The sequence below is a fragment of the Frankia sp. Allo2 genome, assembly GCF_000733325.1.
Taxonomy (GTDB): Bacteria; Actinomycetota; Actinomycetes; order Frankiales; family Frankiaceae; genus Frankia; species Frankia casuarinae.
Genome location: NZ_JPHT01000033.1, coordinates 1 through 50,218 on the forward strand (window position 1 = coordinate 1; position 50,218 = coordinate 50,218).

A 50,218-nucleotide genomic window follows, 5' to 3' on the forward strand; every position below is an offset into this window, starting at 1 on the left:
ACAAGATCGCGCAGGGGGATGCCGGTGGGCAGGGTGGACAGCCAGTAATCGGTGGGTTCGGGCTGGCCGACTGGCCATTCGGCGAGCAGCCAGCAGACGGGCAGGCTCCGGTCGGGGTTACGGNTGATGTTCCGGCCCGCGGGGCGGACCCGGAGCGCGAGGAAGCGGGACCGCATCCCCGCGGTCGGGTTGGCCGGGGTCCGGTGGGTGCCGTGACGCCAGGTCACAGACCGGCCNGNGCGGCGGCCGGCGGCCATGACCAGGGATTTCAGATCGCGGGGCGGGTCGGGGTAGGCGGGTGTGGGCCGCCGGCTGTTTNCCGGGNAGGGGGCGGNGACCGGCACCGCGTCGGCCGGGTAGGCGGTCGCGGTCGGCTTCACCGCCAGCACGTAGGGGATGTTCCGGTCGGTCAGCCCCTGGCGGAAGGCAGCGGCGTCGCCGTAGCCGGCGTCCGCCACGACCGGCCGCACAGGCATGCCCCAGCCGGCCAGTTCGTCGATCATGTCCAGGNCGAGCCGCCATTTCTCCCGGTGCCGCGCCTTGTCGGGGATCGCGGCCCGTTCCCGGGCCCGGGCGGCGGCGACCTCGGTCGGGTCGGTCAGGGTGGTGTCGTCCCAGCAGGTCGGGAGGAACAGCCGCCAGGCCACCGCGGCCGACGCCCAGTCGGTGACCGCGTGCACGGACACCCCGATCTGACAGTTCCCGACCTTGCCCAGGGTGCCGGAGTACATCCGGGCCACCCCGGGGGAGGCGGCCCGTCCTTCGGGAAAGCCGGTGTCGTCCACGACCAGCGCGACCGGGTCGCAGAACCCGGCCGCCCAGCCCGTCAGCCGCCGCCGGACCTGGCGGTAGTCCCAGGTCGAGCTGGTGACGAACTGCTGCAGCTNCTGAGGGTCCACNCCGAGGCGGGCGGCCATCGGGACCATGCTCTTGCGCTTGCCGTCGGTCAGCAGCCGTTGCATAAGAGCGCCCGATAGCGGCGCTCATGCCGCCTCACCTTGCGGTGAGGCACTCCCGGTCTGACCGGCCGGAGCCGTACCGGGTTCCCGTTTCCCAGCCGCCCGCCCCGCGGACGGGGTCTTACGGTCGGCTCCACGGGCGTTTACTGTCTCCGACGTACTGGCGGCGACGAGGTTGGACAGGTTGACCGCGGCGTTCAGGTCGCGGTCGCCTACCAGCCCGCAGGACTGGCAGGCGAAGATACGGTCCGACAGGGTGAGGCCTGGGTTTCGCCAGCCGCAGTCGGAACAGGTCTTCGAGCTTGGATACCAGCGGTCCGCGACACAGAAGTTCCAGCTCGCCCTGATGAACGGCCAAAAAATCCAGATGAAAACGACGGAATCCGCACCCGATGAATTAACGGAGGACGAAACTGCGGCATCGGTGGCCAGCCGCCCCCAGGACGCCGGCGGCCTCCAACACACGATCCATATTCTCGAAGGAGTAGCCGCTGACGGCAAAAATTGGATCCGCCGCATCGAGTCCGCATGACTATTCTCGGAATTCGCACATCATGCAAAATTCATCAGGCCGAGACTGGCAGCTACGGCGCTCCGTGCCATGGAAATCGAGGATGGGTCTCCTCCATCCACTCGCGGAAGCGACGGACCCGCTCCTGATGGTTCGCTTTTCGGGGCTTCGTGGCATCTGTGCACGGGCTTGACTCAGGAGCACCACACTTTGGGCACGCGACGAGCCTGGCCCGCTCGACGGTCACCGGATCAGAGGAGGACCCGCCTGCGCGCTGGCGCCACTCGTCACGCTGCCGTTCGTACTCGGCCAGGGCCACTCGATACCGACCCTCGTGGATGAGGGACACACGCGGTGCGGGTGGGATGTACGACGCAGGTGGCTTCCACTCCGGATCGTGCCCGATCTTGGCGATGATCCGCGAGATCGGACCGTCATAGTNACTTCCGACAGCGGTCACGGTGCCTTCGAAGGGTCCAGGACCATGGATCTTGGGACTGAGCCAGTTCTCGGGCAGGAGTACAAGGTCCCCCGGCACGAGGGGCTCAGCACCGTCCCACAGATGGGCATAGTTGCCCACCTTGACCTTCATCGCCACGACGGCCCTCCTCGTCTGGCTCTGCCGCTCCTCGGATCTAGGTGTCGCGCCGGTACGGTACCGACAGTGCGTGGGTATTCGCGCGCGTTTCGTAGCATTACCGACGGGAAGCAAGACATCCGAAGCACAGGCCGGAACTCGATCAACCAACGAACCACCTTGCAGCCATGATCGCAGTGGGCAAGGTCGAAGGTGGCGCGGTCGTACTTCGTCGCGATCGGTCCCCTGCCGGCCGAGCGGAGGTGCTGGGGCACGTTCGCGATCTCGTAGCGCCCCCGCTCACGCCTGGCGATCCGGCCACCGAGACGGGTGAAGGCCGCCTTGAACGCCAGCTCGACGTAGTGCGGCTGGAGCCTCTTGGCCCGGGCCTCATCCATCGCTGCGCGGAGCCGCTGGAGGTCGGCCTCGGCGAGGTGCTCTGAGGCGAGCGCCCGCTCGTCGAGCAGGTCCTTGAGGCCATCGCCGACGCTGGCGCCGATGACCTCGTGCATCTTCGCCTTCACGTCGGGGCGCTCGCCGTACTGGATGGCGTCGAGCAGGAGGGCGCGCAGCGGGGTCTCGGTGAAGGCTTCACCGAGGACGTCGAAGACCTTGCCGCCGTAATCCTGGCGCATCTGNTCGAGCTTGGCCAGTAAACGGGTGAAGACTTCACCCTCCCGCGTGTTGGAGGCCACGAGGTTCCACAGTCGGCAGACCTTGTCCTGGCCGATGCGGTGGATGCGGCCGAAGCGCTGCTCGATGCGGTTGGGATTCCACGGCAGGTCGTAGTTGACCATCAGATGGGCAGCCTGGAGGTTGAGGCCCTCCCCGGCCGCGTCGGTCGCCAGGAGGATCTGGACGTCGCGGTTCTTGGTGAATTCCTCGGTGATCTGGCGACGCTCGCCGCGGCGGACGCCGCCTGGATCGCCCTGACCGCGTCGGGCTTGCCGAGCAGCGAGNCGATCCTGGCCCGGAGGTAGTCGAGGGTGTCGCGGTGCTCGGTGAAGATGATGAGCTTGCGCGGCCAGCCGTTGGCGTCGGCGGTCAGCACCTCGTCCTGGAGGATGTTCGACAGCTCGGTCCACTTGCGGTCGGCGCCGGCGTCGCGGACGATCTTGGCGGTCTTCACCAGCTCGGCCAGCTCGATCAGCTCGGCGTTGAGTTCCTCGACGGTCTGCGCTGCGGTGGCGGCGTCGAGCAGGTCCTCCTCCAGCTCCTCGATCTCCTCGGCGTTGTACCCGTCCTCGTCGATCTCGCCCAGGTCGACGGTCGGCTCGGACTCGCGGTAGGTGCCGTTGAGGATCTCCTGCCGTTTGCCCTCCAGGCGCTCGGAACGGCGGACGAGGCTCTTGTAGATCGCCTCCGGGCTGGAGGCGAGTCGCCGCTGGAGAACGGTGAGCGCGAAGCCGACGGTGTTCTTGCGCTTGCCGCCGAGCCGGTCGGCCCGGTTCATCCCCTCGCGGACGTAGTGGGTGACGTCCGCGTAGAGGGCGTACTCCAACGCGGTCAGCTCGTAGGGAACGGTCTCGGCGACACGTTCGGGGAAGAGGTTCTTGCCCTCGAAGGTAAGCAGCTCCTCCTTGACCAGGCGGCGCATGATCCCGCTGGTGTCCGTGGTCTTCTTCTGCCGGCCCTCGAACCGGTCCCTGTCGAGCAGGGTGAGGAAGAGCTGGAAGTCCTCCTCCTTGCCCGAGTGCGGGGTCGCGGTCATCAGCAGCAGGTGGCGGGTGATCTCGCCGAGGAGCTCCCCGAGCTGGAAGCGCTTGGTCTTCTCCAGCTTGCCGCCGAAGTAGTGGGCGCCCATGCGGTGGGCCTCGTCGACGACGATCAGGTCCCACTCGGTCTCCCTGAGCTGGGCCCGGAGCTGCTCGTTGCGGGAGAGCTGATCCATTCGTGCGATGAGGAGCGGGTTGGTCTCGAAGACGTTGAGGTTGACCTGGGAGTCCATGAGCTGGTTGGTCAGCAGATCGAAACGGAGGCCGAACTTGAAGAAGAGCTCGTCCTGCCACTGCTCCACGAGCCCGCCGGGCGCGACGATGAGGCACTGCTTCACGTCGTCGCGCAGCAGCAGCTCCTTGAGGTAGAGGCCAGCCATAATCGTCTTGCCGGCGCCGGGGTCGTCGGCGAGCAGGAAGCGCAGCGGGGTACGCGGGAGCAGCTCGCCGTACACCGCGCGGATCTGGTGCGGGAGGGGCTGCACGTCGCTGGTGGCGACGGCGAGCATCGNGTCGAAGAGCCCGGCCAGCGAGATGCGCTGCGCCTCGGCCACGAGTTTGAAGTCGCTGGCGTTGGCATCGAAGGCGCGGCTGCCGGTCTGGGCGACGCTGAGCTTGTCCTGGTCCTTGCGGAACACGACCTGCTGGCCGAGGCCGCCGGCGGCGGTCTTGTAGGTCAGTTCGAGCGCGTCGGAACCGTGCCATTGCGCGGCAATGACCGTGACGACCTCGGCGGGGATGAGCCCGTCGACGCGCAGCCCTGGCTTGAGTCCTTCCAGCAGCACGACTGACCTCCCGATAGACAGCCGACCAACGCTACTGGAGCGGTCCGACAGTCCGATTCGCGGACCCGGATCCCGGCCACCGACACGCTGGCGGACCGGGGCGGGCTGCGCCCGCACCCCCGGCAGCCACGCCAGGCGCCAGCGACGGACCTGCCAGCTTCCTAATTCCGCAGGCACGCCGCTGTCCGGCGCAGAGACGGGATGGCGGTGGGCCGGGTTCGGAGTGGCAATCTTGGCCGCACTCGCCGAACTGGCTGCCGTCCTGCGGGACGAACACGCTAGCGACGATCCAGCCGTGGCGTCACCCTGTAAGAAGCGAGTAACGCAGACCGATGCCCACCGGAGACATCGGCAGGCGCGGAGGGGAGATCGCTCGATGTCGGCACAGATACTCACGCTGGATGGCGAACGGCAGACGCTCTCGGACGAGACGGTCGAGGAGATTCGCGCGATCTTCCGCGGGCAGGTTCTGACGTCGGACGACCTGGGGTATGACGACATCCGGGTCGTCCAGAACGCCATGCTCGACCGCAGACCCGGTCTGATCATCCGATGCACCGGCACCGCCGACGTCGTCGACGCCGTCAGCCTCGCCTACAAGCGGGACCTGCTCGTCGCTGTCCGCGGCGGCGGCCACAGCATCGCCGGGACCTGCACGGCCGACGACAGTTTGATGATCGATCTGTCGATGATGCGGGGTGTCTGGGTCGACCCGGATCAGCGACGTGTGCGGGTGGCGGGTGGTGCGACCTGGGGCGACGTCGACCGTGAGACGCAGCTGTACGGGCTCGCGGTACCTGGCGGGGTCGTGTCGACCACGGGCGTCGCGGGTCTGACACTCGGTGGCGGAATCGGCTGGCTCCACCGCAAGTACGGTCTGGCCTGTGATGCGCTGCGCGCCGCCGAGGTCGTGACAGCCAGCGGCAAGATCATACGGTGCGACGGGACCGAACATGAGGACCTGTTCTGGGCGTTGCGTGGCGGGAGCGGCAACTTCGGTGTGGTGGTGTCCTTCGAGTTCGAGGCCTGTCCGTTGGGCCCGATGGTCTGGAATAGCATGATCGTTCACCCGGTCGATGCCGTTACCGAGGTGCTTTCCCGCTGGCAGGACTGGACGTCCACCGTCCCTGACGAGGTCACCAGCCGTGCCCTCCTGTGGTCGCTGCCGGATGCACCGACGCTCCCGCCCGCCGTGCACAACCGCGACGTGCTCATCACGGCCGCCCTGTATGCCGGCACCCCGGACGAGGGTCAGCGAGCGTGCCGGGCGCTTTCCGGGTTTGGCGCGCCGCTTGCCGATATGAGCCAGGCCCGGTCGTACCGGACAGCGCAATCCTCCCTCGATCCCTTCTTCCCCAAGGGTGGGCTCCAGAGTTACTGGAAGTCCGTCTACCTGGACAGACTCGATGAGGACGCGACCACGTTCGTGGCGCGCATCAGCCACGACCGCCCGCACCCGACGACGATGGTGCACCTGCCTCTCCTGGGAGGGGCCATGTCACGTGTAGGGACAACCGAAACCGCGTTCGGTGACCGCAGCGCTCGGTACCTGCTGAGCATCGACGGAAACTGGCTGGACCCCGCCGAAGACGACGCAAACATCCGCTGGGTGCGCAATGCCTACGGCGAGGCCGTCAGGCTTCGGGCCGCATCGGGCACTTACCTCAACTTCGGCGGCGACGCGGATCTCGACGACGCCGACCGGGCACGGGCCTGGGGGCGCAACGTCGAGCGGCTGCGGCGAGTGAAGCGCACCTATGACCCGGAGAACCGCTTCCGGCTCAACCCCAACATCCCCCCCGCCGAAAGCTGAGCCGGCGCTGGGGCTGGGGCTGGGGCTGATGATCGTCCCCACCTTTCGGGCGATCTCCTCACGCATCTGACGGATCGACGCCACCGCATCACTGTCCGCGAGAATCTCCAGGGTCTCCTGTAGGCTCTCCCGCTCGTCCACCGAGACGACCGGCCAGGCTCGCTGGCGCGCCGTGGCCCACACGGCGCACAGTTCTTCATCCTCGGTCGTGGGCGAGGCGGACGTTGTAACGGGCATCCGAGGCTTGGCGTTCCGTCCCCGCGCGAGCGCACAAGGACGGAACACTTGTCTCTAAAAGATCTCCTCACCGACCGCAGGGATTCCTGCGATCGATGCCTGTTTTATTGGAATCTCAGCGACAGACCCTGACCGTGCGCGGGGGAATCCAGGTCCGGTGTCCATGCCTCCAGACCCAGTGACCGCTCATATGGCGCCAATAACAATGTACATCACTGCGATGGACCGCGCCAGGCGCGCTTCTCGGCGGAGAAGCCATCGAAGGAGCCGCAGACAAAATTGTCCCGAGCGCAACGATCACAACCATCAGAAAATACTTCGGGCTTTTCCTGAGCGCCATTTCCGCCCCCTCTAGTGTCGCACCGCCATCTCCTCGGGGAAGTTCCCCACTGGATTGCGAGCCAGAGATACCCCCGCCATCGGGCTCTAATCCTTTCACCAATGACGTGAATCGCAGCAATCTCCAACGTAATCGACGGCGATTTGCTGTGATCGATAGTTCATGGTTTGTGACCTACTGGGTAGGTAGAAGCAGAGCCGGTGTCCGGCGGCGAGCATGTCGATCAGTTCGCGGAGTAGGTGAGGCATCGAGGTGCTGGTCCAGGCCTGCCAGACTCGGCCGTCGCTTCAGCCACCGACGNCCCCGCAGACTCCCGTCTTCCCCAGCAGTGTCACTGGTAGCCGGTCACCCGCCGTTCACGCGGTAGCATGGTGGGCGATACTGGGCGGTGTGACGAGCGACGGACAGACCGGGCCGGCAGCCGGCGGTGATGCGCCGCCCCGGCAGCCGTTCGCGCACCTGAGCGCCCCCAACGCGGACGTCTACCGGGAGGTGCTGACGACGTTCGCGCGGGCGCGGGACCGGTTCATCGTCCACATGCGCCCCGAGGACGTGATCGCGGATCTGGGGCGGCCGGGGCAGACCGAGTCGATCGTCGCCGCGCTGGACAAGCTCGTTGAGTGGGGCAACCTGCGGGCCGACCCGGACACCGGCCGGGTGACCACGGTGGCGGACTTCCACCGGGCGCGCTACCTGTACCAGCTGACCCCGGCCGGGCAGGCGGCCGAGGAGGCGATCGCCGTCTACGAGGTGGCGATCGGCCGCCGGGGCGCCCTGCAGTCGGTGGCGCTGGAGGACATCGCCGCCCAGCTGCGCGCCCTGGTGGAGATGACGGCCGGCGACGCCGCCGATCTCGACCCGGCGAAGGTACACCTGCTGCTGCTGGGGCTGGCGGAGCGGTTCACCGGACTGGCCGACAACGCTCAGGCGTTCATGACGTCCCTCCGCCGAGTGATCGACTTCTCGGACGGTGACGTGGACGCGTTCCTCGCCTACAAGCAACGGCTCATCGACTACATCAACCGGTTCATCGCCGAGCTGGCGAACCGGGGCGCGGAGATCGCCACCCTGCTGGGTCAGGTCGAGGGGGCCGGCGTCGAACGCCTGCTGCTACTCGCGGCCCGTCGGGAGGCGACCGACGCCGTGCCCGACGTGCCCGAGGTATCCGGCTCCGGGGCATCCGGCTCCGGGGCATCCGGCTCCGGGGCATCCGATTCCGGCCGGACCGGAGCCGGGCGAACCGACGCTGAGCGGATTCGGACCGCCTACGACGCCGCGGTCGCCGCGGCCCTGGACGGCTGGCGCAACCGCTGGCGCGGCCTGCACGACTGGTTCGTGTCGGCGGATTCACGCCGTCCCTCCCAGGCACGGTTGTTGCGGGGCGCGGCTATCACCGCGATCACCCAGCTCATCGATACCGTCGCCGCACTCAACGAGCGCCGTACCGGCCGTTCGGACCGGTCGGCGGACTTCCGCACGCTCGCTCGCTGGTTTGCCGAGGCTCCTGACGACGCGGCGGCCCACCGGCTGTGGCGGGCCGCATTCGGCCTGGCCTCGGCCCGGCATCTCACCGTCAGCCAGGAGACCGTCGCCGCCTGGCAGGAGGACGAGCCGACACCGAACACGCCGTGGCAGGATGCGCCGCCGATGCGGATCAGCCCGCAGCTACGCCGGACCGGTTCCTACGAGCGGCGCGGAACGCCGAACCGGGTCACGGACCGCGCGCGGCAGCGGCGGCTGCTCGCCGAGCAGGCCGCGCGGGAGGCGGAGCAGGCCGCGTCCGCTCGGGCCCGGCTCGCCACCGACGGGCCAGTGCTGCTGTCCCAGCTCGGCGTCCTGGACCGGCAGGCGTTCCGGCTGTTCCTCGGCCTGCTCGGGGACGCGCTCGCCGCCAGGCTGGCGGGCGATACCGAGGTGGAGACCACGTCCAGCGACGGCACGGTCCTGATCCGCCTCACCCTCGTCCCCGGCGGGGGGGTGGCGCGGATCGAGACCGAGGATGGCGTCCTGGACGGCCCGGAACACACCGTCGAGATCGTCGACCTGGCCGGTGCGGCATCGCGTCCGGCGGCCTGGAACGACCTGAACGACCTGAACGACTGGAGCGACTCGAACGACAGGAATGACCGAAACCGGCAAAACGATCTGAATGGCCGGATGGACGGCCTCGCTCCGGTCGTACTCGCCGGTGGGCCGGACCGGCTCGAGCTGCTGGAGACCGGACGGGTGTCCGGATGACGGCGGACTCGGTCGCCGAGGAGAACCGGGCCGCGCGGCGCAGGGCCCTGCGCGCGCTGCTGGCCGGGCCGCTACGCACCGCCGGCGCGGACGACGAGGTCCTGCGGCTGGTCCGCCGGCACGCGTCCGAGCTGCGCGAGTGGCTCGCCGCCGAAACCGGCTGGCGGCTGGTCGTCGACGCCGAATCGGCGCGGCTGTTCAAGACGGCGGCGACCATCCAGGACGACACGCACCCGGCGCGGGAGGGGAAGGGCCGAGCGCCGTTCGGGCGGCGCCGCTACGTCCTGCTGTGCCTCGCGCTGTCAGTGCTGGAGGGGGCGGACACCCAGATCACCCTCGGCCGGTTGGCCGAAGGGGTGCTGGTCGCGGCGAGCGACCCGGAACTGGCCCGCACCGGGGTCACCTTCACCCTCAGCCGCCGGGACGAACGTTCCGACCTCGTGGCGGTGGTCCGGCTGCTGCTCACGCTCGGCGTGCTGGATCGGGTCGCCGGCGAGGAGGACGCCTATCTGCGCGACAGCGGCGACGCGTTGTACGACGTACGCCGCAGGGTGCTCGCGTCGCTGCTGACCGGTACCCGCGGCCCGTCGACCATCGACGCCGACGACATCGGGGCGCGGCTCGCCGAGCTGACCCACGAGCCCGTCCCCGACACCGACGACCTGCGCAACCGGTCGCTTCGCCGCCGGTTGACCCGCCGGCTGCTCGATGATCCCGTCGTCTATTACGACGAGCTCGCCGAGGACGAGCGCGCCTACCTGATCAGCCAGCGCCGGGCGATCACCAGACGGATCGAGGACGCCACCGGTCTGATCGCCGAGATGCGCGCGGAGGGAATCGCGATGGTCGACCCCGACGACGAGCTCACCGACGTACGGATGCCGGAACAGCGCACCGACGGCCACGTGACCCTGCTAGTCGCCGAGTATCTCGCCACCCGGCCGGATCCCGCGGAGCCGGTGCCGGTCGGCCGGCTGCGTGGATACGTTCGGAAGATGGCGGCCGAGCATTCCACCTACTGGCGGCGGGGCGTCACCGAACCGGGTGCCGACGCCGAGCTGCTCGCCATGGCGCTGGACAAGCTGCGCGCGCTGCGGCTGGTCACGGACGTGCCGGGCCGGGCCGGCGAGCCGCCGGCAGTGCTCGCCCGGCCCGCGATCGCGCGCTACGCCGTCGAGGCGCCGACGATCCACGACGGCCGGGCGGGCGGCGCCGGCCCGGTCAGAAGCGGTCCGGCCAGAAGGAAGAAGACGAGCCGCCGATGAGCACCTCGACCCGCATGCCCGCGACACCGGCACCGGCCTCGATTCCCGCACCGGCACCGGCGTCGGCCTCGATTCCCGTACCGGCCCGGGAGGACCGCTGGCAGCCGCTGCGCGCCGGCCTGGTCGACCTCTTCTACTACGACGTGGAAGAGTTCCACTTCCACGACGGGCGGCTGCTGCTGCGGGGCAACAACGGTACCGGCAAGTCGAAGGTCCTGGCGCTGACGCTGCCGTTCCTGCTGGACGGCGAGCTGGCCGCGCACCGGGTCGAACCGGACGGTGACCGCAACAAGCGGATGGAATGGAACCTGCTGCTGGGCGGCCGGCATCCGCATCCCGAGCGGCTCGGCTACACCTGGCTGGAGTTCGGCCGGCTGGGCGGTGACGGCATCCCCGAGTACCGCACGATCGGGGCCGGCCTGAAGGCGGTCAGCGGGCGCGGCATCGTCCGGCACTGGTTCTTCGTGACCCGCCAGCGGATCGGTCCGCAGCTGTCCCTGGTCAGCCCGACCCGGGTGCCACTGACCAGGGACAAACTGAAAGAAGCCGTCGACGGCCACGGCGCGGTGTACGACACCGCGTCGGACTACCGCCGTGCCGTGGACGAAGCGCTGTTCGGTCTCGGCGGGCACCGGNACGAGGCCCTGGTCAACCTCCTGATCCAGCTACGCCAGCCGCAACTGTCCAAGAAGCCCGACGAGAAGCTGCTCTCCCGGGCGCTCACCGAGGCGTTGCCGCCGCTGGACCCCGCGCTCGTGGTCATCGTGGCCGAGGCGTTCCGGGGTCTGGACGAGGAACGGGAGACGCTGCGCGCCCTCGCCGAGGCGGAAACGGCTGCGCAGGCATTCCTGACCCATTACCGCCGGTACGCCCGAGTGGCCGCGAAGCGGTACGCCGCGCCGCCGCGGCAGGCGCACAGCCGCTACGAGCAGCACGGGCGGGATCTCGCCGAGGCCGACGCCGCGCATCAGGCGGCGGTCGAGGCCCTGACGGCCGCGCAGCAGGCGCTCACCGAGGTGGAGGAGGCGAAGGCCACACTGACCGCCCGGCGGGACGCGCTGCGGGACAGCCCGGAGATGCGCGACGCGGCGGCGCTGCGGGGCGCCGAGGAGGATGCCGGGCGGCTCGCCCGGTTCGCCGCCCAGCGGGAGCGGGACAGCCGGGCCGCGGCCGAGGCTGCCGGCGACCGGAAGCGCCGGCTCACGGGTGCGGAACGCACGGTCCAGGCCGACGCGGCGGGCTTCGACGCCGCGGTCCGGGCCGCCGGGCTGGCGGCCGAGGCCGCCCTGGTCACCGGCCGGCACGCCGCGGTACTCACCGAGCTGGACGGCGGGGAACCGCCGTACCGCGACGCCCGGCGATCCGCCGAGGCCCTGGTCGGGCAGCAGGGCACCGCCGTGAACCGTCTCGACGGGTTGCTGCGCGCGGCGGCCGACGCCGGCGTGGCGCTGCGCGCGGCCCGGGACGACCTGGACCGGATCACTGCCGAGCAGCAGGCCGCCGCCGAGCGGATCGCGGCGGCCGAGGACCTGACCGCCCAGCGCGGGGCGGGCCTCGTCGTGGCCTGCACGGCCTACCTGGCCGGCTGCGCGTACCTGCGGCCGGCCGACCCGGACGCCGCGCTGGCGGCCCTGGCCGGCTGGGTGGACACACTCGACGGGTCCAACCCGGTCGCCACCGCGGTGGACGGGGCGGCGCGGCTGGCCACCGCCGACCTCGGGCGCCGGCAGGCCGTCCTCGACGGCGAGCAGACGGCCGCCCGGCGGGAACTCGAACGGCTCGCCGAGGAGATCGAGCGGCTGGCGGCCGGTGGCCACGACTCGCCGCCGGCCCCGCACACCCGCGACGAGCACGGGCGGGACGGCCGGGACGGCGCCCCGCTGTGGAAGGTCGTCGACTTCGTCGACGGCGTGCCCGACGAGCACCGGGCCGGAATCGAGGCGGCGCTGGAGGCCGCCGGGATCCTCGACGCCTGGGTCGGCCCGGACGGGCGGCTGCACGACCCCGTCAGCGACGACGTTCTGGTCACGCCCGGGCGGCCGGCGCCGGGGGGTGGGCTGGCCGCGGTGCTCACGCCGGCGATCGACCGCGACGACGCACGCGCGGCCCGGCTGAGCGACACCGCGGTCGCCGCCGTCCTCGCGACGATCGGCCTGCGCGGCGGGCCCGGCCCGGCCGGCGGCTCCTTGGTCCACGGGCCGGCGGCCAACGGGACGACGGCCAACGGGACGACGGCCAACAGGACCTCGGGCACCGAGACCTGGGTCACCGTGGACGGCCGGTTCGGTAACGGGGTCCTGACCGGCGGTTGGCGCAAGGAAACCGCCGGCTACATCGGTGAGGGTGCCCGCGAGGCGGCCAGGCGGGTCCGGCTCGACCACCTGCGCGCCGATGCGACCCGGATCGAGCTACGGCTCGAAGAGCTGGCCGCGGCCGCCGCGGAGCTGGCCGACCGGCAGCTCTCGCTGGCCGCCGAGCACGGGGCCCGGCCCTCCGACGGCGACCTGCGCGAGGCGCACGCGCAGCTGGCCACGGAGCACAAGGCCAAGCGGCGGATCGACGCCCAGCACCAGGAGGCGGCCGCTGTCGCGGCCCGCCGGCAGCAGGCCGCGGGTGAGGCGCGGGCGGCGGCCGAGGAGTTCGCCGGCGACGTGCGCCTGCCCGCGGAGCCGGCCGCGCTGGCCGACGTCCGGGACGCCCTGGGTGACTACCGGGCGGAGCTGGCCGCGCTGTGGCCGGCGGCGGAATCGCTGGACCGGTCCCGCCGCGCGGCGACCGAGGCGGAACACGAACTCACCCTCGCGCTGGAACGCCAGGAACAGACCGCCGAGGCGGTCGCCGAGGCGCAGACGCAGGCCGACGCGGCCGCCGAACGTCACCGGGTCCTGGTCGAGACGGCCGGCGCCGCCGTCGACGAACTGTTCCGCAAACTGGCCGCCGTCGACACCGAACTCGACCGGTGCGGGCAGCGGGAGAAGCAGGCCCGGGCCGCCGAACGGGATGCGCTCGACGCCCGGGGCCGGGCTCACGGCCGGCGTGAGACGTTGCGGGAGGCGATCACCACCGCCGCGGCCGAACGCGAGGCGGCTGTCGCGAGGCTCCGGGCGTTCGCGGCCACCGGCCTGCTCGCGGTCGCCGTCCCGGACCTGGAGATCCCGGACCCGGCTGCCGGCTGGGCACCGTACCCCGCGATCACGCTCGCCCGGGCGGTCAACGCCGCCCTCGACGACGTCGACGACACCGACCGCCGGTGGGAGCTGGCGCAGCAGCGGGTGTCGGCCGAGCACAAGGTTCTCACCGACGCGCTGTCCCGGCACGGCCACTCGGTCGGGATGGTCGTCTCCGACGGCGTGATCGTGGTCGACGTCCTGTTCCAGGGCCGCAAGCAGGACATCCCGGCCCTGGTCGCCGCGTTGGAGACGGAGACCGGGCAGCGGGCGATGCTGCTGTCCGCGAAGGAACGCGAGATCCTGGAGAACCACCTTGTGAACGAGGTGGCCGGCGCCCTGCAGGAACTGATCAGCGACGCCGAGGGCCAGGTTCGCCGGATCAACACGGACCTCGCGCAGCGGCCCACGTCGACCGGCATGCGGCTGCGGTTGCAGTGGCGGGTCGCGCGCAGCGCCCCCGAGGGGCTCGGCGCGGTGCGCGACCGGTTGCTGCGGCAGACGGCCGACGCCTGGAGCCCCGCCGAGCGGACCGCCGTCGGCGCGTTCCTCCAGGAGGAGATCAACCGGGAGCACAGCGCGGACACCACCGGCGGATGGGCCGAGCAGTTGACCCGTGCCCTGGACTACCGCGACTGGCACGAGTTCGCTGTGCAGCGGTTCCAGGACGGTCAGTGGCGGCCGGCGAGCGGTCCGGCGTCCGGTGGTGAGCGGGTGCTCGCGGCGTCGGTGCCGCTGTTCGCAGCTGCCTCGTCGTTCTACGACTCCTCCGGCAACCGGCACGCACCCCGCCTGGTCGCCCTGGACGAGGCGTTCGCCGGAGTGGACGACGACTCGCGGGCCAAGTGCCTGGGTCTGCTCGCCGCGTTCGACCTCGATGTGGTGATGACCAGCGAGCGCGAGTGGGGCTGCTACCCGCAGGTTCCCGGCCTGGCGATCGCGCAGCTGTCCCGCCGGGACGGCATCGATGCCGTGCTCGTCACGCCGTGGCGGTGGGACGGGCACGAGCGCACCCGCGTCGACCGGCCGGTGCCCTACCAGCCCGAGCGGCCCGACCAACCCGACCAGCCCCAGCTACTCGACCAGCCCGACCAACCCGACCAGCCCCAGCCGCTCCGTCCGGCGCAGAGCGGCAACACCGAGCCCCTGCCGTTCGAGTGAGCGCGTCGTCGACCGGGGCCTCCCGCGGTACGGAAGCCGCCCGCGATGTGGAACGGCTGCGTCGTCTGCTGGGCGGTGAGCACACGGCGTGGCTGCTCGACCGGGTGCGGCGCAGGATCGAGCTGGGCCGGCCGCTCACCGGGACGGTCACCCTCGGCCGGGCCAGCGCGGACCAGCGGCGGGGGGTCGAGCGGCTGCTGGGCCGCCGGGCCGGCACCGGCGCCTCGCTGTCCGTGTCGTTGGACGAGGTCGACGCGGTGCTGCGGTCCAGCGGCGCCGCGCCGGACGGACTCGCCGCCGCCGTCCGCCAGCTCACCGGGGATGTCACGGAGCGGGCGNAGCTGGCCGCGGCGCAGTCACGAGCCTGGGCGCAGGCGCACCAGCCCCTGGACGACCTCCTCGCCCGGCGCCCCGAACTCACCCCCTGGCGGTCCTGGCTGGACAGCACCGGCCTGCTGCGCCGGCTGGCTGGCACCCCGGACGCGGCGGGGCCGCTGGCCGCCGACCTGCTCCGGGTGCTCGACGCGTTGCCCTCACCCGGCGTGGCGCTGGGCCGGCTGGCCGCCACCAGCACCGGTGACGCGCACGCGCTCGACGACGGCCGGCCGCTGGCGACGCTGGCCCTGGCGGCGGCCCGGGTACTGGGCGGATCCCACCCGGCGGGTGACGGCTCGGCCGCGGGCCGTCGCGCCGCGTGGGCCGCTGTCGGGGTGCACCGTGACGAACTGTCGTCCACGGTGCTCTGCCTGGGTCTGCCGGGCGGGGCGGACAGCCCGACCGGCCGGATCCTGGCCATCTGTCGCGAGGCGGGGGAGCCCTGCGTGCTCACTCTGCGCCAGGTCGGCCCGGGCCAGGACCGCGGCGACCTCGGGGTGGGCCTCGGAGTGGTGTACCTGTGCGAGAATCCGATCGTGCTGGCCAGCGCCGCCGACGAGCTGGCGGGCCGCACCCCGCCGCTGGTGTGCGTGAACGGCCAGCCGTCGGCCGCCGTCATCAGCCTGCTCGCGGCGCTCGCCGGCCAGGGCGCGCGGTTTGCCTACCATGGCGACTTCGACTGGGGCGGCATCCGCATCGCCAACGGCCTGCGGGAACGGATCGGCTGGCGGCCATGGCGTTTCGACGCCCGGTCCTATCAGGCGGCGCTGACCACGGTGACCGGCGGCGAGCTGGTTGGCCGGCCGGTCGACGCGGCCTGGGACCCCGACCTGCGCCCCGCGCTGGAGCACCATGCGATCAGAGTGGACGAGGAACTCGTCCTCGCCGAGCTGATCAACGACCTCGGCGCCCCACACGCCTGGTAACACTCGATAACACTCGGTAGATAAAGGCCAGGCGCTCAAGGGTGCGGCCGGTAGAGTCCCGGCGACACGCGCGGGCAGCAGGTCGGCAACCTCGCTCGTCCGGGCGCCATGGCCGGTGAGAGCAGCGGTGATCGTCTGGTCTTCGTCAACGACGACCAGCGGCGCCCGGTGCGGCAGGCGCATACTGGAGGCGATGACCAAGTCAGCGCTACCCAGGCCCCGTCTGTCCACCAGCCCCTTCAAGGCCCCGGTCACCCCGCCGTGCAAGCGGTTCGCCGTAGGAGACCGGGTCACCCACGACATGTACGGTCTCGGCCAGGTAACCGGGGTCGAAGCAGAAGTCGCCGTCCTCGTCGATTTCGGTTCCCAGCAGGAACGCATTCTGAGCCCGTTCAGCAAGATGTCCCGTCTCTGACGCCGTGAGGCTTCGATTCGCGGAACCCGAAGACGCCACGTAGGCGGCGGAAGGTCCCGCGGAGAAGCCTGTCACCGCCCTGACGTCCTACCCCTCGTTCCACTCGGCAGCCCCACCCCGAAAGCGAGACATCTCATCGCCACCGCCTCGATCCCCCTCTTCTCCGCGTCGGAGCCGCCGCGCTCTCTGCCGCGGCAGGAGCCCCCGCCTCTGACGATCCGCCTCTTCCAGGCACCCGACTTCGGGCTGTCTGATGTCGAGATCATCGATGTCGCGGTCACGGACGTCGAGACCGTCGCCTTCCAGGCGCCCGCCGTCGAGCGCCCGCCCGCGCTGGATCCCCGTCGTCATCGAGCGCGGCCCCGCCGATCGTAGGCTCCGGGCGCTGTCCGGGTAGGGCGCGCAGCCACGCGCACCAGGCGTCGACCCCCTGGCCGGTACGGGCGCTGACCTCCAGCACAGCCACGTCCGGGTTGACGTCGGCGAGGTTCTTCCGGAACGCGTCAAGGTCGAAGTCGAGGTGGGGAAGCAGGTCCGTCTTGTTGACGAGCACCAGGTCGGCCGAGCGGAACATGACCGGGTACTTGAGGGGCTTCTCCTCGCCCTCGGTGACGGCAAACACCATCGCGCGCAGGTCCTCCCCGACCTCGAACTCGGCGGGGCACACCAGGTTGCCGACGTTCTCGATAACGACGAGATCGAGGTCGCGCAGGGGCAGCTGGCCCAGCGCCGAGGCGACCATGGGCGCGTCCAGGTGGCACTCCCCGCCGAACCCGTTACCGGTGTTGATCAGGGCGATCGCCGCGCCGAGCCCGTCGAGGCGGTCGGCGTCGATGCTGGTCTCGATGTCGCCCTCGATGATCCCGACCCGCAGCTGCGGGCCGAGACGGCGCAGCGTCCCGACCAGCAGGGTGGTCTTACCGGCGCCGGGAGCGGACATCAGGTTCACCACCGTGACGCCGGCGGCGTCGAAGGCGGCCCGGTTCGCCAGCGCGACCCGCTCGTTCTCCCCGAGGATCCGCTCGAGGACCTCGACCCGTTCGGGCCCGGTGCCATAGCCGGCATGGTCCCCGACGGACACCCCGGCCGGTGGGTGCGGACCCGAGTACTCGTGCGGCGCCCCTTCCGGGTGGGGATGCGCCCCTTCCGGGTGGGGATGGAAGCGACCCACGGCGTGTCACGCCTCCACGGTGTCGGGAGCTGCCGAGCCGGGAGCCGCCGGGTCGGGAACTACTGGGTCGGAAGCCACCTCGAACGAGGTGACGAGGAACTCCTCGCCGGTGACGATGGTGACGCCGGCCGCGCCGCAGGTGCCGCAGCGCAGCGCCCGGTCCGCCAACTCGCCGCGGGTCCCGCACACCCGGCAGCACACACTGACCGGCACGCTCTCGACCTCCAGCACGGACCCGGCCAGCACGGACCCGGCCAGCACGGACCCGGCCAGCACCTGCCCGCCGGGGGGATCGGCGCCGTTCTCCGGGGGCCCAGCGTTCTCCGGGGGCCCAGCGTTCTCCGGGGGCCCAGCGTTCATCAGCTCCCAGCAGTAGGCGAGGGTTTCCGGCACGATCTGGCGCAGCTGACCCACCCGGACGTGCACCCGGGTGACCGGCCGACCGGCCGCGTGCCGGGTGACGACGTCCGCGATCGATCGGCAGACGGACAGCTCGTGCATCGCCCGGTCCTCCCCCGGCNCCCTCCGGCGACCCGCCTGATCCGGTGACCCGCCCGAGCCGGCATCGCACCGGCTCACCACTTCGCCGGGCCGTACCTCGGCGCTCGCCCCACGGGCGTCGATGAGGGCGGGCTGGGATGGCCGGTGCATGCCCCACTCTCGCCCGGTCGTGTGCGCTTCACCAAACCGCACTGCGCGTTGGTGACTGCGCGTTGGTGGCAGCCTCCGCGCACTGTCGATAGGCGTCCGGCGCTGGGGGACATAGCGTCTGCTCTGCCGGAAGTCTCCGTGAGGCGACGGGCCACCCGACGATCACCCGGCCCAGCGGCTTCTGATCACCTCGACGGAGGGCTCGGTCCGCTCGTGGAGGTGGGCGGTGCGGCGGACCGCGGTGCCGACCACGGCCCGTCCGACGAAGGGAGTACTGATGTCATCCGTGCTGTGGTTCCAGGGCGGGGCGTGCAGCGGCAACACGATGTCCTTCCTGAACGCCGACGAGCCCAACGTCGTCGACCTAATCACCGACTTCGGGCTGGAACTGCTCTGGCACCCGTCGTTGGGGCTGGAGAACGGCGCCCAGGCCCGGGAGCTGTTCACCGACTGCGCGCGGGGTGAGCGGCCGGTCGACATCTTCGTCTTCGAGGGTTCGGTGATCCGCGGCCCGAACGGAACCGGCGGCTTCGACGTCTTCGCCGAGCGGCCCATGCAGGACTGGGTGCGCGAGCTGGCCGCCCGGGCCCAGGTGGTGGTGGCGATCGGGGACTGCGCGTGCTGGGGCGGGATCCCCGCGACGGCGCCGAACCCGACGGACTCCACCGGGCTGCAGTTCCACAAGCGTGAACGCGGCGGTTTCCTCGGCCCGGACTTCCGATCGCGCTCCGGGCTGCCCGTCGTCAACATTCCGGGCTGCCCGGCCCACCCGGACTGGATCACGCAGATCATCGTGGCGCTGGCCACCGGCCGGGCCGCCGACATCGCGCTCGACGAGCTGCACCGGCCACGGACGTTCTTCACGACATTCACCCAGACCGGCTGCACCAGGGCGGAGTACTTCGAATACAAGCAGTCGACCCTGGCTTTCGGGGACGGGACCCGCAAGGGCTGCCTGTTCTACGAGTTCGGCTGCCGCGGCCCGATGACCCNCNCCCCGTGCAACCGGATCCTGTGGAACCGCCAGTCGTCGAAGACCCGCGCCGGCATGCCGTGCATCGGGTGCACGGAGCCGGAGTTCCCATTCTTCGACCTCGCCCCCGGCACGATCTTCAGGACCCGGAAGGTCGGCGGGCTCATTCCGCGGGAGGTGCCGGCGGGCAGCGGCCACCTCGGCTACCTGGCACACGCGGCAGCTGCCCGGATAGTCGCCCCGCAGTGGTCGAAGGAGGACATGTTCGTCGTCTAGCCGGCCGGTAGCCGGTAGCCGCGCGTGCTCCGACCGGAGACCGCGAGGAACGGACGGGGAGAAGAGAGGATTCCAATGGCCACCGTCGATCTCAACGTCAGCCCGTTGGGGCGCGTCGAGGGCGACCTCGACGTCCGGGTCACGATCGACGACGGGGTGGTCACCTCGGCGTGGACCGAGGCGGCGATGTTCCGGGGTTTTGAGATCATCCTGCGCGGCAAGGACCCGCAGGCGGGCCTGATCGTGACCCCGCGGATCTGCGGGATCTGCGGGGGCAGCCACCTGTACAAGTCGGCGTACGCGCTGGACGTCGCGTGGCGCACCGAGATGCCGCCCAACGCGACGCTGGTCCGCAACATCGCGCAGGCGTGCGAGACGTTGCAGAGCATCCCGCGCTGCTTCTACGCGCTGTTCGCCATCGACCTCACGAACCGGAAATACGCCTCCTCGCCGCTGTATGAGGAGGCGGTACGGCGGTTCGCGCCCTACACCGGCAGCAGCTACGGCCCGGCGGTGGTGCTGTCGGCCAAGCCGGTGGAGGTCTACGCCATCTTCGGCGGGCAGTGGCCGCACTCCAGCTTCATGGTGCCCGGCGGGGTGATGTGCGCGCCGACGCTGTCGGACGTGACCCGCTCCATCGCCATCCTGGAGCACTGGAAGGTCAACTGGCTGGAGAAGCAGTGGCTCGGCTGCTCGGTGGAGCGCTGGCTGGCCAACCGTACCTGGCAGGACGTGCTCGCCTGGGTGGACGAGAACCCCGCCCAGCACGACAGCGACTGCGGCTTCTTCCTCCGGTACTGCCTAGACATCGGCCTGGATCGCTACGGCCAGGGAGTCGGCAACTACCTGGCGACCGGGACGTACTTCGCCCCCGACCTCTACACCCGGCCGACCATCTCCGGCCGCAACGCGGCACTCATCGGCCGGTCCGGGGTGTACGCGGGCGGCGGGTACTTCGAGTTCGACCAGGCCCGGGTGCGGGAGGACGTCACCCACTCGTTCTACGAGGGAACCGAGGCGCGCCACCCGTTCGACGGCGAGACCCGGCCCATCGATCCGGCGCGCGGCCGGGAGCAGGGCAAGTACAGCTGGGCGAAGTCACCCCGGTACGAGGTGCCGAACCACGGATACCTGCCGTTGGAGGCCGGGCCACTCGCCCGCCGCGTCGCAGCCGCGGCTCCCGGCGCGGGTGCCCACCAGGACGACGACCCGTTGTTCGGGGACATCCTGGCGGCCATCGGCCCGTCGGTGATGGTCCGCCTGCTGGCCCGGATGCACGAGGCCGCCAGGTACTACCAGTGGACGCGGGCCTGGCTCGACCAGCTGGACCTACGCGAGCCGTTTCACCTCAAGCCGGTGGAGTACACCGAAGGGCGCGGCTTCGGTTCCACGGAGGCGGCCCGCGGCTCGCTCTCGGACTGGATCGTCATCGAGGACGGCAAGATCGCGAACTACCAGGTGGTCACCCCGACCGCCTGGAACATCGGCCCCCGCGACGGCTCCGAGGCGCCCGGTCCCATCGAGCAGGCCCTCGTCGGCACGCCCATCGTGGATCCGGAGAACCCGATCGAGCTCGGCCACGTGGCCCGCAGCTTCGACTCGTGCCTGGTCTGCACGGTCCACGCCTACGACGGCAGGACCGGCCGGGAGCTCAGCAGGTTCGTCATCAACGACAACCTATGACCGGGACCGACCTATGACCGGGGATCGCGAGGCGGGTGCCGCCTCGCGGCCCCCGGTCGGGCCGCGGGTGCAGGTCGATCCGCCCGGTTTCGAACCACCAGGGTGCGAGGTGGCCGTGATCGGCTGCGGCAACCTGCTGCGCGGTGACGACGGGGTCGGGCCGATCCTGGTCCGCCGGCTCGCCGAGACGGGCGTCCCGGCCGGGGTGCGCCTGGTCGACGGGGGGACCGCCGGGATGGACACGGCGTTCGCGATGCGCGGCGCACGCCGGGTCGTGGTCGTCGACGCCAGCCGCACCGGGGCCGAGCCCGGGACCGTGTTCGAGGTCCCGGGCGCACAGCTGGAGAACCTGCCCCTGGACGCGCCGCACCCGCACGCCTTCCGCTGGGACCAGGCGCTGGCGTTCGGGCGCTGGCTGCTCGGCGACGGCTACCCGGACGACGTCGTCGTCTACCTCATCGAGGCGGGCGGCGTGGAGCCCGGCGCCGATCTCAGTCCCGCGGTGCGCCGGGCGATGGAACAGGTCCGGGACATGATCATCTCTGGTCTCGCCCCCGGGACCGGCGGAACGGACGGATGACCGGACGCATGGATGACCGGACGCACAGGTCCAGATGACCAGACGCATGGGTGAGGACGCGCATGGGTGAGGACGACGTCATCAGCACGGGCGTGACCTGCGCGCGCCCGCAGCCCGTCGGGGTCTTTCCGCTGCCGGCCGGCTTCCTGCTCGTGCCGGGCGGCGAGGCCACGGCCGACCTGCGCCGGACACTGGCGGCCGGGAAGGTGCCGGTGGCCTGGCCGGCGGAGCTGGCCGCGCTGGAGCTCGCCTACCGCGGGGAGGTCGTCGCGGCCCTCGGGCAGCTGCGCGGCGACGACCCGGTCGACCGCTACAACCGCTTCGTGCTGCGACCAGCGGGCGCGGACCCCGAAGACCCGGTGGCACTGCGCCGGGCGCTCGGCGACGAGCTGGGGATCCTGGTGGACGTAGTCCGGTTCGCCCTGGGCGAGCTGGACGAACCTCCGCCGCCCGGCGGGGAGACCGACGAGATCGCGGCGATGGTGTGGTCCGCACACGCCGCCCACGCCATGGCCGCCGGCCGGACGGGCGAGGCAGCGGGGCTGCTGGAGCGGGCCATCGCCGCGGCGCGGGAACCCTCCCCCGGTCTCGCCGCCCAGCTCAGGTCCACCGCGGCGGACCTGCGTCGCGGAGTCGAGGGACCGAGCCCGGCCGTCATCGCAGAGCTGACGGCGGCGCTCGCCGCGCTGGCCGCCACCGACCTCACGGTCGGCCGGGCCGAGTTGCACCTGAGCCTCGGTTCGGCCTACCAGGAGCTGGCCGGGGACGATCCGGCGGGCCTGAAGGTCGCGGTGGAGCACTACCTCTCGGCGCTGCGCCTGGTCCGCATCGACACCGCCCCGGAGCTGTTCGCGGCGGCACAGGTCAACCTCGCCACGGCGTATCTGACCATGCCGATGGCGCAGGCGTCCGACCAGCTGCGGGTCGGCGTGGCTGTGCAGGGCCTGCGGACCGCTCTGTCCGTCTACACCCGCGAGACTCATCCCGAGCGGTGGGCCAGCACCCAGCTCAACCTGGCCAACGCCTTGGTCTACGCGCCGTCCGCACACCGGGAGGACAACCTGCGGGAGGCGGTCGCGCGCTACCAGGAGGTCATNGCCGCCCGCGACCGCGACGCCGACCCCCTCGGCTACGCCCGGGCTCGGGCGAACCAGGGCAACGCCCTNGCCCACCTCGGCCTCTTCGACCCGGCGCAGGCGGTGCTGCACGAGGCACGGGCGATCTTCGAGGAGGTCGGGGACCCCGACGCCGTCCTGGCCGTGCGCGGGGTGCTCGACGAGATCGCCCGCCGACTCACCGCGAAGCCGACGTGACGCCCGGCAGCGGAACACTCGGTGACGCCACTCCGAGCACTCCGACCAGATGGGTGGGGCAGGACGGCCAGGCGGGACGGGGCGGCCAGGCGGGACGGGGCGGCCAGGCGGGACGGGGCGGATGGGCGGGGAGCTGGGAACCGGCGGTGTGGATCGGCGCCCCGGCGCCCGGCGGGCTGGCCCTGCCGTCGGCGCGGCCGTCGGCGTCCCGGCTGTACGCGCCGCGCGGGGTGTGGCTCGGCGACGACCTGCTCGTGGTGGCGGACTCGGGTAACCACCGGGTGCTGATCTGGCATGGTCTGCCGGCCGTCGACGGCGCCCCCGCCGACGTCGTGCTCGGCCAGGCCGACGCGACGAGCGAAGGGCCGGCGGCCGCGGGGCGCGGGCCCGAACGCGGCCTGCACCTGCCGACCGGCGTGCTCGTCACGGATGGCCGGCTCGTGGTCGCCGATGCCTGGCACCACCGGGTGCTGGTCTGGAACGAGGTCCCGACGGTCACCGACACCGCCCCCGACCTCGTGCTCGGGCAGCCGGACGCCGACGCCGTCCGCGAGAACCGGGGCGGCCCGTGCGGACCAGACACCTTCTACTGGCCCTTCGGGGTGGCCGTGGTGGGTGGGCGCTTCTACGTCGCCGACACCGGTAACCGGCGGATCCTGGGCTGGTCGAATGGCCTGCCGTCCTCGCCCGGCCGGCTACCCGACCTGGTGCTGGGGCAGCCCGATCCCACCCGCCGGGACGAGAACCGTGGCGGCGCGGCCGGTCCGGCGAGCTTCCGGTGGCCGCACGACCTCGCCGGCACCGCCGACCGGCTGCTGGTCGCGGACGCCGGCAACCACCGGCTGCTCGGCTGGGCCCCCCATCCCGACGCCGACGGCGACGCCGATCTGGTGCTCGGCCAGCCCGATCTCGCATGCTCCGGGGAGTTCCCCTACGCGCCCGGCCGGGCCGACGTCCTGCGCTTCCCCTACGCCGTCGACAGCGACGGGCACCTGCTGGCCGTCGCGGACACCGCCAACAACCGCGTCCTGCTGTGGGAGGAGCTGCCGCGGCGCAGTTCCACGCCCGCGACCGGTGTGCTCGGCCAGCCGTCGTTCGCCGAGACCGGGGAGAACCGGTGGACCCGCGTCGAGGCCGACACCTTCTGCTGGCCGTACGGCCTCTCGGTGCGCGGCGACCGGCTCGCGGTGGCGGACTCGGGCAACAACCGGGTCATGATCTGGCGGCGGGTATGACCGGAGGGCGGACCGGGCGGACCGGGCGGACCGGGCGCCGGGTCCGGCGCCGGGTCGTGGTGGAGGGCGTCGTCCAGGGCGTCGGTTTCCGGCCCTACGTCCACCGGCTCGCGGGCACCCTCGGGCTCGCGGGATTCGTCGGCAACGACTCGACCTCGGTGTTCGCCGAGGTCGAAGGCGACGAGGTGGCCGTGGCCGAGTTCCTGCGCCGACTCGAACCGCAGGCGCCACCGCTCGCGCGCATCGAGCGCGTCACGGTGACGAGCGTGACCCGGTCGACCGCCGGCGACGCCGGGTTCCGGATCGTGGCCGGCGCGACCGTTCCCGGCGATCGCACCCTGGTACCCGCGGACACCGCGGTGTGCGCCGACTGCCTGCGCGAGATGTTCGACCCGACCGACCGGCGCCACCGCCACCCGTTCATCACCTGCACCAACTGCGGCCCGCGGTACACGATCATCAGCGCGCTGCCGTATGACCGCGCGGCCACGACGATGGCCCGCTTCCCGATGTGCGCGCGGTGCGCGGCGGAGTACGCCGACCCGGCGGACCGCCGTTTCCACGCCGAACCCGTCGCCTGCCCGTCCTGCGGACCGAAGCTGTGGTTCAGCCCCGCGGACGGCACCGGACCGGAGGTCCACGGCACGGACGCCGCGCTGGCGGCGGCCCAGCGGGCACTGGCGGACGGCGCGGTGGTCGCGGTCAAGGGCGTCGGCGGCTACCACCTGGCCTGCTCGGCCGAGAACGACCCGGGCGACACGGCCGGCGACACGGCCCTGGCGCGCCTGCGCGCCCGCAAGGACCGGCCCGACAAGCCGTTCGCGGTGATGGTGCGCGACCTGGCGACGGCCGCCCTGGTGGCCGACCTGTCGTCGGCGGAGGCGGCGCTGCTGGCATCGCCGGCCGCTCCGATCGTGCTCGTCCGCCGCTCGCCCGCGGCGGGGATGTCAGGGATATCGGGGATGTCGCGGCTGGTCGCCCCCGGCACTCCGCTGGTGGGGCTGCTGCTGCCGTACACACCCGTGCACCACCTGCTGTTCGCGCCGGTCCCGGGTGGCGGCCCGCGACCGCCGCGGATGCTGGTGATGACCAGTGGCAACCGTTCGGGCGAGCCCATCTGCTTCGCCGACGACGACGCGCGGGACCGGCTCGCCGGCCTCGCTGATGCGTTCCTCCGGCACGACCGACCGATCCTCCTGCCGTGTGACGACTCGGTGGTGCGCTGCGGCTACGGGGACGACGGAGACGACGGGCAGGTGCTGCCGGTGCGGCGCTCCCGCGGATACGTTCCGCTGCCGGTGGACCTCGGCCGCCCCGTCCGGTCGGTGCTCGCCGTGGGCGGCGAGGGCAAGAGCACGTTCTGCCTCACCACGGACCGTCGCGCGTTCGTGTCCCAGCATCTGGGTGACATGGGCAGCCTGGCGGCGCTCAGGGCCTTCGAGCGCTCCGCCGCGCACCTGACCGATCTGTACGGCGTCGCGCCGGAGACGCTCGCCGCCGACCTCCATCCGGGATACGTCACCCGGGCCTGGGCCGAACGCGCGGCGGCTACGGGGACCGAACAGGCGGCAGCCGGGGACCCGGCGGCGGGGGCGAACCAGACCTCCACCCACGGGTCACGGTCCGCCGGCCGATTGCCGCACCTGGTCCAGCACCACCATGCCCATGTGGCCGCCCTACTCGCCGAGCACGGCAGGCTCGGCGACACCATCCTCGGGGTCGCGTTCGACGGCACCGGCTACGGGCTCGACGGCACGATCTGGGGCGGCGAGGTGCTGCTGGTAGGCCCGGACGTCGCCCGCGCCGAGCGGGTCGCGCACCTGCGTCCGATCGGCCTGCCCGGGGGCGACGCCGCCGTCCGCAATCCGTACCGGGTCGCGCTCGCCCATCTGGCCGCCGCCGACCTGGACTGGACCGCGGACCTGGCGCCGGTGCGGGCCTGCTCCGTGGCGGAGTTGCGCACCCTGCGCACCGCGCTGGACCGGGGCGTGGCCTGCGTGCCCTGCACGAGCATGGGCCGCCTGTTCGACGCGGTGGCGTCACTGCTCGGGGTGCGTCACCGGATCACCTACGAGGCGCAGGCCGCCGTCGAGCTGGAGGCGCTCGCCGCGGCGGAGTTCGGCGGCGCCGGACTCGGCGGCGCCGGACTCGGCGGCGCCGGACTCGGCGGCGCCGGTGCCTGCCGGCTCTCCTTCGGCCTGGCGAACGGCGTCCTCGACCCGGTGGGGGTGCTCGCGGGGATCGTCGCCGGTCTGCGGGCGGGAGTGGCGGTGCCGGTGCTGGCCGGCGCGTTCCATCTGGCGGTCGCGGACGCGGTGGCCGAGGTCGCGGGGCTCGCGCGGCGGCGGTACGGAGTCCGCCTGGTCGGTCTGACCGGCGGGGTGTTCGCCAACGTAGTGCTGACGCGGGCCTGCCGCGCCCGGCTCGCCACTGCCGGGTTCGACGTACTCGTCCATCGGGTGGTGCCGCCGGGCGACGGTGGGCTGGCGCTGGGCCAGGCGGCGGTCGCGGCGCTGAGCCGCCCGACGGAGCCGACCTTCGGCGGGAAGGAAGCCTGAGGCATGTGTCTGGGGATACCGGGCCGGATCATCGAGATCTGGGACGACCGTGGTACGCGGATGGCGATCGTCGATTTCGGCGGCGTCACCAAGACGGTGTGCCTCGCCTACCTGCCCGACGCGACCGTCGGGCAGTACACGATCATCCATGCCGGCTTCGGGCTGATCAGGCTGGACGAGGCCGCGGCGCGGGAGACCCTCGCGATGTTCCGGGACCTGGGGCTGCTCGAGGAGGAGCTGGGATCGCGCGCGGCGGAACCGGGCATGACCGGGCCGGGCCGGTGAGGTACCTGGCGGAGTTCCGCGACCCGGCGTTGGCCCGCCGGCTGCTGGATGCGATCATCGCCACCGCGACCCGGCGCTGGGCGATCATGGAGGTCTGCGGCGGCCAGACCCACTCGATCATCCGCAACGGAATCGATCAGCTCCTCACGGACCAGGTCGAGTTCATCCACGGCCCCGGCTGCCCAGTGTGCGTCACGCCGCTGGAGACGATCGACCGGGCGCTGGCGATCGCCGCCCGCCCCGAGGTGATCTTCTGCTCGTTCGGGGACATGCTGCGGGTCCCCGGCAGCGGCATGGACCTGTTCATGGTCCGGGCGCGTGGCGGGGACGTCCGGGTGGTCTACTCGCCGCTCGACGCGGTCCGCCTCGCCGAGGAGAACCCGGACCGCCAGGTCGTGTTCTTCGGAGTGGGCTTCGAGACCACCGCCCCAGCCAACGCGATGGCCGTGGTGACGGCCCGGCGCCGTGGAATCGACAACTTCTCCGTACTTGTCAGCCACGTGCTGGTGCCGCCGGCGATGACCGCGGTCCTCTCCTCGCCGGCGAACCGGGTGGCGGCGTTCCTGGCAGCCGGCCACGTGTGCACGGTGATGGGCACCTTCCAGTACGAGCCATTGGTGGCGACCTACCGGGTACCGATCGTCGTCACCGGTTTCGAGCCGCTCGACCTGCTCGACGGGGTGCGCCACGCCGTCGAGCAGCTCGAGGCGGGGCGGGCAGAACTCGCGAACGCCTACCCGCGGGCGGTGCGGCCGGCGGGCAACCCGGCGGCCCGGGAAATCCTCGCCGAGGTTTTCACGGTGTGTGACCGGGCCTGGCGGGGAATCGGGACAATCCCGGACTCGGGTTGGCGGCTGTCCGCGGCGTACCGGGACTTCGACGCCGAGGTCCGCTTCGACGTCGAGGGCCTCACGGTGGCCGAACCGGCCGAATGCCGCAGCGGCGAGGTGTTGCAGGGCCTGGTCAAACCGCCGCAGTGCCCGGCGTTCGGAACCTCCTGCACGCCACGCACCCCGCTCGGCGCGACGATGGTCTCGGCGGAGGGGGCATGCGCCGCCTACTTCCAGTTCCGGCGACTGACTCCGGCGGGCAGCCGTGGCTGACCCCGTCGACCCGACCGGTTGGACCTGCCCACTTCCGCTGCGTGACCATCACCAGGTGGTACTGGGGCACGGCGGCGGCGGCGTACTGTCGAGCGAGCTGATCGAGCATCTGTTCCTGCCCGCGTTCGGGACCACCGACACGGCGCGGGCACCGGCGGACTCGGCGGTCCTGGATGTCGCGGGCGCCCGGCTCGCGTTCTCCACCGACTCGTACGTGGTGCGCCCGCTGTTCTTCCCCGGTGGCTCCATCGGCGAGCTCGCGGTCCACGGCACCATCAACGACCTGGCCTGTGCCGGCGCGGTGCCGGTGGCGCTCTCGGCCGGGTTCATCCTCGAGGAGGGCCTGGAGCTCGCGGTCCTGGGCCGGGTGGCGCAGGCGATGGGCCGGGCCGCCGCCGCGGCGGGGGNGCGGCTGGCGACCGGGGACACCAAGGTCGTCGAGCGCGGGCTGGCCGACGGTCTGTACGTGAACACCAGCGGCATCGGGCTCGTCCCGGCCGAGGTGGACATCCGCCCCGAACGGGCGAGACCCGGCGACCGGGTCATCGTCTCCGGTCCCGTCGGCGAGCACGGTGTCGCCGTGCTGAGCGTGCGCGACGGGCTGGAGTTCGGCGGCGAGGTCCGCTCCGACACGACGGCGCTGCACGGGCTGGTCGCGGCGGTGCTGGCGGCCGCCCCGGGGGTCCACGCGCTGCGCGACCCGACCCGAGGCGGCCTCGCGACCGCGCTGTGCGAGATCGCCGCCGCGTCCGGGACGGGCATCGAGTTCGCCGAGCGCGCCGTGCCGGTGCCGCCCGCGGTCGAGGCGGCCTGCGGGTTCCTCGGCCTCGACCCGCTGCACGTGGCGAACGAGGGCAAGCTGGTCGCGTTCGTCGCCGACGCCGACGCCGACGCGGCGCTCGCGGCGATGCGGGCGCATCCGGCGGGGCGTGACGCGGCCGTCATCGGCACGGTCACCGCGGAGCATCCGGGCGTGGTTGTCGGGCGCACCGCGTTCGGGGGAACCCGCATCGTCGACCGGCCGCTCGGCGAGCAGCTCCCCCGCATCTGCTGAGTTCGGCGGCGTGGCCGCGCCCACCTTTCCAACGATCGGCGGGCCAGGGCACGTGGTGCGCCGGGAGGCCGAGGCCTCCCGGCGCTAATGCTTACCGAGAGTAGCTTACATAGACCGGAAGGGTGATTCCCTTGACGGAACCTGATCAATTTAGGTTAGCCTAACCTAATATCAGGCTTCCCCGAGGAGGACGTATGCCCCAGCGAACAGCCTTGCCCGTACTGGCCGTCTCCCTGCTGCTCGGTCTCACCGCCTGCTCCGACGATTCGACGACCGACGCCACGACGGCTTCCCCGGGACACCCGGTAAGCAGCTCGACCACCTTCTCCGTCGCGGTACCGGAGGGCGTGTTCAAGCAGTACACGACGCTCGCCAAGGAGATCCGGTCCGAAGGAGGCGAGGTCCAGAGCGGACCGTGGAAAATCGGCTACATCGTCGAGGCCGCGGAACCCTGGTACGAGGGCAAAGGCGGGCAGCAGATACTCCGCAAGCCCGCCGCCGACGAGACGCACCACATTGAGATCATCCCCGTGGAGGCGGCCACGGGCCGGATCGTGCCGAACGTACCAATCACGCTCGCGGTCATCGACGGCAAGGGCACGGTTGCGGAGGAGAAGACACTCAACTTCTACTACGCCGAATTCTTCCACTACGCGAACAACTTCTCGATCCCGCGGGACGGCAGCTACACGTTGCGCGCAACAATCGGGGTACCGACCTTCTTCCGGCACGGCGAGGAAGGCCACACGCCGGCGTTGGCCAGCGGCACGACTGCCACCTTCACCAACGTCACGCTCAGGCACTAGTCATGCATGATCACGGAGATAAGGTCCCCGAGCGGCTCGTTTCCCTGCCCGCGGACCCGCGGCCTGTCCCGGTCCTGGTCATCGCCCAGCCCTCCCCGCCTGCCAGCGGGGTTCTGCCACGATGGGCCGTTTTCCTCGCCACCGGAACAGCGCTCGTCGTCGGGTGGGCGGCCGCCGTCTGGACCGCCGCCCACCTCACCGCCGACCCGACCCTGCACACCGCCGCCCTGTTCGTGCATCTCGCCGCGCTCGTGGGCGGGTTCGGCGCGGTCCTCGCCATCGACTTCTTCGCCCTGTCATGGCTGTTCGGTCGGCGCAGCTTCCCGGACGTCATCCGGGTGGCCAGCGGCCTGCACGTGATGATCTGGGCTGGTCTGGCGGGGCTCGTGCTCAGCGGCATCCTGCTGCATCCGGACCTGTCCAGGCGACTGACCCAGGTGAAGATCGGACTGGTGCTCCTCATCGCCCTCAACGGCCTGCACATCTGGGCGATCCAGCACCGGCTGGAGCAGTCCGCCACCGTTCCGTCCCGGGCGCTCCTGGCCCGATCGATAATCANTAACCTGCTCTCCCAGGCCGGATGGTGGGGTGCGATGGTCATCGGCTATCTCGCCAGTCAGGACTGAACCAGAGTCAGGACTAACAGTCAGGACTGACCGGTCGTCGCAGCCGCCGACACCATCTCCGTCGCCGTCGTGGGGCTGCTGCTCGCTGTCGCCGGCACCGCGCGGATGCTGCCCGTTCGTTCCGATCGGCCGTGGGGAAGGGCGACTCGCGGACCGCTGCCCTGCCGCCATTGGTAGGGCACCGGACAGGACTATCGGCCGTGTGGGAGCCGCCCTGGCCATTCGATGATGACCATGAGCGGCGCGACACGAGCGCCGCCGTGCGAGTGGGGATGGGATGGCGACGCTGCCGGTGGGGCACGCGGGACGCGGGGTCGTCGCTGATCTTCTTCTACCCAAGGTGGGTACTATGCGTGAATACTGCAACTGTCAGTCACTGCCGGCGATCGCGACCCTGATCGGGGAACATGACCAGGTCACCGATCTCATCGCCGACACGCACGAGGCATATCGACAGGGTGATGTCGGGGCAATGGTGACACTCTGTGAGCAGATGTCGGCGGTTCTCCAGCCGCATACGGNGGNGGAGGAGAAGGGTCTGTTCCCCGCGATGGCACTCGAGTTCCCCGAACAGATCGCGATCCTGCAGAGCGAGCACCGCCGGATCGAGGCTGTGCTCGCCGGGGCGACCGACGGCACCGCCCGGGTCGATCCCGCTTGGCCGACACGGGTCATCGAGGCGATGAGCCTGCTGCGCAGGCACATCGCGAAGGAACAGGACGGCGTGTTCCACGCCGCCGTCTCGATTCTCAGCAACGAACAATGGAACCGTCTCGGCGAGATCCGCCAGGCGCTGAAGCTCGTAAGCTCCTGAAACCTCGTACGATGACCGACTCCCTCCCCGGAACGGCCGGCTCCAGGCATCGGATCAGCCTTCGGGCATCGGCCGTTGCGGCGGGGTCGGGCCGGGATCGCTCCCGGGCACGCCGGTACGGGACGTGGCGGTACCGAATGTGGCGGTACCGGACGTCGCTGCACCGGACATGGCGATACCAGATATGGCTCTACCGGACGTCGCTGCACCGGACCCGCCGGACGCATCTCCGGTGAACACGAGAAGGCTGAGATCCCGACGGTTGGCGTCCTGCGCCGGGCACCTTCCGGCCGGGCCAGACAGGGGCCGGTACGGCCAGTTCGCATCGACGGTGGCCGGGGCCGGTCGCCCGCCGGGCCCGCGGGCACCCACGTACAGCCGCTCAGGACGAGGACGCGGGACGCCCCGAAGATGGTGGCTCCGCGACAGGTCGTGGCCGGGTTGCTGGAATGGCGGCAGGCGGGCGGGATTCGCGTCCCGCGCGAGCACAGGCGTGTGACATCTCACACTGACTTTCGCCATCATGACCATCGGGCGACCATGTGACAAATCGCATCGAGGTCGTGGACGGTTCCCATCGGCGACCCGGGGCCGCCGCGTAGCGGCGGAGAGGAGTCACATGGTTGCGACGGAAACCTGGTCCATCAGCGAGCTGATCAATACCGTTCGTTACCCTCTCACCGAACCTTCGAGCCACGCCTGGCGGGACGTCGTCTCGTGGGCCCGGGAGGAACTGCGCACTCGCGGATGCTGTGTCCTCCCGGAATTCGTCCGGCCCTCCGCATTCACCGCGGTCGCACAGGAGTGCGCCACCGTCGCTCCGCTCGCGTATGACGAGGTCGAGACGGTCAACGCCTACAACATCGCGGTCGACCCGTCGTTGCCGGCCGATCATCCGGGCCGGTTCACGATGCGGCGGGGGAATGCCTTCGTCGCCCGCGACCAGATTCCCACCGAATTCGCCGTCCACCGCCTCTACACCAGCGAGCTCTTCCAGCATTTCATCGCCGGCTGCTTCGACCTGCCGAGAGTCCACGAACTCGCCGACCCGCTGGCCGGGCTGTGCCTCAACATCATCGCCCCCGGGCTGGAGCACCCCTGGCACTTCGACACGAACGAATTCGCGGTGAGCCTGCTCACGCAGGCGCCGCGGGCCGGGGGCGACTTCGAGTACTGCCCGAACATCAGGTCCGCGCAGGCGGAGAACTTCGCCGACGTGCGGGCCGTGCTGGCGGGCGAGGGCGGCCATCTGGTCCGGCGTCTCGCCCTCCGACCGGGTGATCTCCAGCTTTTCCTGGGCCGCTATTCGATGCACCGGGTGAGCCCGGTCGAGGGCGACACGGCCCGGCATTCCGCAATCTTCGCCTACACCGGGCACCCCGGGGTCGTCGGCAGTGTCGCGCGCACGAAGCAGCTCTTCGGCCGGGTCCTTCCGCGGCACCTGGCGGCGGAGAAGAGCGCGGTCCGCGTCGACCAGCTGCTGGACTAGCTGGACCAGAACTCGGTCGGCGAGCTGCTTCAGCACCGGCCTGTCTGCCCCGACCGCCCGTCACAAGGAGCGCCAGACGCGTGTATTCCGACGACAGCAGATATTCTGCCGAGACCACCGACTCCGACGGAACCACGAATTCCTCCGAGGCCGCGTACCCCACCGGGACGAGGCGGTTCGACGACAGCGGGAAGATCTCGCTCGACCACATCTACACGCAGCCCGACCCGCACGCCTACTTCAGTACCCTGCGGAAACTCGACTATCGTATCCCGCAGCTCGCCAAACCGTACTTCAGCCAGCTCATCCGGGAATTCCGGATGGTCCGGGGACGACCGCCGACGGTCTTGGACGTGGGCTGCTCCTACGGGATCAACGCCGCGCTGCTCCGCTGTGACGTGACGTTTGACGACCTGCACGAGCGCTACGCACCGCCCGGAACCCGGCCGACCCGGGACGTGCTGCTCGCCCGTGACCGCGAACTCGTCCGGTCCCGCGACGGGCTGGAGACGAGCCGGTTCCTCGGTCTGGACAGCTCGGGGCCGGCCATCTCCTATGCGTCCGCGGCTGGGTTCCTCGATGACGCCGTGCACGCCAACCTGGAGGACCGGGACCCGACCGACGCCGAACGGGAGCGGCTCGTCGGAACGGACATCGTCGTCTCGACGGGCTGCCTCGGGTACGTCACCGAGCGGACCATCGCCCGGGTGGCCCGCGCGGCCGGTGAGCGCAGGCCGTGGATGGCCCACTTCGTGCTGCGGATGTTCCCGTTCGAACCGGTCGAGGCGACGCTCGCGGGGCTCGGGTATGAGACCGTGCACGTCAACGGCGTTTTCCGGCAGCGGCGCTTCGCCTCCGCCGAGGAGCAGTCGCTCGTGCTCGACACGCTGTCCACCGTCGGCGTCGATCCACGGGGGCTGGAGGCCGAGGGCTGGCTGTACGCCCAGCTGCACATCTCTCGGCCGCGCGGGGTGACCAGTCCCTCGACCGCTCATCCCGCCTCCGGCCGGCGACCGGCGGCGACATCCACCCGGCCGGTTCCGCCAGGCTGACGGGCGACCGGTGCCGGCGGCGTCCCCCGCGCGGCCGGTAGGTCGAGGGCGCCCCGGCCATCATGCGAGTCGGATGAACCGTACGAGCCGAATGTCCGATGGAACGCCCGCCACCCGTGGAATCTCGGCGACCATGGACCCAACGCAGCCTGTGGCGTTCACCATGACCGTGTCCCCGAGACGAGTTCCCCGAGACAACCCGAGGCCCAGCATGAATGCGATCAGTAGCTCCCAGCGATCCACCGGAACCTTCGCGAACGACGATCTGCTGCCCCGGGTGCCATTGCCCACGCTGGCGGAGAGCTGCGAACGTTTCCTTGCCTGGTCCGCGCCGCTGCTGACCCCGGCCGAGCAGGCGACGACCGAGGCAGCCGTCGCGGCCTTCCAGGCACCGGGCGGCCCCGGCCCCACCCTGCACGCGGCGCTGGAGCGCTACGACGCCACCGAGGGCGTACACAGCTGGCTGGACGGCTTCTGGGACTCCCGCTACCTCGGCCGGCGCGACCGCATCGCGCTCAACGCGAACTACATCTTCCTGTTCAAGGACGCCGAGGGTCTGTCCGCCGAGCAGCCGCAGGTGGAGCGGGCCGCCGGGCTCGTGGCGGCAGCCGTCGACTACAAGCTGCGCCTCGACGACGAGCGGGTCGAGCCGATCGTCCAGCGCGGCCAGACGCTGTCGATGGCGCAGAACACGTTCCTGTTCTCCACGACCCGGATCCCGGGAACGGTCCAGGACACCGTGCGCACCCCGTACAGCGAGCAGTGGCCNGGGCCGNCCCAGGCCCGCCACATCGTCGTCTTCCACCGGGGAAACATCGTCCGGCTGGACGTCGTCGGGCCGGACGGTCACCCGTACACCCTGGACGACCTCGCGGCGGGCCTGCGCGCCGTGGTGAAGGCCGCCGCGTCGCGGATTCCGGCGGACGCCGCCGTCGGCCAGCTCACCACCAAGGCCCGGGCTGACTGGGCCGCGAGCCGCCAGACGCTGCTCGCTCTGGACCCCGCCAACGCGGCCGCGCTCGACACGATCGAGACCGCGCTGTTCGCCCTGTGCCTGGAAGACTTCACCCCCAAGGACAACCTGGCCGCGTGTGACCACCTGCTCCACGGCGACAGCGCCAACCGGTGGTTCGACAAGGCGGTGTCACTGATCGTTTTCGCCGACGGCCAGGCGGGCATCAACGTCGAGCACTGCGGGCTGGACGGGACGACGATCCTCAGCTTCGTCGACGACCTGCTGGGTACCTCGCCCGCGGAGCACTCGGCGAGCTCTGGCGCCCGGCCCCAGGGGCTACCCGTCATCGAGCCCGTCGAGTTCGTCCTCGACGCCAGCCTGCGGGCGGATGTGGCCGCCGCCGGCGCGTCGTTCGCGGAGTTCGCCGCGGCGACCGCCTCAACGGTGTTGTCCTTCACCGACTTCGGGCAAAACCGGGCCAAGGCACTGAAGACGTCACCGGACGCATTCGTGCAGCTCGCCTACCAGCTGGCGCACAGCCGGGCCAAGGGGCACATCGGCGCCACCTACGAATCGATCGCCACCCGGCACTGGCGGCGCGGCCGCACGGAAGCGATGCGGGTCGTCACCCCGGAGATCCAGCGGTTCGTGACCGTACTCAACGACCCGGACACCGACACCGCCACCCGCCGGACCGCGTTCCGCGCCGCCGCCGACGCGCACGTGCGGCGCGCGAAGGACTGCCAGGCCGGGCGGGCCCCCGAGCAGCACCTGTGGGAGCTGCAGTTCATCGCCCGCAGCCAAGGCGAGCGGCTGGGGGTGACCGAGCCGATCGCGCTCTACGAGGCCCCGGGCTGGCTCAAGGCGCGCGACGACTACCTGAGCACCAGCTCCGCGCCGTCCACCAACGTCGAGTTCTTCGGCTTCGGGTCTACCAGCAGCCAGTGCATCGGCATCGCCTACGTGCTGCTGCCGGACCGGTTCAACCTCTACCTGAGCACGCCGCGTGCGGTCGCGGACGGGATGTACGCGTTCGCCGACCAGCTCCAGCAGGTCGTCACCGAGCTGCAGGACCTGCTCGCCACCGATGAGACGGGCGACGGGCCATTCAAGGCGGGCTATTCCAGGTAATTGATGATGCGGCCCACGCCCCGCTCCTGCCTTGTCCAGGCCTCCGCGAGCGCGGCCACCGGCATCAGGGATGCCCTGATCCGGCCGGCAGCCGGTGTCCCGGAAGCGGATCGGATGGCGCACCCCACCTCACTGGATCCGCCACCGAGTACCGCCCTGCCGGGGGTGACCGACGTAACAAGGGGATCGGGCCGAGGCCCGACTGCTAAACTTACGGACCATCAGCCTGGATGCGGAAGATTGCGGACGTAGGCGAGCGAACCGTCTACGGGGCAGGCACATGCCGGAGAATCGCGATCTCATCGCCCGTTTCATGCCCCCGCGATCCGCTCTGGCCAACCACCGTTGTCGGGTCCGCTCGGACCAGATCCACCCGAGCGGCCCTAGCCGAGCGTTCCGATCCCATCGGGCTACCATCCTGCTAGCACCCTGGCCGACTGGCGCCCTGGTCAGAAGCGACGCGGTGGGCTCGATCGTCGTCCGCCGCGGAAGCGGCGGCGTCGCTCGCCCGGCCGGCACGGGGAGCCGGGGTCGGACCGATGCGGCACGGAGAGGACGGACGGCGGTGGATCAATGAGTTCGGCCACCGACCCCCGGCAAAAGACGATCATCAGGACTCTCCGCGATCCCTCCACCGTCCGAGTACCACCCGGCGGAGGGCCGGGTGGGCTCCGGTGACCGGCCCGGACACATCCGCGCCGGCCACGGCCCAGCAGCACGAGTCACCACGCCCCCGGACGGAACCCGTGCCGGAGGTCACCGCCGCCCTGTCGCCGCGACCGGAACAGTTCGACCGGGAGCGGACCCAGGTCATCCGCGGCCTGCGCGGCCGCCGGATCCCGGCCGTGGAAGCCTTCGGGACGGCACTGGACGGGCCGNCCCCCGAGGGGCTACNCCCCCTGTGGGGTCCCGCGACCGGCGAATGGCTCATCCCGCCGATCGGCCGCGGCGAGATCCACCGGGGGCGCGAGGCACCGGCAGTCCCGGATTGTGGGGAACCGGTCGACTACGGGCTGACCATCCTGGACGACGGCGGTCCGGCCGGTGGTCGCCACCATGACGAGCGACCGACCCGGGGTTCCAGCCGCTCGCGGGCCATCTGGACACTCGTCGACCAGGTGCTCTCCAGCGGGACGAACGCCGTGATGTCCTTCGTCATCGCCCACAGCGTCAGCAAGTCCGAGTTCGGGGCCTTCGCCGTCGCCTTCGCGATCTTCTCATTGATGATCGGGTTCTCGAAGGCTGTCGGCACCGCTCCGCTGGGGATGAAGTTCTCCGACGTGCCGCCGCGGGTGTTTCGGGTGGCCGGCGCGGCGGGGACCGGCACCGCCCTCGTGATCGGGCTGGTCTGCGGGGTCGTGACGCTTGCCGTCGGTGCGGCGATGGGCGGCTCGGTCGGCGCCTCGCTGGTCGCGATGGGACTGGTCTTTCCCACGCTGCTGCTCCAGGACGCCTGGCGGCAGGTCTTCTTCGCCGAGGGTCGCCCGGCCGCCGCCGCCGCCAACGACGGGATCTGGGCGATCGTCCAGTTCGCCGCCATCTACGCGCTGATCGTCCGCGACGTCTCCACCTCGTGGGCGATGCTGCTGGCCTGGGGTGGCGCCGCCGCGGTCGCCGCCATGCTGGGCGTCACGCAGGCCGGCTTCAAGCCGGCGCCGAGCCTCGTGCGCCAGTGGGTCGTCGAACACCGCGATGTCAACGGGTACATGAGCGCCGAGTACCTCACCGTCCAAGGCGCCCAGCAGGCATCCACTCTGCTGCTCGGTACGCTGGGCGCGATCGACCTGGTCGGCGCGCTGCGCGGGGTGCAGACTCTGCTCGGACCGACGACCATTCTCGCGGTCGGGATCGTGAGCTGGGCCANCCCCGAGTTCTCCCGCCGCAAGGACCTCTCGGCCGCAGCCCGGGTCCGCGCCGCCTACGCCCTGTCCGCGGTGATCGTCGCGGCCGGCGCCGCCTGGGGGACGATCTTTCTCGTCCTGCCGACGAGCATCGGGCACTCGCTGCTCGGCCAGACCTGGGAGCAGACCCACGACCTGCTGGCGCTGTCCATCGTGCAGCAGGCGGGCCCCGCGGCGACGGTCGGGCCGGCCTGCATGCTCTACGCGCTCGGCAAGGCCAAGCTCACCTTCCGCGCGAATGCGGTGCTCGCCCCCCAGCTTGTCGTCTATCCGATCGTCGGTCTGGAGATCGGCGGCGGCACCGGCGCGGTCTGCGGTTACATACTTGCCTTCTGGGTGACCGTCCCCATCTGGTTCATCCTCGTCCGCCGGGCCGCACGGGAGGTGGAACGGGACACGGCGATCGCCCTTTCCGGCGAGCCGGCCGGACCGGCCGTACAGGGCCGAGTTCCGGAGCACCCGACCGGGACCGGCAATGATCAATGATAATGATGTTTCACAGTAACGTACGAGCTGTGTGCAATATGTTCGGCCGACCGCGTCGAGGCGGTGTCCGAGGCGTCGAGGCCACCACGATGAGCGCTGCCGGGCCAGGGCCGGTAGGGGGGTTGCGATGATTCTGCGTATTCTTTATCGGTCGGTCGGTTCGGAGAACACGAAGAACCGACCGACCTTCTACAGCAAGATGCTTGCGTTGGCCTCTCTCCTCCGGGCCGTCGAGAACGTCGACATCCCGGTACGGATCGTCTTCGTCAATGACGGCCCTATGCCGGCGGAGCGTCTTGCCGTGATGACGTCCGCCGGCGAGGTGCAGTCGGTGCAGTGCGGCAGCAATCGCGCGTCCTACCGGTACGTGCTGCGGATGCCGCGGGTCCGGCGCTGGTCGCCGGACGATCTGGTCTGGCTCGCCGAAGATGACTATTTGTACACGGAAAAATCGCTTTCNAGTCTCGTCGCGGCAGCGACCGCGCTCCCCGCGGTCGATTACTTCACCCTTTACAGCACGCTGCGATTCTCCTCAACCNCCNCCCGCCGCCGGCCAATGATCCACCGGGACGGCGGCAGCCACTCCCACGCGCCGGTGGTCGACGGCGTGACCTGGGCCAGGGCCGCCACCACGACCAGCACGTTCGGTCTGCGGGTCGGCACCCTGCTCGAGGACGAACTGCTGCTGCGCTCGATCCCGTTCGTCGGCGGCGCCTTCGACCGCGCGACCTGTCTCACTCTGCAGGGTTTCCAGCCCTTCCGGCTGGCCGAGCTGAGCGGGNAACCGCCTGCGNTCGCCCCGCCACCCCCCGCCGCGCGGATCGCTCGTCGGGTGGTGCTGAGCGGGCTGCGCACGACACTCAACGCCGTCGCCTTGGCGCGGCCCGAACGGCTGCGCCGCACGATGCTGGTGCNGGAGCCCTCCATGGCCACGCACATGGAGCTGGGTGAGGCGCTCGTTCCCGGTCACGACTGGGCGGTCGAGGCCGAGGCCGTGCAGGCCTGGCTACAGGCTCGGCGGCCCGGCCCGGTGGAGACGCCGCTGCTCGGCGCCATTGCCACGGCTTCGGGTACGCAGCGATCCTCCACCATGCACGGACCCTCCACCATGCACAGACCCTCCGTCGCGTGAGACCGCGACCGGCACCGCGAGGGTGGGGGTCTGCCGGCCGCCGCACCGTCCGCGCCGCCCGGACGAGGAACAGACGTGCCGCCCATCCGCTCCCGCTGCCGCTGCTCCTCCTGCTGGTCATCGGCCTGGTCGCCGGCGGGCTCAGCTCCTGCTCGAACAAACCCAAGCCGCCCCAGCCCGGCGGCGTGCGCTGGGTCTCCGGCGCCAACGGCAACTACCCTGCGGACGTCAACCTCTGGTCGGTCTTCACCGGCCGCAAGGTGGACCTGGCCGTCGTCTTCACGGATCGGCAGGACTGGACCAACCTGGTCTCGGCCGGCTGGCCGACGCAGGCCTTCACCCGGGACAAGTTCCCCGGCGGCCTGTCGGTCGCCCAGCCGATGTTTCCCAAAGACGGCGACGAGGCCACCTGCGCGACTGGCGCCTACGACAACTACTGGCGGCAGTTCGGCACCACGCTGACGACGTTCGGCCGCGGCGACGCCTTCGTCCGGCTCGGCTGGGAGTTCAACGGTGACTGGTTCTGGTGGTATCCACGCGACGTCGAGACCTGGAAGACCTGCTACCGCCGCACGGTCCTGGCGATCCGGTCGACCGCGCCGCATGTGCGGATCGACTGGAACATGACCGCGCACCGGGATCACCTGCCGGTAAGCGGTCAGGACATCTGGGATGCCTATCCCGGTGACGACTACGTCGACGTGGTCAGCATCGACTCCTACGACTCCTACCCCGCGTCCGTCAGTAAGACGATCTGGGACCGGCAATGTCATCTGCGGTCCGGTCTGTGCACGGTGATCGCCTTCGCCCGCGCCCACGGCAAGAAGTTCGCCGTTCCGGAGTGGGGTCTGGTGCGCACGACCGGCGGCGGTGGCGACAACCCCTACTACATCCAGAAGATGTACGAGACCTTCACCGCGAACGCCGACGCCCTGGCCTACGAGGCGTACTTCAACAACGCCGAGGAGGGGAACGTGGAGTCCTCGCTGTACAGGCCGGTACTGAACCCGAACGCGGCGGAACGCTATCTGGCGCTGTTCGGCGACCGCTGACCGCGCTCGCCTACTCCTGCCGCGAAGCCGGCGGGCACCGTCGGCTTCGGCGTGCCCGGCCGGCGATAGCGGCAGGCCGGGCACGGGAGAACCATCAGGCCAGGGTGGCCTCGAGGTCCTTGCGGATCTCCTCGGGGGTGACAGTCGGCTCGTACCGGCGGACCACTTTTCCGTCCGGGTCGACAAGGAACTTGGTGAAGTTCCACTTGATCTCGTCGGTGCCGATCGCTTCCGGCCGGGTCTTCTTGATGTGCTCGTAGAGGAAACCGGCATCGGGCCCGAAGTCACCGGGCGCCTCGGAACGCAGGTGGGTGTACAGCGGGGCCGCGTCGGGTCCGTTCACCTCGATCTTCCCCAGGACCGGGAAGGTGACGTCGAACTTCGTGGCGCAGAACTCCTGGATCTCGGCATCGGTGCCCGGCTCCTGCCCGCCGAACTGGTTACACGGGAAGCCGAGGATCTCCAGGCCGCGGCCGTGCAGATCCCGGTACAGGGACTCCAGCCCCTCGTACTGCGGCGTCAGACCGCATTTGCTGGCAACGTTGACAATCAGCAACGTCTGGCCGGCGTAGTCGCCGAGCGAGCGGGAGGTTCCGTCCGCGGCATCGACGGTGAAGTCATGGACAGTCATGGACACCTGACTCTCGATGAGGGCGAGCTGGGACTTCGCGGCCGGTCTCCGGCCGCCGAGCGACTTCGACGCTATCCCCCAGAAGTTTTTATGTCATCGAGTTGGTTGCATAACCCGTCAGCGAGGCGAACCGGTGCCTCACGACCGGGATCGACACCGGGATGGCTGGCGCCCCCCGGTCGGGACCGGTCAGGGCCGACCTGGGTGTCTGCGATGCTCATGGGATCCGGAACGGATACTCACGGGTCCCGCGACGGCCCCCAAGACGACGAACAGGAACGTCAGAGATGACCATCGAACCCGAACTGTTGAAGATCCTCGCCTGCCCGGTCGACAAGGGACCGCTGGAGCTCGTCGACGGCTGGCTGGTCAACCCGCGTCTCGGCCATCGCTACGAGATCCGCGACGACGTTCCGATCCTGCTCAGGCCGGATCACGTCGACCCGGCCGTGGCACGCTCCTCGTCCTGATCCGGCCCAGGACCTCCCTCTGCCCGGGCTGAGCTTCTACCCGGGACTGGGCTTCCGCCGGGTCTGGGACGGGCAGGGGAAAGGATCGGAAATCGGTCGGGGCCCGGGGAGAAGATCCCCGGGCCCCGACCGTCGGTGACGGGAGTCGGCTACTCCCGACCGAACTGCTCACGCAGCCGACGCAGCGCCTCTTCATCGATCGCCGAGGAAGGCTGCTCGGACTGGGAGGTGTAGGAGGAGGGGGCCGCCGCGGCGGCATCGGCCTCCTGCGCGGCCCGGATCTGGACCTGGTGCGCCTCGAAGCGGGCCTGGGCCTCGGCGTACTGCCGCTCCCATTCCGCCTGCTGCTCCTCGTAACCTTCGAGCCATTCCCCGGTCTCGGGGTCGAAGCCTTCGGGGTAGACGTAGTTACCCTGCTCGTCGTACTTGGCTTCCATGCCGTACTGGCTCGGGTCGAACGCCTCGCCGTCGACAGCCAGCCCTGTCGCCTCGTTCGCCTGCTTGAGCGACAGGCTGATGCGGCGGCGGTCGAGGTCGATGTCGATGACCTTCACCAGGATCTCGTCACCGACGTTCACGACCTGCTCGGGGATCTCCACGTGCCGCTCGGCCAGCTCGGAGATGTGGACCAGACCCTCGATGCCCTCGTCCACCCGGACGAACGCACCGAACGGCACCAGCTTCGTGACCCGGCCTGGAACGACCTGACCGATCGCGTGGGTCCGGGCGAACTGACGCCACGGGTCCTCCTGCGTCGCCTTCAGCGACAGCGAGACCCGCTCGCGGTCCAAGTCGACATCGAGGACCTCGACGGTAACCTCCTGGCCGACCTCGACCACCTCGGACGGGTGGTCGATGTGCTTCCAGGACAGCTCGGAGACGTGCACGAGGCCGTCCACACCACCGAGGTCCACGAAGGCGCCGAAGTTGACGATGGAGCTGACCACGCCCTTGCGGATCTGGCCCTTGGCCAGCTGGGCGAGGAACTCGGAACGGACTTCGCTCTGGGTCTGTTCGAGCCAGGCCCGCCGCGAGAGCACAACGTTGTTGCGGTTCTTGTCCAGCTCGATAATCTTGGCTTCGAGCTCGCGGCCCACGTAGGGCTGCAGATCGCGGACCCGGCGCATCTCCACAAGCGAAGCCGGCAGGAAGCCACGCAGGCCGATGTCGAGGATGAGACCACCCTTGACGACCTCGATCACGGTGCCGGTGACGACACCGTCCTCGTCCTTGAGCTTCTCGATCGTGCCCCAGGCGCGCTCGTACTGCGCACGCTTCTTGGACAGGATCAGGCGGCCTTCCTTGTCCTCCTTCTGGAGGACAAGGGCCTCGACGTGGTCGCCCACACTGACGACCTCGTGCGGGTCGACGTCGTGCTTGATCGACAGTTCCCGGGACGGGATCACGCCCTCGGTCTTGTAGCCGATGTCGAGCAGCACCTCGTCGCGGTCGACCTTGACGATGATGCCGTCAACGATGTCGCCATCGTTGAAGAACTTGATCGTCTTGTCGACGGCCGCAAGGAAGTCTTCGGCCGAGCCGATGTCGTTGACCGCTACCTGTGGTGTGGTCGGGCTGGGCGAGATGGTCACGGTCTCCACGGGTCGTACGTCGGTGGTGCTCGTCAAGGGGTCGGCTCCGGCTAGGGGTGGTCGTCCGCGCGAGGGCCGGATCGAACCGCCGGGACCGAGGGACAGAAACAACGCCAAAAACGAAGAAACTGTCAGAAACGATAACGACGCTCGAGTGGATCCGCTCGGTCTGAGACCCACAGACCCTCGTGCACGCCCCCAAGTCTAGGGACGGGTGTCCAGGGTGGTCAACGGGCGCCCGTACCAAGACGTGCGCCGTCCGCCATCACTCTCACTCTGCGCAGACACATGACGTCCATATGTAGTTTTTGGTGGCGGCGTGGCACCGCGGTAGGCGGGACAACGCCGTCCCACGGATCGTCGCGGCACACGGGTGGGAACGTGTGCGGACGGGACACGACAGGGACTGACGGCGCAGATCGGTTGAAAAGTGGATAAATGGGTGAGTTCGTGGCGTCCGATTCCCGACACCTGCCGACGGCCTGGCCTCGCGGCGCCCGACGCCCGGTCATTTTCGGGTCAGCGCCGGCTCGCCGATCCCCCGCGCTCGGGCCCCCCGCGCTCGGGCCCCCCGCGCTCGGGCCCCCCGCGCTCGGCCGGCTGTGCCCCAGGCCCACCGGGCTGCGGCGCGGGCTGCGGCCCGAGCCATTCCAGACCGTCGAACTCGACCCGGGGCTGCTTCCACCCGGCGCGCGACGCCCGTCCATCCGGCACGCCGGGCAGGTCGGGATCGAGAGACCGGACCGGAGGGGACGGGTCTCGCGCGTCCCGGTCCGTCATGTTCCGTGGTGACATGAGGCCTGACGCGAGTGGCACCGTCGGGCTATCGACGGGCTTTCCGATCNCCTCGNCCTCGCCCGGCGATCCGCCGGCCCCGCTCACGAGGCCACCCTCCCCGCCCCTCGCCGCCCCTTCGAAGCGCCTCGCCACCCATCTGTCGGCCCGCCGGGCCCACTCCCGGGAGAGGGTGATGCAGGGACGCTCGATCAAAAAGTGCGTCACGGTGGAGACCCCGACGGTCAGGGTGAGGACCACCAGGAGAAACGGCGGGNAGGGGNTCTTNCNCAGCCGCCAGCCGCNGTGCTCCNGCACCAGGNCGATGACGGCCGAGNGCCACAGATAGATGCCGTACGAGATCGCTCCGAGGAAGGCCAGCGGACGGCTGGCCAGCAGCGGCCGCACCCAGCCGCGGTCGCCGTGGCCGAACACCGCCGGGAGCAGCAGGAAGAAGCCGAACAACCCGTAGCCCAGGTGCTTGCCCATGTCCTGGCTCCGCGTGGCTTCGAAGATCGGCACGAGCGGCAGGCCGAGATGCCTGCTCGACACCCAGTAGAAGAACGCGGCGATGCCCCAGCACACCGTGCCCGAGCCGGGCAGCTCCGCCCAGCGCGGCGACCTGCCCTGCCGGGAGTACCAGGCCGAGAGCACGGCGAGCAGCATGCCCATGGCGAACAGGTCCCACCAGACCGGCAGCCAGACGTTCCAGCCGTTCATCCAGGTCTGCGTGGACGGAATCACCAGGTAGTGAACGATCTTGGCGGCGACGAACGTAACCGCGAGCGCGGCGAGTTCCACGCGCAACTGGGCGGCGGGCGGACGGTCCCGCCGCCGCAGCAGCCACGCGTACACCGGTATCGCCAGGTAGAACGCCGCCTCGACGTCCAGGGTCCAGGCCTGGGTGAGGCCCTGGATCGCCCAGTGCTCCTGATAACCCTGGACGAAGAACGCCGTCTGGAGCAGACCGGCCAAGCCGTGCACGCCGACCCGCTTGCTGCTGACCACGGTCAGCGTGACGGCGAGCGCCACCCAGTACAGCGGGACGATCCGCATGAACCGCCGGACCAGGTAGCCGGCGGCGTCCGAGCCGCGGATGCCGGCGAACCGGGCGGCGACGAACGGACGGTAGAGCAGGAACCCCGAGATCAGGAAGAAGACCGCGACACCGATCTCACCCCGGGCGGTGTAGGGGCCCAGCCGGCTGCTGGTGGTGAAACCAGCGGGAAACGCGGTGTGCACGACGACCACGAGGACCGCTGCGATCGCGCGCAGGCCGTCGAAGCCGTCGAAGACGACCTTGGGTGGACGGACCGGCGCGGGAGTGCGCGGTTCGGGGATGGAAGCGGTGCCGGCCGGGCCGGCGGCTGCGCCGGAATCGGCTGCGGCCGTGAGAGAAAGGGCGGGTCCATTCACCGACCGAGCGCCCGGAGATCAGCGAGGTCCGGCACCCAGGCAACGTACCAGTCCGGTGTGCGCGACCACGTCGACACCCCGAGCGAACCCACCCTTTCTACCCGGCCGGACGGTCTACCCGGCCAGCCAGTCCGCGCACAGAAGCCCGCCGGCGGATCCGCACCCAGGGGCCCCGGCCGGCCGGTCCGCGAACCTACCGCGGCACCCGAGCCACTACACGACGCCCGAGCCACCGCGCGGCGGCCGTGATCGCGACGGCGGCGAGCAGCACGATCGCGGGCTCCGCGGCGGCCCGGAACCGGGTCGTCCCGTAGATCGCGACCGAGGCGAGGCTCAGGGCGATCGGCACGGCGAGCAGTGGCAGCAGCACGACCCGGCGGCGGCGCAGCACCACGACCCCGGCGAGCGCCGCGATCTCCAACGGCCACAGCGTGACCATCCCGACCTGGCTGAGGAGCAGGGGGCGCCGCTCGATGGTGTCCAGCCGGGCCTGCTGCCAGGGCCGGTAGACCCCCCACGTCCGACCGAGCCGCGCCGCGGCCACCCGGGGCAGGCTGCGCTCGTTGTGTTTGATGTAGTCGTACGCGGCCCGGCGGTAGAACACATCCCGTTCGGAGCGTTCCTGGGGCGAGGGTGGCAACGCCAGGATGCAGTCAAACGACCACCAGCCGACGTACCGGCCGGAGTAGCTGGCCGGGCAGTGGGTGACCGCCAGGGTGGAGCCGAGCCCGGTGGACAGGTACTCCGGCTCACTGAACCGGGACAGGTTGTAGATGGTCCAGGGCGCGATCGTGAGCGCACTCACCGCCGCCGCGACGGCCACCAGGGCGATCCGGCGCCGCCAGGCGAGTTCACGGGCCGTGGCGACAAGTGGCACCACCAGCACCACGGCGAGCAGCGCCAGTTCCGCTCGCGCGAGCATCACCGCAGCGAGGGCCGCTCCGAGCCAGGCGGCGTCGGCGACTGTCCGCCGGTCTCGGAACCGGTAGGCGGCAAGGATGATCCACGCGCAGGTGAGGATCCCGGTCGTCTCCGACATCAACAGCGGGTCGTTGAGCCACATGCCCGGATAGACAGCGGCGATCCCGGCCGCCACCAGTCCGGTCACGGGGCCGGCGATCCGCCGCCCGGCGAGGGCGACAAGCACGATCGACAGCACGCCGAGCAGACATGAGAACAGCTGGTGGGACAGGAAGCTGGTGAATCCGAGCACCGATGGCACGGCCAGCAGCCCGCTGGTCAGTGGGGGGTGCTGGGCGTCGGGGACGTAGCGGCCGGACAGGGCGAGTTCGTAGGGATCGGGCCAGCCCCGGCCGGCTGCGAAGAGGTTCGCCGCCTCGTGGTAGTAGTACGGGTCCCCCTCCACGACCGCCGGATGCAGCCAGTGGAACAGGTAGAACAGGCGGACGGCGAGACCGAGCAGCCCGATCGCGGCCAGCCACAGGTGCCAGCGCACGGGCCGCGCCCGCCCCAGCATCGCGGAGAACCCCGACATCACGGGGAATCGAGACGTGGGTTGGCCCGTGGACACCGCCGGCGCCGGGGCCACCATCCGGGGGAGCCCCGCCGTGGTCTCAGACACGCGCGGAAGGTACCAATGTCCCGATAACGGCTCGACACCGCGTCCGCCGCGACAGCGGCGAGCACACCGCGCGTACGTCCTTCCACGCCGCTGCGATTAGCCTTGCCTGTCGTATGTCCTGGCGAGGTCGCAGCCGACGCAACCCCCGGCGACGAGGAGGGAACGAGGCTGACCAGCAACGACGCCGACACCTTCCCGCTCGCCTCCGGTGGGCGCCACCGCCGGGTGGCACCCGGACCGGAGCCCACCGACACCGTCCCGATCAATACCCGCCTGGGCGGGACTCGCCCGGCGCCCGGGGCCACCCGGCCGCCGGCCGGACCTCCCTACCGGTCTCCCGGGACGGTGACGGCACCCGGGGCGAGAGCCCGGGCCGGCACCCGGCCGCGGACCGGCACGCGCGAGGCGACGGGGCCGCTGCGGGTCGAGGAGGATCTCGACGCCACCGGACCCGTGCTCGCGCCGCTCGGGCACTCCCCCGCGCTCGACGGCCTGCGCGCGCTCGCGGTCACGGCCGTCATCGCATATCACGCCGGCGTCTCGTGGATGCCCGGCGGCCTGCTCGGCGTCGACACCTTCTTCGTCCTCTCCGGGTTCCTCATCACCGGCCTGCTGATCGCCGAGTACCGCTACAACCGGCGCATCGACCTTCGCGCCTTCTGGATCCGCCGGTCCCGCCGCCTGNTGCCGGCGCTGCTGCTGCTGCTGCTCGGGGTGGCGGCCTACGCCCGCTGGATCGCCTCCCCCGGCGACGTGGGAACCCTGCGGCTGGACGCGCTCTCCACGCTGCTCTATGTCGCAAACTGGCGTTTCGCGCTGTCCGACCAGAGCTACTTCGACCACTTCTCGGCTCCGTCACCTCTGCTGCACACCTGGTCACTGTCCGTTGAGGAGCAGTTCTACGTCCTGTGGCCGCTGATCGTCTACCTGCTGATGCGGCACAGCGCGAAGACCGTGGACCGCTGGCGCCGGCAGCGCCAGAAGGCCCAGTCGCTCGCGCTCACGGTCGCGGTCCTCGGCGCCGAGGCGTCCGCGTTGGTGGGCCTCGCCCTGCTCGTGGTCGGGACGAACCCCTCCCGGATCTACTACGGCACCGACAGCCGCGCCCAGGCCCTGCTGGTCGGGGCCGCCCTCGCCGTCTGGCGGGCCCAGCGGACGACCCCGATCTCCGCCCGGGCCCGGTCGGTCATGTCGGTCGTCGGCTGTGTCGCCACGGCTGCGATGATCCTCCTCTGGACAACGGTGGGTGGGGAGAGCCGCGGACTCTACGCCGGCGGCTTCCTCGGGGTTGCGATCATCGTGATGCTGCTGGTCGCCTCGCTCGTGGAAGCGCCCCGAGGCCCGGTGGCGAGGGTGCTGGCCACCGCCCCGCTGACCTTCGTCGGCCGCATCTCGTACGGCCTGTACCTGTGGCACTGGCCGATCTTCCTCACGCTGACGGCGACCCGCACCGGGACGAACGGCGTGGTCCTGCTGGGGCTCCGCCTCGCCGCCACGCTGGCGATCACACTGGCCTCGTTCCACCTCGTGGAGAACCCGATCCGGCGGGGCAAAGTACGCTTCCCCGTCCCGCGGGTGACGGTGCCCGCCGCCCTGGGCGGGGTGCTCGCGGTGATCCTGCTGGCGACCGCCGGGACGTCGGCGTCGGTGCGCACTCCCGCGGACCTGGAGGCGTTGGCGCGGCGGGCGGCGACCTCCCCACAACCGGCCGTCGCCGTCAAGGCCGGCGGGAACCCCCCGATCAAGGTCCTGCTCGGCGGCGACTCGGTGGCTCTCACCCTGGGGTTCAGCGACTTCTCCTCGATGGCCGCCCAGCAGGGTATGGAGATCCACGACTTCTCCAAGCTGGGGTGTGGCGTCGCACGGGGGATGCAGCGGCGCATCCTCGGCAGCGCCGGTCCCACCACCGACGGATGCGACCAGTGGCCGCAACGGTTCGCCCAACGGGTGAACGAGGTCAACCCCGCGCTCGCGATCCTGCTGGTCGGTCGCTGGGAGGTCACCGACCAGATGCGGGACGGCCGGTGGACGCACATCGGCGATCCGGGGTTCGACGCCTACCTCGGCCGGGAACTCGACCTCGCCATCGACACGCTCGGCGCCAAGGGTGCCAAGGTGGTGCTCCTGACGACCCCGGTGTTCAAGCCGACCGAGGCGCCGAACGGCGGCATCTACCCGGAGACGAAGGCCGAACGGGTGGTGCGGTTCAACGCGCTGCTGCGGGCCGCGGCGGCTCGCCATCCCGGCGTCACCGTGATCGACATCACGTCAATTCTCACTCCGGGTGACAAGTACGTCGACGAACTGGACGGTGTCCGGCTACGCGACGACGACGGTGTGCACATCTCCAATGGCGGTGCCCGACGGATCGGTGTCGCGATCATTCCCCAGCTTCNCCGGATCGCCCGGGGAGCAGCGGCCGCCGCACCCGCGCCGACCACGCCGACCACGGGAGCGGGACCCGGCTGACCCGCCCGCTTTACCCGACGCTAACCTTCCGCCCAGTACCGGGCGGTCTACAGGAGGATTCGACGTGCCTCGCGCGCTGATTACCGGGATTACCGGTCAGGACGGGTTGTATCTGGGNGAGTTGCTGACCGCGAAGGGTTATGAGGTGTTCGGGTTGGTGCGGGGGCAGTCGAACCCGAAGGTGGCGACGGTGGAGCGGCTGGTGCCGGGGGNGGTGTTGTTGGAGGGGGATCTGACGGATCTTCCGTCGTTGATCGGGGCGGTGGAGATCNCGCAGCCNGNNGANNNGTACAACCTGGGGGCGATCTCGTTCGTGGGGTTGTCGTGGAAGCAGGCGGAGCTGACCGGGGAGACGACGGGGATGGGGGTGCTGCGGGTTCTGGAGGCGTTGCGGATCGCGGGTGGTAACGACATGTCGGGGGTGCGGTTCTATCAGGCGTCGTCGTCGGAGATGTTCGGGAAGGTGCGGGAGAC

Annotated in this window: 34 protein-coding genes and 2 pseudogenes; 27 read left to right on the top strand and 9 right to left on the bottom strand. The window is 70.8% G+C overall.

The genetic code is table 11. From position 1 onward, the window contains the following. Together ALLO2_RS18200 and ALLO2_RS24860 are read right to left on the bottom strand one after the other, a co-directional pair. Window positions 1-962: IS701 family transposase (locus ALLO2_RS18200; protein ID WP_035733704.1), on the bottom strand; the 962-nt coding region annotated here is incomplete at its 3' end. 21 nt (window positions 963-983) lie between these two features. Further along, a pseudogene (locus ALLO2_RS24860) lies at window positions 984-1,283 on the bottom strand (zinc ribbon domain-containing protein); the annotation flags it as partial. Between ALLO2_RS24860 and ALLO2_RS27440 the strand changes: the two are divergent. After that, window positions 1,216-1,491 (top strand): hypothetical protein, encoded by a 276-nt coding sequence (locus ALLO2_RS27440; RefSeq protein WP_175455954.1) that lies wholly within the window; start codon window positions 1,216-1,218, stop codon window positions 1,489-1,491. The pseudogene ALLO2_RS24860 and the gene ALLO2_RS27440 overlap by 68 nt on opposite strands. Before the next feature lie 753 nt (window positions 1,492-2,244). On the opposite strand, the pseudogene ALLO2_RS18215 reads toward ALLO2_RS27440, so the two are convergent. Beyond that, window positions 2,245-4,547, bottom strand: a pseudogene (locus ALLO2_RS18215) (DEAD/DEAH box helicase); the annotation flags it as partial. Between the two features lie 376 nt (window positions 4,548-4,923). Here ALLO2_RS18215 and ALLO2_RS18220 point away from each other — a divergent pair. The 6 genes from ALLO2_RS18220 (at window position 4,924) to ALLO2_RS18245 (ending at window position 16,484) form a co-directional block, all read left to right on the top strand. Further along, the gene (locus tag ALLO2_RS18220) at window positions 4,924-6,360 is read left to right on the top strand and encodes an FAD-binding oxidoreductase (protein ID WP_023841582.1); all 1,437 of its coding nucleotides are present in this window, start codon (window positions 4,924-4,926) and stop codon (window positions 6,358-6,360) included. A 967-nt stretch (window positions 6,361-7,327) separates the two neighbouring features. Then, window positions 7,328-9,175 (top strand): TIGR02677 family protein, encoded by a 1,848-nt coding sequence (locus tag ALLO2_RS18225; protein ID WP_232235187.1) that lies wholly within the window; start codon window positions 7,328-7,330, stop codon window positions 9,173-9,175. Beyond that, window positions 9,172-10,440: a TIGR02678 family protein gene (locus ALLO2_RS18230; RefSeq protein WP_011435533.1), complete on the top strand. Its 1,269-nt coding sequence runs from the start codon at window positions 9,172-9,174 to the stop codon at window positions 10,438-10,440. The genes ALLO2_RS18225 and ALLO2_RS18230 overlap by 4 nt, the downstream gene beginning before the upstream one ends. After that, a complete protein-coding gene (locus ALLO2_RS18235; RefSeq protein WP_157493460.1) occupies window positions 10,437-14,768 on the top strand; it encodes a TIGR02680 family protein in 4,332 nt (1,443 codons plus the stop codon). The genes ALLO2_RS18230 and ALLO2_RS18235 overlap by 4 nt, the downstream gene beginning before the upstream one ends. Beyond that, the gene (locus ALLO2_RS18240) at window positions 14,765-16,069 is read left to right on the top strand and encodes a TIGR02679 family protein (RefSeq protein WP_051875381.1); all 1,305 of its coding nucleotides are present in this window, start codon (window positions 14,765-14,767) and stop codon (window positions 16,067-16,069) included. The genes ALLO2_RS18235 and ALLO2_RS18240 overlap by 4 nt, the downstream gene beginning before the upstream one ends. 193 nt (window positions 16,070-16,262) lie before the next feature. Next, window positions 16,263-16,484 (top strand): hypothetical protein, encoded by a 222-nt coding sequence (locus ALLO2_RS18245; protein ID WP_035733742.1) that lies wholly within the window; start codon window positions 16,263-16,265, stop codon window positions 16,482-16,484. Between the two features lie 277 nt (window positions 16,485-16,761). Here ALLO2_RS18245 and hypB read toward each other — a convergent pair whose 3' ends face one another. After that, complete coding sequence (gene hypB / locus ALLO2_RS18250) at window positions 16,762-17,655, bottom strand: hydrogenase nickel incorporation protein HypB (protein WP_011435529.1); 894 nt, start codon at window positions 17,653-17,655, stop codon at window positions 16,762-16,764. A gap of 6 nt (window positions 17,656-17,661) precedes the next feature. Beyond that, window positions 17,662-18,156 (bottom strand): hydrogenase maturation nickel metallochaperone HypA, encoded by a 495-nt coding sequence (locus ALLO2_RS18255; protein WP_023841586.1) that lies wholly within the window; start codon window positions 18,154-18,156, stop codon window positions 17,662-17,664. A gap of 427 nt (window positions 18,157-18,583) precedes the next feature. On the opposite strand from ALLO2_RS18255, the gene ALLO2_RS18260 reads away from it, so the two are divergent. From ALLO2_RS18260 to ALLO2_RS18345, 17 genes are all read left to right on the top strand, one after another. After that, window positions 18,584-19,555 carry a hydrogenase gene (locus ALLO2_RS18260; RefSeq protein ID WP_035733747.1) on the top strand — a complete coding sequence of 324 codons (972 nt, stop codon included), beginning with the start codon at window positions 18,584-18,586 and terminating at the stop codon, window positions 19,553-19,555. Window positions 19,556-19,630: 75 nt separating this feature from the next. Continuing rightward, window positions 19,631-21,238 (top strand): nickel-dependent hydrogenase large subunit, encoded by a 1,608-nt coding sequence (locus ALLO2_RS18265; RefSeq protein ID WP_011435526.1) that lies wholly within the window; start codon window positions 19,631-19,633, stop codon window positions 21,236-21,238. A gap of 13 nt (window positions 21,239-21,251) precedes the next feature. Beyond that, window positions 21,252-21,818, top strand: coding sequence for a hydrogenase maturation protease (locus tag ALLO2_RS18270; protein ID WP_011435525.1), 567 nt, complete (start codon window positions 21,252-21,254; stop codon window positions 21,816-21,818). Between the two features lie 62 nt (window positions 21,819-21,880). Then, entirely contained in the window at window positions 21,881-23,131 is a 1,251-nt protein-coding gene (locus ALLO2_RS18275) for a tetratricopeptide repeat domain protein (protein ID WP_035733714.1), read from the top strand. Between the two features lie 146 nt (window positions 23,132-23,277). Beyond that, entirely contained in the window at window positions 23,278-24,366 is a 1,089-nt protein-coding gene (locus ALLO2_RS18280) for an NHL repeat-containing protein (RefSeq protein WP_035733752.1), read from the top strand. Next, the gene (hypF, locus tag ALLO2_RS18285) at window positions 24,363-26,924 is read left to right on the top strand and encodes a carbamoyltransferase HypF (protein WP_023841589.1); all 2,562 of its coding nucleotides are present in this window, start codon (window positions 24,363-24,365) and stop codon (window positions 26,922-26,924) included. The genes ALLO2_RS18280 and hypF overlap by 4 nt, the downstream gene beginning before the upstream one ends. A gap of 3 nt (window positions 26,925-26,927) precedes the next feature. After that, window positions 26,928-27,209 (top strand): HypC/HybG/HupF family hydrogenase formation chaperone, encoded by a 282-nt coding sequence (locus tag ALLO2_RS18290; RefSeq protein WP_011435521.1) that lies wholly within the window; start codon window positions 26,928-26,930, stop codon window positions 27,207-27,209. Continuing rightward, window positions 27,206-28,312 (top strand): hydrogenase formation protein HypD, encoded by a 1,107-nt coding sequence (gene hypD / locus ALLO2_RS18295; RefSeq protein ID WP_011435520.1) that lies wholly within the window; start codon window positions 27,206-27,208, stop codon window positions 28,310-28,312. The genes ALLO2_RS18290 and hypD overlap by 4 nt, the downstream gene beginning before the upstream one ends. Further along, window positions 28,305-29,366 (top strand): hydrogenase expression/formation protein HypE, encoded by a 1,062-nt coding sequence (hypE, locus tag ALLO2_RS18300; RefSeq protein WP_035733716.1) that lies wholly within the window; start codon window positions 28,305-28,307, stop codon window positions 29,364-29,366. The genes hypD and hypE overlap by 8 nt, the downstream gene beginning before the upstream one ends. Before the next feature lie 194 nt (window positions 29,367-29,560). Beyond that, window positions 29,561-30,172: a hypothetical protein gene (locus ALLO2_RS18305; protein ID WP_011435518.1), complete on the top strand. Its 612-nt coding sequence runs from the start codon at window positions 29,561-29,563 to the stop codon at window positions 30,170-30,172. 2 nt (window positions 30,173-30,174) lie between these two features. Next, window positions 30,175-30,798 (top strand): hypothetical protein, encoded by a 624-nt coding sequence (locus tag ALLO2_RS18310; protein WP_035733718.1) that lies wholly within the window; start codon window positions 30,175-30,177, stop codon window positions 30,796-30,798. A 277-nt stretch (window positions 30,799-31,075) separates the two neighbouring features. Next, the gene (locus ALLO2_RS18315; protein WP_232235188.1) at window positions 31,076-31,612 is read left to right on the top strand and encodes a hemerythrin domain-containing protein; all 537 of its coding nucleotides are present in this window, start codon (window positions 31,076-31,078) and stop codon (window positions 31,610-31,612) included. Window positions 31,613-32,231: 619 nt separating this feature from the next. Continuing rightward, window positions 32,232-33,101, top strand: coding sequence for a hypothetical protein (locus ALLO2_RS18320; RefSeq protein WP_011435515.1), 870 nt, complete (start codon window positions 32,232-32,234; stop codon window positions 33,099-33,101). 80 nt (window positions 33,102-33,181) lie between these two features. After that, window positions 33,182-34,153 carry a hypothetical protein gene (locus ALLO2_RS18325; protein WP_011435514.1) on the top strand — a complete coding sequence of 324 codons (972 nt, stop codon included), beginning with the start codon at window positions 33,182-33,184 and terminating at the stop codon, window positions 34,151-34,153. 211 nt (window positions 34,154-34,364) lie between these two features. Then, the gene (locus tag ALLO2_RS18330; protein WP_035733723.1) at window positions 34,365-36,239 is read left to right on the top strand and encodes a choline/carnitine O-acyltransferase; all 1,875 of its coding nucleotides are present in this window, start codon (window positions 34,365-34,367) and stop codon (window positions 36,237-36,239) included. 2,514 nt (window positions 36,240-38,753) lie between these two features. Next, entirely contained in the window at window positions 38,754-39,758 is a 1,005-nt protein-coding gene (locus tag ALLO2_RS18340) for a hypothetical protein (protein WP_035733726.1), read from the top strand. Next, complete coding sequence (locus ALLO2_RS18345; RefSeq protein ID WP_011435510.1) at window positions 39,755-40,810, top strand: glycoside hydrolase family 26 protein; 1,056 nt, start codon at window positions 39,755-39,757, stop codon at window positions 40,808-40,810. The genes ALLO2_RS18340 and ALLO2_RS18345 overlap by 4 nt, the downstream gene beginning before the upstream one ends. Before the next feature lie 94 nt (window positions 40,811-40,904). Here ALLO2_RS18345 and ALLO2_RS18350 read toward each other — a convergent pair whose 3' ends face one another. Continuing rightward, the gene (locus ALLO2_RS18350; RefSeq protein WP_011435509.1) at window positions 40,905-41,441 is read right to left on the bottom strand and encodes a glutathione peroxidase; all 537 of its coding nucleotides are present in this window, start codon (window positions 41,439-41,441) and stop codon (window positions 40,905-40,907) included. A gap of 287 nt (window positions 41,442-41,728) precedes the next feature. On the opposite strand from ALLO2_RS18350, the gene ALLO2_RS18355 reads away from it, so the two are divergent. After that, the gene (locus ALLO2_RS18355; RefSeq protein WP_011435508.1) at window positions 41,729-41,911 is read left to right on the top strand and encodes a Trm112 family protein; all 183 of its coding nucleotides are present in this window, start codon (window positions 41,729-41,731) and stop codon (window positions 41,909-41,911) included. A gap of 149 nt (window positions 41,912-42,060) precedes the next feature. Here the strand turns inward: ALLO2_RS18355 and rpsA are convergent, their stop codons facing one another. The 3 genes from rpsA to ALLO2_RS18370 all read right to left on the bottom strand — a co-directional run bounded on the left by rpsA (window position 42,061) and on the right by ALLO2_RS18370 (window position 47,188). After that, window positions 42,061-43,539, bottom strand: a complete 1,479-nt coding sequence (gene rpsA, locus ALLO2_RS18360; RefSeq protein WP_011435507.1) for a 30S ribosomal protein S1 — start codon at window positions 43,537-43,539, stop codon at window positions 42,061-42,063. A gap of 483 nt (window positions 43,540-44,022) precedes the next feature. Beyond that, a complete protein-coding gene (locus tag ALLO2_RS18365; RefSeq protein ID WP_035733729.1) occupies window positions 44,023-45,693 on the bottom strand; it encodes an acyltransferase in 1,671 nt (556 codons plus the stop codon). A 193-nt stretch (window positions 45,694-45,886) separates the two neighbouring features. Next, window positions 45,887-47,188, bottom strand: coding sequence for a glycosyltransferase family 39 protein (locus ALLO2_RS18370; RefSeq protein WP_023841593.1), 1,302 nt, complete (start codon window positions 47,186-47,188; stop codon window positions 45,887-45,889). 189 nt (window positions 47,189-47,377) lie between these two features. Between ALLO2_RS18370 and ALLO2_RS18375 the strand changes: the two genes are divergently transcribed. Then, entirely contained in the window at window positions 47,378-49,744 is a 2,367-nt protein-coding gene (locus ALLO2_RS18375) for an acyltransferase family protein (RefSeq protein WP_304413243.1), read from the top strand. A 64-nt stretch (window positions 49,745-49,808) separates the two neighbouring features. Next, on the top strand, window positions 49,809-50,218 hold a 410-nt coding region (locus ALLO2_RS18380; RefSeq protein WP_035733732.1), incomplete at its 3' end, for a GDP-mannose 4,6-dehydratase.

Coding starts and splice junctions, on each gene's coding strand:
- ALLO2_RS18230 (WP_011435533.1), top strand. CDS start 9,172: ATGACGGCGGACTCGGTCGCCGAGGAGAACCGGGCCGCGCGGCGCAGG.
- ALLO2_RS18350 (WP_011435509.1), bottom strand. CDS start 41,441: ATGACTGTCCATGACTTCACCGTCGATGCCGCGGACGGAACCTCCCGC.
- ALLO2_RS18265 (WP_011435526.1), top strand. CDS start 19,631: ATGGCCACCGTCGATCTCAACGTCAGCCCGTTGGGGCGCGTCGAGGGC.
- ALLO2_RS18290 (WP_011435521.1), top strand. CDS start 26,928: ATGTGTCTGGGGATACCGGGCCGGATCATCGAGATCTGGGACGACCGT.
- ALLO2_RS18255 (WP_023841586.1), bottom strand. CDS start 18,156: ATGCACGAGCTGTCCGTCTGCCGATCGATCGCGGACGTCGTCACCCGG.
- ALLO2_RS18220 (WP_023841582.1), top strand. CDS start 4,924: ATGTCGGCACAGATACTCACGCTGGATGGCGAACGGCAGACGCTCTCG.
- hypF (WP_023841589.1), top strand. CDS start 24,363: ATGACCGGAGGGCGGACCGGGCGGACCGGGCGGACCGGGCGCCGGGTC.
- ALLO2_RS18355 (WP_011435508.1), top strand. CDS start 41,729: ATGACCATCGAACCCGAACTGTTGAAGATCCTCGCCTGCCCGGTCGAC.
- ALLO2_RS18305 (WP_011435518.1), top strand. CDS start 29,561: ATGCCCCAGCGAACAGCCTTGCCCGTACTGGCCGTCTCCCTGCTGCTC.
- ALLO2_RS18320 (WP_011435515.1), top strand. CDS start 32,232: ATGGTTGCGACGGAAACCTGGTCCATCAGCGAGCTGATCAATACCGTT.
- ALLO2_RS18370 (WP_023841593.1), bottom strand. CDS start 47,188: ATGTCGGGGTTCTCCGCGATGCTGGGGCGGGCGCGGCCCGTGCGCTGG.
- ALLO2_RS18270 (WP_011435525.1), top strand. CDS start 21,252: ATGACCGGGGATCGCGAGGCGGGTGCCGCCTCGCGGCCCCCGGTCGGG.
- ALLO2_RS18245 (WP_035733742.1), top strand. CDS start 16,263: ATGACCAAGTCAGCGCTACCCAGGCCCCGTCTGTCCACCAGCCCCTTC.